The 54,540-nt window shown below is 66.7% G+C and carries 55 protein-coding genes, 2 tRNA genes and 1 pseudogene (1 of these 58 only partly in view); 28 read left to right on the forward strand and 30 right to left on the reverse strand.

All coding sequences use genetic code 11. The features are described 5' to 3' along the window. Nucleotides 1–190: 190 nt before the first annotated feature. Nucleotides 191–1,276, reverse strand: a complete 1,086-nt coding sequence (locus tag ACE3PU_RS09385) for a LysR family transcriptional regulator (RefSeq protein WP_374389035.1) — start codon at nucleotides 1,274–1,276, stop codon at nucleotides 191–193. A gap of 22 nt (nucleotides 1,277–1,298) precedes the next feature. On the opposite strand from ACE3PU_RS09385, the gene ACE3PU_RS09390 reads away from it, so the two are divergent. From ACE3PU_RS09390 to ACE3PU_RS09430, 9 genes are all read left to right on the forward strand, one after another. Continuing rightward, on the forward strand, nucleotides 1,299–1,559 hold the full coding sequence (locus tag ACE3PU_RS09390) for a nuclear transport factor 2 family protein (protein WP_374389037.1): 261 nt from the start codon (nucleotides 1,299–1,301) through the stop codon (nucleotides 1,557–1,559). Next, complete coding sequence (locus ACE3PU_RS09395) at nucleotides 1,556–2,344, forward strand: SDR family oxidoreductase (RefSeq protein WP_374389039.1); 789 nt, start codon at nucleotides 1,556–1,558, stop codon at nucleotides 2,342–2,344. The genes ACE3PU_RS09390 and ACE3PU_RS09395 overlap by 4 nt, the downstream gene beginning before the upstream one ends. Nucleotides 2,345–2,760: 416 nt before the next feature. Further along, nucleotides 2,761–3,762, forward strand: coding sequence for a UDP-N-acetylglucosamine 4,6-dehydratase (inverting) (gene pseB / locus ACE3PU_RS09400; protein WP_374389041.1), 1,002 nt, complete (start codon nucleotides 2,761–2,763; stop codon nucleotides 3,760–3,762). Nucleotides 3,763–4,288: 526 nt separating this feature from the next. Next, complete coding sequence (locus ACE3PU_RS09405) at nucleotides 4,289–6,004, forward strand: tetratricopeptide repeat protein (protein WP_374389043.1); 1,716 nt, start codon at nucleotides 4,289–4,291, stop codon at nucleotides 6,002–6,004. Between the two features lie 4 nt (nucleotides 6,005–6,008). Then, nucleotides 6,009–7,076: a class I SAM-dependent methyltransferase gene (locus tag ACE3PU_RS09410; protein ID WP_374389045.1), complete on the forward strand. Its 1,068-nt coding sequence runs from the start codon at nucleotides 6,009–6,011 to the stop codon at nucleotides 7,074–7,076. After that, nucleotides 7,076–7,858, forward strand: coding sequence for a phytanoyl-CoA dioxygenase family protein (locus tag ACE3PU_RS09415; protein WP_374389047.1), 783 nt, complete (start codon nucleotides 7,076–7,078; stop codon nucleotides 7,856–7,858). The genes ACE3PU_RS09410 and ACE3PU_RS09415 overlap by 1 nt, the downstream gene beginning before the upstream one ends. A 56-nt stretch (nucleotides 7,859–7,914) precedes the next feature. Beyond that, on the forward strand, nucleotides 7,915–8,628 hold the full coding sequence (locus ACE3PU_RS09420) for a class I SAM-dependent methyltransferase (protein WP_374389049.1): 714 nt from the start codon (nucleotides 7,915–7,917) through the stop codon (nucleotides 8,626–8,628). Further along, nucleotides 8,589–9,188, forward strand: a complete 600-nt coding sequence (locus ACE3PU_RS09425) for a GNAT family N-acetyltransferase (RefSeq protein WP_374389051.1) — start codon at nucleotides 8,589–8,591, stop codon at nucleotides 9,186–9,188. Before ACE3PU_RS09420 ends, ACE3PU_RS09425 begins: the two co-directional genes overlap by 40 nt. A 4-nt stretch (nucleotides 9,189–9,192) precedes the next feature. Then, nucleotides 9,193–10,083 (forward strand): GNAT family N-acetyltransferase, encoded by an 891-nt coding sequence (locus ACE3PU_RS09430; protein WP_374389053.1) that lies wholly within the window; start codon nucleotides 9,193–9,195, stop codon nucleotides 10,081–10,083. On the opposite strand, the gene ACE3PU_RS09435 is transcribed toward ACE3PU_RS09430, so the two are convergent. The 3 genes from ACE3PU_RS09435 to ACE3PU_RS09445 all read right to left on the reverse strand — a co-directional run bounded on the left by ACE3PU_RS09435 (nucleotide 10,080) and on the right by ACE3PU_RS09445 (nucleotide 13,363). Then, nucleotides 10,080–11,126: a hypothetical protein gene (locus ACE3PU_RS09435; RefSeq protein ID WP_374389055.1), complete on the reverse strand. Its 1,047-nt coding sequence runs from the start codon at nucleotides 11,124–11,126 to the stop codon at nucleotides 10,080–10,082. The two genes, ACE3PU_RS09430 and ACE3PU_RS09435, sit on opposite strands and share 4 nt — an antisense overlap. Before the next feature lie 86 nt (nucleotides 11,127–11,212). Next, a complete protein-coding gene (locus tag ACE3PU_RS09440) occupies nucleotides 11,213–12,352 on the reverse strand; it encodes a DegT/DnrJ/EryC1/StrS family aminotransferase (RefSeq protein ID WP_374389057.1) in 1,140 nt (379 codons plus the stop codon). Nucleotides 12,353–12,424: 72 nt separating this feature from the next. After that, entirely contained in the window at nucleotides 12,425–13,363 is a 939-nt protein-coding gene (locus tag ACE3PU_RS09445; RefSeq protein WP_374389059.1) for a phytanoyl-CoA dioxygenase family protein, read from the reverse strand. Between the two features lie 385 nt (nucleotides 13,364–13,748). On the opposite strand from ACE3PU_RS09445, the gene ACE3PU_RS09450 reads away from it, so the two are divergent. Genes ACE3PU_RS09450 through pseI form a run of 3 tightly spaced genes read left to right on the forward strand, consistent with a single transcriptional unit; the run spans nucleotide 13,749 to nucleotide 16,371 of the window. Beyond that, nucleotides 13,749–14,792 (forward strand): glycosyltransferase, encoded by a 1,044-nt coding sequence (locus tag ACE3PU_RS09450; RefSeq protein WP_374389061.1) that lies wholly within the window; start codon nucleotides 13,749–13,751, stop codon nucleotides 14,790–14,792. Beyond that, nucleotides 14,792–15,349 carry a UDP-4-amino-4,6-dideoxy-N-acetyl-beta-L-altrosamine N-acetyltransferase gene (pseH, locus tag ACE3PU_RS09455; protein ID WP_374389063.1) on the forward strand — a complete coding sequence of 186 codons (558 nt, stop codon included), beginning with the start codon at nucleotides 14,792–14,794 and terminating at the stop codon, nucleotides 15,347–15,349. The genes ACE3PU_RS09450 and pseH overlap by 1 nt, the downstream gene beginning before the upstream one ends. Further along, a complete protein-coding gene (pseI, locus tag ACE3PU_RS09460; RefSeq protein WP_374389065.1) occupies nucleotides 15,346–16,371 on the forward strand; it encodes a pseudaminic acid synthase in 1,026 nt (341 codons plus the stop codon). Before pseH ends, pseI begins: the two co-directional genes overlap by 4 nt. Nucleotides 16,372–16,684: 313 nt before the next feature. On the opposite strand, the gene pseF is transcribed toward pseI, so the two are convergent. From pseF to ACE3PU_RS09480, 4 genes are all read right to left on the reverse strand, one after another. Further along, on the reverse strand, nucleotides 16,685–17,380 hold the full coding sequence (pseF, locus tag ACE3PU_RS09465) for a pseudaminic acid cytidylyltransferase (protein WP_374389067.1): 696 nt from the start codon (nucleotides 17,378–17,380) through the stop codon (nucleotides 16,685–16,687). Next, nucleotides 17,377–18,540, reverse strand: coding sequence for a UDP-4-amino-4,6-dideoxy-N-acetyl-beta-L-altrosamine transaminase (gene pseC / locus ACE3PU_RS09470; protein WP_374389069.1), 1,164 nt, complete (start codon nucleotides 18,538–18,540; stop codon nucleotides 17,377–17,379). Before pseC ends, pseF begins: the two co-directional genes overlap by 4 nt. A 46-nt stretch (nucleotides 18,541–18,586) precedes the next feature. Next, nucleotides 18,587–20,563 (reverse strand): tetratricopeptide repeat protein, encoded by a 1,977-nt coding sequence (locus ACE3PU_RS09475; RefSeq protein WP_374389141.1) that lies wholly within the window; start codon nucleotides 20,561–20,563, stop codon nucleotides 18,587–18,589. A 92-nt stretch (nucleotides 20,564–20,655) separates the two neighbouring features. Beyond that, on the reverse strand, nucleotides 20,656–23,055 hold the full coding sequence (locus tag ACE3PU_RS09480; RefSeq protein ID WP_374389071.1) for a PAS domain-containing protein: 2,400 nt from the start codon (nucleotides 23,053–23,055) through the stop codon (nucleotides 20,656–20,658). Between the two features lie 428 nt (nucleotides 23,056–23,483). Between ACE3PU_RS09480 and ACE3PU_RS09485 the strand changes: the two genes are divergently transcribed. Then, nucleotides 23,484–23,975, forward strand: coding sequence for a response regulator (locus tag ACE3PU_RS09485; RefSeq protein WP_374389073.1), 492 nt, complete (start codon nucleotides 23,484–23,486; stop codon nucleotides 23,973–23,975). A 79-nt stretch (nucleotides 23,976–24,054) separates the two neighbouring features. On the opposite strand, the gene ACE3PU_RS09490 is transcribed toward ACE3PU_RS09485, so the two are convergent. Continuing rightward, nucleotides 24,055–24,237 carry a hypothetical protein gene (locus tag ACE3PU_RS09490; RefSeq protein WP_374389075.1) on the reverse strand — a complete coding sequence of 61 codons (183 nt, stop codon included), beginning with the start codon at nucleotides 24,235–24,237 and terminating at the stop codon, nucleotides 24,055–24,057. Nucleotides 24,238–24,283: 46 nt separating this feature from the next. Further along, a complete protein-coding gene (locus tag ACE3PU_RS09495; RefSeq protein ID WP_374389077.1) occupies nucleotides 24,284–25,030 on the reverse strand; it encodes a response regulator in 747 nt (248 codons plus the stop codon). Between ACE3PU_RS09495 and ACE3PU_RS09500 the strand changes: the two genes are divergently transcribed. Further along, complete coding sequence (locus ACE3PU_RS09500) at nucleotides 25,020–25,628, forward strand: hypothetical protein (RefSeq protein WP_374389079.1); 609 nt, start codon at nucleotides 25,020–25,022, stop codon at nucleotides 25,626–25,628. The genes ACE3PU_RS09495 and ACE3PU_RS09500 overlap by 11 nt on opposite strands. A gap of 21 nt (nucleotides 25,629–25,649) precedes the next feature. On the opposite strand, the pseudogene ACE3PU_RS09505 reads toward ACE3PU_RS09500, so the two are convergent. Beyond that, a pseudogene (locus ACE3PU_RS09505) lies at nucleotides 25,650–26,447 on the reverse strand (CHASE3 domain-containing protein); the annotation flags it as partial. 48 nt (nucleotides 26,448–26,495) lie between these two features. Between ACE3PU_RS09505 and ACE3PU_RS09510 the strand changes: the two are divergent. Both ACE3PU_RS09510 and ACE3PU_RS09515 read left to right on the forward strand, forming a co-directional pair. Continuing rightward, nucleotides 26,496–27,113, forward strand: coding sequence for a response regulator transcription factor (locus tag ACE3PU_RS09510; protein ID WP_374389081.1), 618 nt, complete (start codon nucleotides 26,496–26,498; stop codon nucleotides 27,111–27,113). A gap of 292 nt (nucleotides 27,114–27,405) precedes the next feature. Then, nucleotides 27,406–29,277 carry an ATP-binding protein gene (locus tag ACE3PU_RS09515; RefSeq protein ID WP_374389083.1) on the forward strand — a complete coding sequence of 624 codons (1,872 nt, stop codon included), beginning with the start codon at nucleotides 27,406–27,408 and terminating at the stop codon, nucleotides 29,275–29,277. Nucleotides 29,278–29,605: 328 nt separating this feature from the next. Here ACE3PU_RS09515 and ACE3PU_RS09520 read toward each other — a convergent pair. The 7 genes from ACE3PU_RS09520 to ACE3PU_RS09550 all read right to left on the reverse strand — a co-directional run bounded on the left by ACE3PU_RS09520 (nucleotide 29,606) and on the right by ACE3PU_RS09550 (nucleotide 33,896). Next, nucleotides 29,606–29,695: transfer RNA gene (locus ACE3PU_RS09520), tRNA-Ser, on the reverse strand. 92 nt (nucleotides 29,696–29,787) lie between these two features. Beyond that, nucleotides 29,788–30,729, reverse strand: a complete 942-nt coding sequence (locus tag ACE3PU_RS09525) for an NAD regulator (protein ID WP_374389085.1) — start codon at nucleotides 30,727–30,729, stop codon at nucleotides 29,788–29,790. 4 nt (nucleotides 30,730–30,733) lie between these two features. Beyond that, nucleotides 30,734–31,375, reverse strand: a complete 642-nt coding sequence (locus ACE3PU_RS09530; protein WP_374389087.1) for a YfbR-like 5'-deoxynucleotidase — start codon at nucleotides 31,373–31,375, stop codon at nucleotides 30,734–30,736. A 98-nt stretch (nucleotides 31,376–31,473) separates the two neighbouring features. Then, complete coding sequence (locus ACE3PU_RS09535) at nucleotides 31,474–32,250, reverse strand: methyltransferase type 11 (RefSeq protein WP_374389089.1); 777 nt, start codon at nucleotides 32,248–32,250, stop codon at nucleotides 31,474–31,476. A gap of 75 nt (nucleotides 32,251–32,325) precedes the next feature. Further along, entirely contained in the window at nucleotides 32,326–33,186 is an 861-nt protein-coding gene (locus tag ACE3PU_RS09540) for an AAA family ATPase (RefSeq protein ID WP_374389091.1), read from the reverse strand. A 63-nt stretch (nucleotides 33,187–33,249) separates the two neighbouring features. Further along, the gene (locus ACE3PU_RS09545) at nucleotides 33,250–33,444 is read right to left on the reverse strand and encodes a hypothetical protein (protein ID WP_374389093.1); all 195 of its coding nucleotides are present in this window, start codon (nucleotides 33,442–33,444) and stop codon (nucleotides 33,250–33,252) included. Nucleotides 33,445–33,455: 11 nt separating this feature from the next. Further along, entirely contained in the window at nucleotides 33,456–33,896 is a 441-nt protein-coding gene (locus ACE3PU_RS09550) for a hypothetical protein (protein ID WP_374389095.1), read from the reverse strand. 160 nt (nucleotides 33,897–34,056) lie between these two features. Here ACE3PU_RS09550 and flbT point away from each other — a divergent pair, with 160 nt between their 5' ends. Further along, nucleotides 34,057–34,479, forward strand: coding sequence for a flagellar biosynthesis repressor FlbT (gene flbT / locus ACE3PU_RS09555; protein WP_374389097.1), 423 nt, complete (start codon nucleotides 34,057–34,059; stop codon nucleotides 34,477–34,479). Then, complete coding sequence (flaF, locus tag ACE3PU_RS09560) at nucleotides 34,439–34,801, forward strand: flagellar biosynthesis regulator FlaF (RefSeq protein WP_374389099.1); 363 nt, start codon at nucleotides 34,439–34,441, stop codon at nucleotides 34,799–34,801. Before flbT ends, flaF begins: the two co-directional genes overlap by 41 nt. Before the next feature lie 245 nt (nucleotides 34,802–35,046). Here flaF and ACE3PU_RS09565 read toward each other — a convergent pair whose 3' ends face one another. The 7 genes from ACE3PU_RS09565 to ACE3PU_RS09595 all read right to left on the reverse strand — a co-directional run bounded on the left by ACE3PU_RS09565 (nucleotide 35,047) and on the right by ACE3PU_RS09595 (nucleotide 40,286). Then, the gene (locus tag ACE3PU_RS09565; RefSeq protein ID WP_374389101.1) at nucleotides 35,047–35,679 is read right to left on the reverse strand and encodes an exopolysaccharide biosynthesis protein; all 633 of its coding nucleotides are present in this window, start codon (nucleotides 35,677–35,679) and stop codon (nucleotides 35,047–35,049) included. Nucleotides 35,680–35,796: 117 nt separating this feature from the next. Next, the gene (locus tag ACE3PU_RS09570; RefSeq protein WP_374389103.1) at nucleotides 35,797–35,976 is read right to left on the reverse strand and encodes a DUF3008 family protein; all 180 of its coding nucleotides are present in this window, start codon (nucleotides 35,974–35,976) and stop codon (nucleotides 35,797–35,799) included. A 29-nt stretch (nucleotides 35,977–36,005) separates the two neighbouring features. Then, on the reverse strand, nucleotides 36,006–37,169 hold the full coding sequence (locus ACE3PU_RS09575; RefSeq protein WP_374389105.1) for an isovaleryl-CoA dehydrogenase: 1,164 nt from the start codon (nucleotides 37,167–37,169) through the stop codon (nucleotides 36,006–36,008). Between the two features lie 47 nt (nucleotides 37,170–37,216). Next, a complete protein-coding gene (locus tag ACE3PU_RS09580; protein ID WP_374389107.1) occupies nucleotides 37,217–38,293 on the reverse strand; it encodes a lysozyme in 1,077 nt (358 codons plus the stop codon). Between the two features lie 80 nt (nucleotides 38,294–38,373). Then, nucleotides 38,374–39,789 carry a magnesium transporter gene (gene mgtE, locus ACE3PU_RS09585; RefSeq protein WP_374389109.1) on the reverse strand — a complete coding sequence of 472 codons (1,416 nt, stop codon included), beginning with the start codon at nucleotides 39,787–39,789 and terminating at the stop codon, nucleotides 38,374–38,376. A 66-nt stretch (nucleotides 39,790–39,855) separates the two neighbouring features. Beyond that, nucleotides 39,856–39,940 (reverse strand) — tRNA-Leu (locus ACE3PU_RS09590). A 94-nt stretch (nucleotides 39,941–40,034) separates the two neighbouring features. Next, the gene (locus ACE3PU_RS09595) at nucleotides 40,035–40,286 is read right to left on the reverse strand and encodes a FliM/FliN family flagellar motor switch protein (RefSeq protein WP_250202403.1); all 252 of its coding nucleotides are present in this window, start codon (nucleotides 40,284–40,286) and stop codon (nucleotides 40,035–40,037) included. Between the two features lie 68 nt (nucleotides 40,287–40,354). On the opposite strand from ACE3PU_RS09595, the gene lipB reads away from it, so the two are divergent. The 5 genes from lipB to ACE3PU_RS09620 all read left to right on the forward strand — a co-directional run bounded on the left by lipB (nucleotide 40,355) and on the right by ACE3PU_RS09620 (nucleotide 45,373). Continuing rightward, a complete protein-coding gene (gene lipB, locus ACE3PU_RS09600) occupies nucleotides 40,355–41,071 on the forward strand; it encodes a lipoyl(octanoyl) transferase LipB (protein ID WP_374389112.1) in 717 nt (238 codons plus the stop codon). A gap of 125 nt (nucleotides 41,072–41,196) precedes the next feature. Further along, nucleotides 41,197–42,684 carry a hypothetical protein gene (locus tag ACE3PU_RS09605; RefSeq protein ID WP_374389114.1) on the forward strand — a complete coding sequence of 496 codons (1,488 nt, stop codon included), beginning with the start codon at nucleotides 41,197–41,199 and terminating at the stop codon, nucleotides 42,682–42,684. A gap of 73 nt (nucleotides 42,685–42,757) precedes the next feature. Then, entirely contained in the window at nucleotides 42,758–43,252 is a 495-nt protein-coding gene (gene msrB / locus ACE3PU_RS09610) for a peptide-methionine (R)-S-oxide reductase MsrB (protein ID WP_374389116.1), read from the forward strand. A 51-nt stretch (nucleotides 43,253–43,303) separates the two neighbouring features. After that, the gene (locus ACE3PU_RS09615) at nucleotides 43,304–43,864 is read left to right on the forward strand and encodes a hypothetical protein (protein WP_374389118.1); all 561 of its coding nucleotides are present in this window, start codon (nucleotides 43,304–43,306) and stop codon (nucleotides 43,862–43,864) included. 261 nt (nucleotides 43,865–44,125) lie between these two features. Further along, nucleotides 44,126–45,373: a tyrosine-type recombinase/integrase gene (locus tag ACE3PU_RS09620; RefSeq protein WP_374389120.1), complete on the forward strand. Its 1,248-nt coding sequence runs from the start codon at nucleotides 44,126–44,128 to the stop codon at nucleotides 45,371–45,373. Nucleotides 45,374–45,944: 571 nt separating this feature from the next. Here ACE3PU_RS09620 and ACE3PU_RS09625 read toward each other — a convergent pair. From ACE3PU_RS09625 to ACE3PU_RS09635, 3 genes are all read right to left on the reverse strand, one after another. Further along, nucleotides 45,945–46,964, reverse strand: a complete 1,020-nt coding sequence (locus ACE3PU_RS09625) for a glycosyltransferase (RefSeq protein WP_374389122.1) — start codon at nucleotides 46,962–46,964, stop codon at nucleotides 45,945–45,947. 43 nt (nucleotides 46,965–47,007) lie between these two features. Then, the gene (locus ACE3PU_RS09630) at nucleotides 47,008–47,910 is read right to left on the reverse strand and encodes a glycosyltransferase family 2 protein (RefSeq protein ID WP_374389124.1); all 903 of its coding nucleotides are present in this window, start codon (nucleotides 47,908–47,910) and stop codon (nucleotides 47,008–47,010) included. Between the two features lie 278 nt (nucleotides 47,911–48,188). After that, complete coding sequence (locus ACE3PU_RS09635) at nucleotides 48,189–48,779, reverse strand: sugar transferase (RefSeq protein WP_374389126.1); 591 nt, start codon at nucleotides 48,777–48,779, stop codon at nucleotides 48,189–48,191. A 257-nt stretch (nucleotides 48,780–49,036) separates the two neighbouring features. Between ACE3PU_RS09635 and ACE3PU_RS09640 the strand changes: the two genes are divergently transcribed. From ACE3PU_RS09640 to ACE3PU_RS09650, 3 genes are all read left to right on the forward strand, one after another. Beyond that, nucleotides 49,037–50,023: a polysaccharide pyruvyl transferase family protein gene (locus ACE3PU_RS09640; protein WP_374389128.1), complete on the forward strand. Its 987-nt coding sequence runs from the start codon at nucleotides 49,037–49,039 to the stop codon at nucleotides 50,021–50,023. 418 nt (nucleotides 50,024–50,441) lie between these two features. Then, entirely contained in the window at nucleotides 50,442–51,425 is a 984-nt protein-coding gene (galE, locus tag ACE3PU_RS09645; RefSeq protein ID WP_374389130.1) for a UDP-glucose 4-epimerase GalE, read from the forward strand. A gap of 116 nt (nucleotides 51,426–51,541) precedes the next feature. After that, entirely contained in the window at nucleotides 51,542–52,228 is a 687-nt protein-coding gene (locus ACE3PU_RS09650; RefSeq protein ID WP_374389132.1) for a sugar transferase, read from the forward strand. A 4-nt stretch (nucleotides 52,229–52,232) separates the two neighbouring features. On the opposite strand, the gene ACE3PU_RS09655 is transcribed toward ACE3PU_RS09650, so the two are convergent. Both ACE3PU_RS09655 and ACE3PU_RS09660 read right to left on the reverse strand, forming a co-directional pair. After that, nucleotides 52,233–52,670 (reverse strand): vanz family protein, encoded by a 438-nt coding sequence (locus tag ACE3PU_RS09655; protein WP_374389134.1) that lies wholly within the window; start codon nucleotides 52,668–52,670, stop codon nucleotides 52,233–52,235. A gap of 80 nt (nucleotides 52,671–52,750) precedes the next feature. Then, the gene (locus tag ACE3PU_RS09660) at nucleotides 52,751–53,509 is read right to left on the reverse strand and encodes a hypothetical protein (protein ID WP_374389136.1); all 759 of its coding nucleotides are present in this window, start codon (nucleotides 53,507–53,509) and stop codon (nucleotides 52,751–52,753) included. A 358-nt stretch (nucleotides 53,510–53,867) separates the two neighbouring features. Between ACE3PU_RS09660 and ACE3PU_RS09665 the strand changes: the two genes are divergently transcribed. Further along, the gene (locus ACE3PU_RS09665) at nucleotides 53,868–54,047 is read left to right on the forward strand and encodes a hypothetical protein (protein ID WP_374389137.1); all 180 of its coding nucleotides are present in this window, start codon (nucleotides 53,868–53,870) and stop codon (nucleotides 54,045–54,047) included. Between the two features lie 55 nt (nucleotides 54,048–54,102). Then, nucleotides 54,103–54,540, forward strand: partial view of a glycosyltransferase family 2 protein gene (locus ACE3PU_RS09670; RefSeq protein WP_374389139.1) — the beginning only. 744 nt of this gene lie beyond the right edge of the window; 438 of the gene's 1,182 nt are visible here — the first part of the coding sequence; it begins with the start codon at nucleotides 54,103–54,105; its stop codon lies beyond the right edge, outside the window.

The raw sequence follows: 54,540 nt of genomic DNA on the forward strand, positions 1-54,540 counted from the left end.
CCGCACCCAAATACAAAAAGCCGCCGTCGAAATGACGGCGGCTTTTTGCTGCCTGAAATCAGAACCCCCGCCGGCAGCCGCCGCGGGGGTTCTGCTTGTCCGGGGTCCGTCGATGCGAAGGACTGCCGAAAGGGCTCGCGCCAGGTCCATTTCAGATGGGGCGACAGGACCGTTGCTGGCACATCGCGGCCTAGGAGCCGCCCCGGTAAATGCCGGCTTCCCCACGCCGTCGCGCGAAGTCGATGAACGCCTTGAAGGCTGCGGTCGGGTTTCGTCGGCTGGGATAGTAGAGGCTCAACGGCGCCAGGGTGGGCGTCCAATCCTCGAGGACGCATACAAGTCTGCCTGCCTCGATGTCTTCCCGCACGTCGGATTCCATCGCCAGGGTCAGGCCGAACGAAGCGAGGGCGGCGGTGCGGGCGAGGCCGGCCTCATCAAGCGTGAGGGGGCCCTCCACGTCGATATGGAGCGACCGACCGTCTTTCTCGAACGGCCAGCGATGGATCGCGCCATTGGGCAGGCGGACACGAAGGCACGCGTGATTCATCAGGTCTTGCGGGACCAGCGGCGTCCCGCGGGCGTCCAGATAGGCCGGTGAGGCGACCACGACGTTTCGTCGAGGGAAGCCGAGAGGGAGGGCGATCATGTCGACGGGCACCCGATCGGCGCTGCGGACGCCGAAGTCGAAGCCACCCGCCACGATGTCCACCATTCGGCCCTCCGTGACGACGTCGACGTGGACCTGGGGGTGCTCGCGAACGAACGGCAGGACGAGGGAGGACAAGATCTCCCGCGCCGCCGTCGGGAAGGCGTTGATGCGCAGGGTGCCCGATGGCGTCGACTGGCGAGCGCGCACGACGTCCATGGCCTCATGGATGTCTCGGAGGGCGGGGGCGACCTGGGCGACGAACTGCTGACCCGCTTCGGTCAGGGAGACGCTCCGAGTCGTTCGATTGAACAGCCTTACGCCCAGCGTGCGCTCCAGCTTCCCGATCGCGTTGCTGAGCGCGGTCGTGGATACGCCCAGCTCAACCGCGGCCGTGCGGAACTTGCCGCATCGGGCGACGACCAGAACGGCGTCTAACTCCGTCAGGCTGCTCTTCATTGTCCTGCTTTTCGTGACGACGCGTGCCGCGTTGTCCCGATTATCGCGCGGACTGTCCATCTCTATCTTGGCCTCATCGACGGTGCGGCGATCACGCTGCGGCCGCAACAAGCAGGACAGACTGATGTCGCCAGAGTTTCCTTCCCCGATCGCCGACTTTGTCGCGGCCAACGGCCGGCTCGATCTCGACGGCATGATGAAACCCTTCGCCGCCGACGCCGTGTTCCTGGACAACGGCAAGCGCTTCGAGGGGACCGCCGAAATCCGCGCCCTGCTCCAGGAGATGGTCGTCGACCTCAAGGCGATCTTCACCCCTGACGCCGTTCGCCATGAGGACGGCGTGGTCGTGCTCGAAGGACCGGCCCATGGCGATTTTCAGGTCAGTCCGATCCGCTTCACCTACCGCGTCGGACTCGACGGCGACGCCATCAAGACCATGGAGGTTTCCGCATGAGCATCCAGGCGGGTTCCAAGGCGTTCGCGGGCAAGCGCGTTCTCGTCAGCGGCGGCACGAAGGGTCTGGGCCGCGCCACGGTCGATCGCTTCCTGGCCGGCGGCGCGCGGGTCATCACATCGGCACGCTCGAACCCTGAGCCTATCGAGGGCGTCGAGTTCGTCCAGGCCGACTTGACGACCGCCGCTGGCGGGGAGGCCCTTGCCAAGGCGGCGCTCGATCGGCTGGGGGGCGTCGATATTCTCGCCCATGTGATCGGCGGTTCCGCCGCACCGGGCGGCGGCTTCGTCGCCCTGACGGACGATAACTGGCTGTCGGAGCTGAACCTGAACCTTCTGGCGGCGGTTCGCCTTGATCGCTTGCTGATCCCGCAGATGATCGCACGCGGCACGGGCGTGGTGGTGCATGTCACGTCCATACAGTCGGTGCTGCCCCTGCCGGACGCGACGACGGCCTATGCCGCCGCCAAGGCCGCGCTGCGGACCTACAGCAAATCCCTGTCAAAGGAGCTCGGCCCCAAGGGCGTCAGGGTCAACACCGTCTCTCCGGGCTGGATCATGACCAAGGGCGCGGACGCGTTTCTGGAACGTATCCGCAAGGCCAACGGTGGAACCCTCGAAGACGCGCGGCGCCTAGTTATCGCAGGCCTGGGCGGCATTGCGATCGGACGCGGCGCCGAACCCCATGAGGTCGCCGAAGCCATCGCGTTTCTCGCCTCGGATCGGGCCAGCTCGATCCATGGTGCGGAGCTCGTCGTGGACGGCGGAACGGTGCCGACCGTCTGAAGTCAGAGGCCTGTCCGCCCTTGCCTCGGCCAGTCAGCAGGACGACCAGTTCGTCAGCGGTGACGGACGGGCCAGGGGGGGCAGCCCGGTGACGCAGGCCTGTCCAAACGGGTGCTGCGGCCGGAACCGCGACCATCCTCGCGAAGCCTGCGAACGAGCTCGGATCGCGTCGACCGGGTCATGCCGACCCGTCGCAGCGGGCGCCCAGCGTTCACCATGCCCGCGGACGCCCGCCGGAGCCGAATTCCGCCAGCACCGGAGGGCCGGACCCTGCTCGCCGTTGACAGCCCCGTTGAATCAGCGCGCATGTCGTCGACCGCGATGAAGACGACGCTGGCCGTCCGGGCGCTCTTCAGACGCACAAATCACGAATGCCGATCTGCGGGCAGCATCAGTTTGAGGGCGCCTGAACCGCCATGTTCGACGACAAGTCAGTACTGATCACGGGGGGCTCCGGCTCGTTCGGACGGATGTATGTCCGCACCATCCTGGAGCGTTACAATCCCAAGCGGGTGATCGTCTATTCGCGCGACGAGCTGAAACAGTTCGAGATGCAGCACGAGTTTTCCGACCCGCGGATGCGCTTCTTCCTGGGCGACGTGCGGGACCGGGAGCGGCTGATCCAGGCCACGCGCGGCGTCGACTTCGTCATCCATGCCGCGGCGATGAAGCAGGTGCCGGCGTCGGAATACAATCCGACGGAATGCATCCGCACCAACATCAGCGGCGCGGAAAACGTCATCGCGGCGGCCCTGTCCAATGACGTGGAAAGCGTCATCGCCCTGTCGACCGACAAGGCCGCCAGTCCGATCAACCTCTATGGCGCGACCAAGCTCGTTTCCGACAAATTGTTCGTGGCCGCCAACAACATGGCGGGCAGCCACCGCACCCGCTTCTCGGTTGTGCGCTACGGCAATGTCGTGGGGTCGCGCGGTTCGGTTCTGCCGCTGTTCGAAAAGCTGATCGCACAGGGCGTGGAGTCCCTGCCGATCACGGATCCGCGCATGACCCGGTTCTGGATCTCGCTGCGTCAGGGGGTCGAGTTTGTCCTGACCAACTTCCAGCGGATGCAGGGCGGCGAAATCTTCATTCCGAAGATCCCTTCGGTGAGGATCACGGATCTGGCCGAGGCGCTGGCGCCGGGCATGCCCACGCATATCGTGGGCGTGCGGCCTGGCGAGAAGCTGCATGAGGTCATGTGTCCGGCCGACGATTCCCACCTGACCTACGCTTTCGACGATCACTATGTGATCGCGCCCACAATCCGGTTTCACAACTCAGAGGCGGATTTCGGCCGCAACGCCTTGGGGGAAGTCGGAGCGCGTGTCACCCCGGGCTTCCAGTACGATTCCGCGACCAATTCCCACTTCCTGACGGTTGAGGAAACGCGGGCGTTCAACGCCCAGGCCGCCTACTGAGCGGACCGGGCCAACTGCATCTTCCGCTCGGCCAGCCGCCAGTCCATCGGCGAGTCGATGCCTGGGCGTCCAAGGCGGCAGGGGTCGTCAAGCCATGTTCCCGGACACCAGGCCTCTGATGGCCGAAATCACGCGCTCCACCTGCTCGTCCATCATGGCGGGGAACATCGGCGGCGGGAAAGGGGGCGGGCTCGCCATAGGTCACTGCTGGCGTCCAAGTTGAGCGCCTGCTGAAGACGCGTCGAGGCGGTGGCATATCCTGCCGAGCCAGCGCCTTGGCTTCGGGACGCTGACGGCTGTTCGAGCTTTAAGATAGGCCCGACACGCCGTGGGACTGGCATGGCCCGTCTTCGCATCTGGGCGCAGGATCGGGTCATGGTCTTTTCGTCCCGCGTCGACGCGACCGCCGTGGACCCTCTGGAAGCTGGGCCTCGCCAATCGGCTCCCGTTCAGTCTGCAGCGGCTCATTAACGCCTCGTTCAACGAAGCGCACCAACTTGAACACAAAGACAGGCGGTCGCCCACCATGCTGGTTTCCCATGCCCTCGAGGACGTCATTTCCCCGCCGACTCTGGAGGACGGCCGCGGCGCCCTTGCTCGTGGAGATGCGGACCAAGCGGTCGAACTATTCTACGCCATAACGCAGAACAAGCCGGCTGACTGGGAAAGCCGATACTGGCTTTACAGTGCGCTTGTTGCAGCCGGACATAAGGATCTTGCGCGTCAAATCCTGATCGATGCCTGCAATCTGCATGCTGTGTCGGTCCTGCGGGCAACCGGCACGGACATGGAGCGATTCCGTTCCGATCCCGCCTACTGCGGGTCCGTGGGGCGCCGGCTGTATGTTGCCGGCCAGATGGGGCCGGCGACGCTGGCTCTCGGCAAGGCGCTGGATTTCGACAATCTCGCCCCGGATGTCCTGCTCAGTTACGGTCTCTCGATGCAGCATCAAGGTCGGATGGCCGAGGCGATCGATGTCTTCACCCTTGCCGTCGAGCGCTTTCCCGGGCCTGCAGTCCACGGCTTTCTGATCTATGGGCTGTTTCACGGGCCTGACCGTCTGAAGCAGGTATCCGACGAGGCGCGCAGATGGGCCGCGCTCTACGCCCCGCCCCAAACATCTGGGACCAAGACGATCGCAAATTCGTCGGCCGTGAATCGACGTCTGCGGATCGGTTATGTTGGCCCCAGCTTCTCGCGCAATCAGGTGGCCCAGTTTCTTCTGCCCGCTCTTGAGTCTCACGACCCGGCGTCCGTGGAAGTCTTCCTCTACTGCGCGGATCCATCCGTTGAGATCGGCCTGCCGGAAGCCTGTACCGTCAGGGCGATCGGGGCGATGCCGGACACCGAGGTCGTCGAGCAAATCCGCGCGGATGGCATCGATGTCCTCGTCGACGTCTGGGGTCACACGGCTGGCAGCCGCCTATCAGTCTTCGGGCATCGCCCGGCGCCCGTGCAGGTGGCCTGGATAAATTTCGTGCAGACCACTGGACTGAGCGCCATGGACTATGTGCTGCACGCCGACAGCATGGACGTCCCGGGAACAGCGGATTATTTCGTCGAGAAGATTTGGCGAATGGGCGACATCATGGCGCCCTATCGACCGGCGCCGGATCGCCCTGATCCTGTGCCGACGCCGGCGCTGCGCAACGGTTACGTCACCTTCGGATCCTTCAACAACCCGGCGAAGATCAGCGAGCAGACCGTGATCGCCTGGGCGGAAATCCTTCGGGCCCGTCCGGCGAACCGCCTGCTATTCAAGTACCGATATTACGTTGATCCCGTCTTGCAACGGACCACGCAGGCTCGATTTTCCGCCTATGGTGTCAGCCCTGAACAACTCCAGTTCCAAGGCCACAGCACGGGGGCGGACTACCTGAACGCCTTCTCCGAGATCGATCTGGCGCTCGATCCTTCGCCCTGCCCTGGCGGGACCACCACATGCGACGCCTTGGCGAACGGCGTGCCGGTCCTGACCCTCAAGGGCGGCGACTTCTTCTCGCGGATTGGCCTGCCCGCGCTCGCGCCGTGCGGGCTCACCGAGTTGATCGCGGACGATTGGGGCGACTACGTCAGGCGCGCCTTGGACCTGACCGGCGACGCTTCACGCCTTGACGGCCTCCGCCAGCGGGTTCGCCCCGCGTTCGACGCCTCACCCTATCGTGACGAGGTGGGCTTCACGCGCAATCTCGAAAGTATCTTCCGTGAGATGCACGCGCGTGCGGTCGCGGAAGCACAGTGAAGTCATGACCGAAACGGTCCTCGTCTTTCCGGCCGGGACGCCGGACGCTCTAAAATACCGGAGCGAGGCGGTCGAGCGGGGACATCGTGTCGTCGGCGCGTCGTCTCTTGCGTGGAATCCCGAAGCAGGCCGCTACGACAGCTGGGAGTACCTGCCTTATGTCCATGATCCTGACTTCGCCGAAGCATTGCGACGCCTGATCGTGCGTCTGGGCGTTACGGCCATCTATTCTCCTCATGAAGTCGTCAGCGCCCATCTTGCCGAAGTTCTTCCGGAGATCTCGACGAAGGTCGGCTTGATCAGTGTCTCGCCGCTTCTGGCCAAGGAGCGGGCTTACCGCGCCCTCTGGGACCGCGCAGCCGAGATCAGCGCTGCGCCCGACTGGTTCGGCGGCGGGGCCCCGCGTCTCGCCGGTCCCCGGCTGGCGGGTCTACTGCGTTTCGTGGACGATGTGCCCGGCATGTCCGACAACGACAAGATAGCAGCGATGATCGAGGTCGCGCGTCACGTTCCAGCCGGAGATATCGTCGAGATCGGTTCGTGGTGGGGCCGGTCCGCGGCCCTGTTGGCCCTGTTGTCACGCCATCACGACCTTGGTCCGGTGCTGTGCATCGATCCATGGCGTGCCGAGGCCTTGGCGCAGGGCGTGGCGATGTTGGACAAGGCCAGCGCAGCCATGAACCTGGACGACGCTCTCACTATCTTCGAAACCAATCTCGCGCCCCTCGCGGACGGGCGAATCAACTATCTTCGCGCCACCTCGACTGTGGCCGCCGAAAGCTATTGTCCCGGCTTGACTGTAGAGACCGAGGTCTTGGGCCGCACCGTCTATACGGGCCGGACCGCCCTTCTGCATATCGATGGCAACCATTCTCTGGAGCGGGTGACAGAGGACGTTGAGAACTGGACGCCGCACATGGCGCCTGGGGGCTGGGTCGTTTTTGACGACTATGTCTGGGCCTTCGGCGATGGGCCTCGAATCGTGGGCGACGCCTGGTGCGCGCGTCATGCGGACCGGATCGCCCGCAGCTTCGTGATGGGCACCGCCCTGTTCGTCCAACTGGAGCCCTGATGACCTTGGATCAGAGCCAGATCGACGAACAGATGCGAACCTTGGGATGGGTGCGCTTCGAGGGCGTGCTGGACGCAGACCATGTCGCCGCTTTGGGACGAGACGCAGAGGCAGTCTATGCCGAGCGTCGCATGGTCCAGGTGCGGAACGGCGTCGCCGCCAATATGGAGGGCGCGGCGCATCATGCGCTCGGCCTGGGCAATAGTCTGGATCGTCTTGTCGGAGATATGCCTCTGATGGACCAGATCGAGCACTATTTCGGCGGCAAGACCATTCTGCTGAATTTCGGGATGACGCTGCATCCGCCGGGGGGCACGAATTATACGCACAAGCCCCACAGGGACATCCGGACCTGGTCCAACGGTTTCAGACTGTCGCTGAACATGCTGGTGATGCTGGACGACTTCACCATCGAAAACGGCGCGACACGACTGCTGGAAGGATCGCATCGCGTAAAGGACATGCCTTCGGCGGACCATTTTTCCCAACACGCCATCTCCCTTACCGGCCGGGCAGGCGACATCATTCTGTTCGACAGCCTGGCGGTTCATAGCGCGGCGCCCAATCGCAGCGCCGCGCTGCGCCGCGGCCTGACGCTTTGTTTTGGCCGCCCATTCATGAAACCGCATATGGACTGGCCGCGCTTCCTACCCGTCGAAACCCATTCCGGCCTGACGCCGACGGCGCGCCAACTTCTGGGGTTTCACGCCCGGGTGCCGACCAGCGTCGAGGACTATTATCAACCCCCCGAAAACTGGGCGTTCAAGGCGGATCAGATATGAGCGCGACAGATCCGATGACCCACCCGAACGCCGTCGTCTCGGCCGAGCATCGCCGGTTGGCTGCGGCCGTGGCCTCCTACGGCGAGGGCGCAGCCCCGTTCGACGCCCTGATGCGGGGGTACATGATGCGCGCCTTTTCACCCTGGTTCACAGACGGCGCTTGCCTTCAGGTCGGCTGCGCGCATGGCGACCAGACCAGCCTGCTGCTTGAGCGGTTTGACGACCTGACGGTGCTGGAGCCCGATCCCACCTTCGTCGCCCACACTCGCAAACGGCTGGGTGATCGCGTGGTGTTCATCGAGGCCCTGCTCGAGGACTACGAAACCGATCGACGGTTCGACACCATCGTATTTTCGCACGTGCTGGAGCACGTCGCGGACCCGGTGGCCGCCCTGCGTCGACTGGGTGCGCTCCTGGCGCCCGGCGGGCGTCTCTATGTGGTTGTGCCCAACGCCGAGGCTCCATCGCGACGCATCGCGGTGAAGATGGGCTTGTTCAGCCATTTGGAAGGCCTGTCCGCCGCGGATGAGGCGGCGGGTCATCGCCGTGTCTACAGGCTGGACACCTTGCAACGCGACGTCGCGGCCGCGGGACTGAACGCCGAGCAAAGCGGAGGGATTTTCTACAAGCCCCTGGCCAATTTTCAGTTCAACGCGCTGATTGGAGGTCCGCTGATCAGCGATGATTTCCTCGAAGCGTGTTATGCTCTTGGCCAGGAACGGCCGACCGAATGCGCCAGCATCTTTGTCGTCGCAAAGGCTGCCGGATGAGCATCTCAGGTCGCCGAGTACGTCTGCGGGCGCTGGAGCCGGGCGATATTCCCCTGCTGCATCGTTGGGCCAATGACCCTGCCATTTGGAGGCAGTTGGGTGGCTGGCAATTTCCCTCCAGCGAGGCGAGCACCCTGGCCTGGCTGGAGGGCCTGGCGACCGACCGGTTGAATCAGCGTTTCGCCATCGAGCGCTTGGAAGACGGTCTGCTGCTCGGCACAGCCAACCTCGTCGCCATAGACTGGAAGAATGGGACCGCCTTCCACGGCATGATGCTGGGCGCCGCCGAGACGCAGGGCAAGGGCTATGGTGTCGATACGGTGATGACGGTCATGCGCTACGCGTTCGACGAGCTGCGGCTGGAAAGGCTGGACGGCGACATAATCGAATACAACGCCGCATCGCACCGGCTCTATGTCGGCAAATGCGGATGGCGCGAGGAGGGGCGGCAAAGAGGTTGGCATTTCCGCGAGGGGCGTCGTTGGGATAGGATCCTCGTCGGTGTCACGCGCCAGGACTATGCCGATCTCGTCGCCGAGAATCGTTACTGGGCCGGCTGAGCTCGTGCATCCCTATGCGAGCCTGGCCTACGCTCACGCGCTGACCCACGCGGGACGGCCGGTGGCCGTACCGGAGTGGGGCGTCCCGGTTCTCGCGCGCTCCATCTCTCGGGATCTCAATCCCGCCTTTGGCCAGGGCGAGGATGCCATGGGCCTCTACCCCTTGACGGCGCTAGCGACGACTGCGGACTTGAGCGGCGGACTGGAGCGGTTGCGCGGCCTCGGTCTGATCTCGGTCGTTCTCGTGCCTGATCCGCTTGCAGCCACACAGCGGGAGCGTCTCTCGGAGGCGTTCGGCTTCGTCCGGCCGTTCAAGGCCCATCTGACCATCGACCCCGCCCGCGGCCGCTACAGCCCCAGCCGCCATCATGCCGAACGTATCCGCCGGGGCCATCGCCGGTGCCGGGTCGACGTCGGCTCCTTGCCGCTCTGGCTCGAAGACTGGAAACGCCTCTATCGCGGTCTGGTGACCCGCCGGAGCGTCTCCGGGGTGGCCGCCTTTCCCGACGCCAGTTTCGAGGTCATGGGGAAGGATCCGGCGCTGGTGGCCTTCGCAGCCTCGGTCGGAGGCCGTATCGTCGGCATGACGCTGTGGTTCGCCTACGACGGCGTCATCTACAACCACCTGACCGCGGTGGATGCGGATGGATACGCCAACGGCGCCAGTTTCGCCCTTTACGACACAGCCATCCAACACTTCGAGGGGCGGGGCGTGGTCAACCTGGGCGGAGGCGCCGGGATCGGCTCCGGAGAGGGGGGGCTCTTCGCCTTCAAAAGCGGTTTCGCCAACGGAGAGGTCATGACTTCGCTGTGCGGTGCGGTTCTCGATCCCGCGCGATATGCCGCCCTGAGCGCCGGCGTGGATACCGGATTTTTTCCCGCTTACCGCGCTTAAGCGGTGCGGAGAGCTGACGTGCCTGCGAATTCCAGGACGGCGTCGACAATGCGCATCATCTCCGGCCGCCCGTAACGGCCATCCAGAGGCAATGAGACACAACGACCGCTGAGCCGATGGGCGGCGTCGAATCGACTGGGGGAGGGAAGGTTCTCCCAATGGCGAGCAGCCCAGATTCGCCGGTCCGCGAGATGGGCGACGAGATCGGCTGCATTCGGGACGACGACAGGAAAAGCCAGGGGCGCGAATTGCGGAGCCGGATCGGGCCACAATGCAAACGGAACCAGATGCGCAGCGAGGCTTTCCCAGTTGCGGCGGCGGGCGTCTGCTTCGGGGTGAATTTCTACTCGATCGAGGGCGGCGAGGGTTCGATCGCTGCAACAGCGGGGCTCGGCGTCGAACGCCGTCTCGCGGGCTCGGTAGTCTGGGAACCATGTGTCAGGATCCCGCCCCTCCACGTCCGCACGCCGGCGGTCATTGGCCGTCCACAGGTCCGGCAACCCGGGCCGGGTCGGGGAAGCAGGCAGGTCTGACCCTACGAGAAGACCGCCATCAGCCACGCCCAGCAACTTGCGCGGACTGTAAAGCCGGATTGCCCCCGGGATGCCCGCTCCCGGGTCCAACGCCTGGGCGCGGTCCTCGATGATCAGGAGGGAGGGAAAGTCAGAAGCCAGCATCTGAAACTTGGCCTCGGGCGGGCGACCAAACCAGCAGATCGTCAGGATCGCATCGTCGGGCGCCAGGCCGGCGCGGACGGACTCGACATCGCAGTTGAGCTGATCGTCCACCCCGTACCAGATCGGCTCCACCCCCGCCCTTGTGACGCCCTCGACCAAGGCGCGGCAGACATAGGCCGGCAGCCAAAGCCGTTGCACTCGGCGGGCCACGAGCAGAGCGGCGAGGGCCGCGCGGGCGGTCGCAAAAGCGCGGTTGTCGCCCTGTCCAGCCGTCCAAGCCGACCACACTGTCGCCGCGCATGACGATGGGCTGGCCCGGTCAGCCGCAGGGATAACGCTGCCGATGCCTTTGGGCGGCGTTTCCATGGTGTCGACTCTTTCCTTCCTGTTACGTGAGGGGACGGAGCCGGCGCGGCCGCTATCGGGGACAGGGTTCCGCGACACCCCCGGTGTCAACGGCCTGCAAGCGCCAAGCTCAAGGCGGCGGCGACACGGGAAATATCATCCCCGTCCATGTCGATCGCGAATGGTAGGCCGAGCACGGAACGGCTCAGGGTCTCGGTCACGGACAGATCCCCACGCGGGCACTCGGCGAAAGCCGGATTCACGTGACAGCCCCCGCCCCACCAGCGCCGGGTGTGAATGTCTTGATGCTGGAGGCTGTGTTCGACCGCGTCAACCGATCCGGCCGGAAGGCCCACGGAGCACACGCTGGTGACCCAGCCGTCGCCCCAGCCCGGCTGGAACTGAACGTCAGGAAGAAAGGTCATGGCGGCCTTCATCATCCGCGCAGCGCGTAGGAACTGAAGCCGGTCGGTGTCCCAGCTGTCCAGGGCGGCCAGACCCACCGCGCTCGCATACTCGCTGAGTTTCGCATTCGTCGCCGCGATGTCCGAAACGCGTGAGCCGCGAAAGCCGAACGCCGTTGACTGCCTGACACGCGCCGCCAGGTCGGCGTCCGTCGTCGCCAGAAACCCGCCTTCGCCGATACCGAGGACCTTGGTCGCATGCAGGCTTACGACAGTAGGGATTTCCGCTACGCGTGCCTGATCGAAGGCGGCGGCGGCGTCGAGCACGACGGGCAAGCCGGCGTCTTCCCGCAGCGCTTTCCAAGCTTCAAGATCCGGCATGGCGCCGAAGGCGGCGACAACGACGGCGGCCGATATCGGAGCGGGCGCCCATGCGAGGGCGTCGCGCACGGCCGCAGGTCGAAGCATCCAGTCGTTCGGGTCTACATCAAGGAATAGGGGAGTCAGGCCGGCGGCGATCACGGCATGGGCTGTGGCGACGAAGGTGTAGGACGGAATGGCGACCAGGCTGCCCTTCGGGAGGTCCAGCGCATTTAGGGTCAGGGTCAGGGCCTGGGTTCCGTTCGCGCAGGTGACCACCTTGGAACCCGGCTCGAAGCGTCTCGAAAGTCGGGATTCGAACTCCGTGAGAAGAGGGCCAAAGTTCGAATAGCTCCGCGCCGCGTCTATGCGACGCAGATATGGGAGAACAGCGTCGGCGTCGGGTAGGCGCGGACGAGCCGCTGGAATAGATCGCCGAGCGAACGCGATGGGCTGATGTTCGGCGGCGATGGGGTCAGACATGTTCAGGGCTGCGCGATTTTCTCGATGAGAAGATGTTGGGCACGATTCATGCTTCGTCGGCACGCAAGAGGGTCAGCCGTCGGCCGTGCGCACCAGATTGCCTTTGATGTGCGCTGATCCGTCCGCCGCCAAATCCGTCCGCGTCGTCTGCAGGAGAAGCGGGCCTCGAACGGCTGCGTTCACGGCGGCAAGTCCTCCTGCGGAAGGTGACCGCCGGCTGATTAGATAACGCAACGAGATACGCTCATGGTCCGCAGTATCCGGCTGAGTTCCATGGAGGGTGAAAGGGTGCCAGAGGGCGGCGAAGCCCGCCTGGCCTGTCAGAACGGTCTGCCGCACAGCCACAGACTGCCCATCCCGGCTGTCGTAGAGCCAGGTTTGGGCGTCCTTTCGCGAGAGCAGGTGCGGGAAGGTTGTCGCGCCGAGCACATGGCTGCCCTCAAGCAGGAAAAGCGGCGCGTCAGATCGGGTGACCGGATGAAGGTAGACATACAAGGTGACGAAATCGGCTTCCCGGTCTTTGAAGTCGATAATATCCTGGTGGAAGTCGATCCCGTAAAAATACGTCACATCCCTGTATTCGGGTTTCACATAGGGACCCAGATTGTTGACGGGGGCGCCTTCGATGCGCGCCTTCAACCAGCTTGGAATCGATCGGGATGGAACACCGCAGACGATCTTGCGGTCCATGATGACATAGTCAGGTCCAAGCACCTCTGTGAGGGCGCTCACCACACCGCCATCCTGTTCCACAAAAGCCAGATCTTCATCGAACCGCTCTAGAAGATTTCTCCCAGGACGAGGGTTCACGCCGCGATACTGCGGATCAAGGTCGAAGACCTCTTCTTCCAGGAACAGGCTCTCGTCGAAGCTCCGCACAGCCCTGATCTTGTTCAGCAGCGCTGTCGCGCCTGCAGGGTCCAGCGGCCAGCCGAACCGATATGCGCCATCAGAGATCAGCGCCTGTGTCACAGACGGCCCTAAGCTGGTGTTCTCGGCCGCCGTGCTCATTGCCTTCCCCCGTTTGTAGGCGTCTTCATGTTGTCCTTCGGCGTCGAACCGCTCGTCAGCGGCAGGTGAAAAGAGGTTCTCAACCGTGCAAGCCCTCGAAACTTGAGGGACATTCGGATCAAAATACCCTGATTCCGGTCCGGATCGAGCGGTTAGGGTTTGGGCGGCAAAGCAACGGAGCGTCGACTCTATGGTGAGAGTCTTCGTGCGGCGACTTTGACCATCGCCACAGCTTGTTGAGACTTAGTCAGTTCAACAGTCGTGCATCGCAGGGGCAAATCGCGTAGCTAGCCGAGAGGGCGACGCCACCGACCCCTTTCGCGGGAGCATTAGACGCAGTGACCCGCGTCGTAATCGAGGTTCAGGACATGGACGCCAAAGTGGATTGGCGGATGACCGAACGCCAACAAGGTCTGCCTCATTCCGGCGCGCCGCGATGACTACGCCGGGATTGCTTATAGTGTTCACCGAAGGTGATCGGGTGAGGGGGCTCGGCCACGTCAGTCGGTGCAGCGCCTATGCGGAAGGCTGGTTGCTGCGAGGCGGACAGGTTTGCTGGGTTCTGGACGGTGATGCGGTCGCTGTCGCGGCGATCGGCCCCGGGCAGGACGTGATCCGGCGTCGCTGGCAGGAGGACGGGGAGATCCCGAGCGGTCTTCGGGCGGAGATCGCTTTAGTCGACAGCTATGTCGCCTCGGCCGAGGCTATGGCGACGATCGCATCCAATTCCGACGTCACAGTCTTCATCGATGACCTGGGCTCGTCCTATCCGTCGGGCGTGGTCGTTCATCCGGCGCCGGATCGGCCGGCCGCCGAGCGGTGCGGAAGCGAAAGGGTGCTGAACGGTCCGTCGTGGCAGCCTTTGCGGCCGCCGTTCTGGGATCTGCCGGAGCGCCTGGCCGTGCGGCCTGACATCGAACGGATTCTGGTGATCTTCGGCGGCGGCGATCTGCACGGCATCGGCGTGCCCATCGCCCTTCTGGCTCGGCAGGCCTGCCCTGCGGCGAGCATTGATCTGGTGCTGGGCGCCGGCCAGCCGGCGCCGCCCGTGATGCCCGGCGTTTCCGTCCATCAGGCGATCGACGCCGCCGCCATGGCGTCCCTGATGCAGGCCGCGGACATCGCAATCAGCAGTGCGGGGCAGACGGTGTTCGAACTCGCCCGGTGTGGAACGCCGGCCATCCTCGTCGGAACCGCCGCCAACCAGAAGGCCAATCTCGATCACTGGCCGGCCTTGAGCGGCTACATTGTCGCGGGCGTTTGGGGCGCCACGGACCTCGAGGCGCGAGTGAAGGCGGCGATGGCTCAACTGCGGGATCCCGTCGTGCGACAAAGCATCGGCGCCAGAGCCGCAGGCGTGGTCGACGGGCAGGGCGTTCGACGTCTGTTTGATCATCTCGAACGGTTCAGGGTTCAGGAGCACGTCTGATGCGTTACGCCGACTGCCGATTGCGGCCGATGGCCGAGGAGGATCGCGCCCTCGTCCTGTCGTGGCGCAATCAGGATCGCATACGCGCCAACATGTACAGCGACCACATCATCACGGTTGACGAGCACGACCGTTGGTTCGATCGAAGCCTGGCGGACCAATCTGCCGTCTATCGCATATTCGAGTACGGCGACCGGCCGGTCGGCTTCGTATCCTTCACCGAAATTGACAGGGTCCATGGCCGCGCCAAGTGGGCCTTCTATCTGGGAGAGACGGACACTCCGCGCGGATCGGGCGCCGCCATGGAGTTGCTCGCGCTGGACGAGGCGTTCGGGCCCGTTGGAATCCGTAAGCTGAGCTGCGAAGTGTTCGCCTTCAACGGCGGCGTCGTCCGGCTGCACGAGCGGTTTGGTTTCACCCGTGAAGGCTTGCTTGCGAAAGCGCGTCTGAAGGGTGGCGAGTTTCAGGATATTGTCTGTATGGCGCGGTTGGCTGACGACTGGCCTTCTGATCGGGCGGCCTTGATGGCGAGCATATTCAAGGAAGACGCGGCATGAGCTTCACCTATCCGGACCATGTGTTCATGGTGGCGGAGCTTTCGGCCAATCATGGCGGTTCGCTTGAGGTTTGCCTTGAGACCGTGCGCGCCGCGGCCGCCGCCGGGGCCGATGCAATCAAGGTCCAGACCTACACGGCCGACGGGATCACGCTTGACTGCAAAACGACGCCTTTCCAGATCAACGACGGAACCCTGTGGGACGGCGCGACACTGCACGACCTCTACCTTGAGGCTCAAACGCCGTGGGAATGGCATGCACCGATCCAGGCGGAGGCCCATCGCCTCGGCCTGACATTCTTCTCGTCGCCGTTCAACCTCAAGGCTGTCGATTTCCTGGATGAGATGGACGTGCCGATCTTCAAGATCGCCTCGTTCGAGATCGCGGACATCCCGCTGATCGAACATGCGGCGTCCAAGGGGCGCGCCATGATCATCTCCACCGGCATCGCCAACATGGGCGAGATCGAGGAGGCGATCGCGGCCTGTCATCGGCAAGGCAACCATGACATCACCCTGCTGAAATGCACCTCGGCCTATCCGGCGCTGCCGTCGGACGCCAACCTGGCGACGATACCGGTCTGGGCGAAGACCTTCGGCCTCAGAATGGGACTGTCGGATCATACGACCGAGAATGCGGTCGCCATCGCCGCAGTGGCGCTGGGCGCCCGGGTGGTCGAGAAGCACTTCATTCTCGACCGCGCCATCGGCGGGCCTGACGCCAGCTTTTCGCTGACGCCGGATGAGTTCGCCAGTCTAGTCAAAGGCGTCAGGATCGCTGAGCAAGCCATCGGCGGCGTCCAGTCTGGCCCCACCGGCCAGGCCCTGATCAACCGCCGCTTCGGCCGGTCACTATTCATCGCGATGGACATGAAGAAGGGGGAGGCCTTGACCCCCGAGAACCTTCGTTCCGTTCGCCCCGGCGACGGCCTCCACCCCCGGCACTATCGCGAGCTCCTCGGGCGCCGGCTGCGGCAGGACGCTGTGAAGGGCACGCCGCTGGCCTGGTCATTGCTGGACTGACAGGCCATGGGCGATCGCGGGGGCTCTCGGCGCCTTAGAGAGTGTTGCTGATGCTGCTCAGGAGATGCCAAAGTTTGCGTTAGAGCCGTCCGGGGCGCTTCTCAGAGGCACAAATCACGGATGCGATCTGAGGGCAGCATCAGCTTGAGGGCGCCTGAACCGCCGTGTTCGACGACAAGTCAGTACTGATCACGGGGGGCTCTGCTCGTTCGGACGGATGTGTGTCCGCACCGTCCCGGAGCGTTACGATTCCGCGACCAATTCCCCGTTTCCTGACGGTCGAGTAAATGCGGGCGTTCAACGCCCAGGCCGCCTACTGAGCGGACCGGGCCAACTGCATCTTCAGCTCGGCCAGCCGCCAGTCCGTCGGCGTGTCGATGTCCTGGGCGTCCATGGCGTCGATGACGAAACTGCCCGCGCGGCCGGCGAAGATCGGCTGTCTGGTTACGCAGACCTCGCGCGTCATCCAGTAGAACTGCGCCGCGTCGTGGAAGGCGGGCTCCAGGTCCTGGGATCGGCTGGCGTAGTGTTCCGGCTGGCGCATCTCGGTCCGGCCCATCGCGTCGCGGCGCAGGGCGCGCTGAATGGGATAGTCGAAGGCGACGACGGGAAAGACGGTGTCGAAGCTTTCTGCGTCCATCAATTCGGCGGCGCGCTTCAGGGTCGAGGGGCGCAACAGCGGCGCGGTGGCGAGGATGCAGCACAGGCGATCGAACCGCTGGCCGCCCGCCTCATAGCGTTCGACCACCTCGGCCATCACGTCGAGTATGATCGCATGGTCGTCGGCGGTCCTGGCGCTGCGAAGGAAGGGGACGCTGGCGCCCCAGGCGCGAGCGACGTCGGCGATCTCCTCGCTGTCGGTCGACACCATGACCGTATCGAACAGGCCGCTTTCCAGCGCGGCCTCGACCGACCAGGCCAGCATGGGCTTGCCGGCGAAGTCGCGGATATTCTTGCCCGGCAGCCGCTTGGAGCCGCCACGCGCGGGAATGACGGCCAGGGTCTTCAAGCCATGTCCCCGGACACCAGGCCTCTGACGGCCGAAATCACGCGCTCCACCTCCTCGTCGGTCATGGCGGGGAACAGCGGCAGGCTGAGCGCCCTGTCATAGTAGCGATCGGCGGCGGGGAAGGCGGCGGGCTCGCCATAGGTCTGGCGATACCAGGGCTGACGCGGAACGGGGATGTAGTGCACCTGCGAGCCGACGCCCATGCCGGCGAGCGCGGCCATCACTTCGGCGCGGGACCGGCCGATACGCTCGAAATCGATCTGGACGACGAACAGGTGGTAGCCGATGCGGTCGGAGCCTCGGGCCAGCGGCGTGCGCAGCCAGTCCAGCCCCGCGAAGGCGGCCTGATACCGATCGACGATGGCGAGCCGACGATCGATGAAGCGATCCAGTTTTTTCAGTTGGCTTGAGCCCAGCGCCGCCTGAATCTCGGTCATCCGGTGGTTGAAGCCCAGCATCTGTTGCTCGTACCACCAGGTCCCCGGCGGGTCTGAGAGGCGGGCGGGGTCGCGGGTTACGCCATGGGAGCGGAGCTGGAGCAGGCGCTCGTGCAGGTCCGGGTCGTTGGTCGTCACCGCGCCGCCTTCGCCCGTGGTCATCGTCTTGACGGGATGAAACGAGAAGACGGTCGCGTCCGAGTGGCGGCAGTCGCCCACCTTGCCGGTTCCATATTCGGAGCCGATCGCATGGGCGGCGTCCTCCACGATGCGGACGCCGGTCTCGTCGGCGATTTGGCGAAAGGCGGCCATGTCGGCCGGGCGACCGGCAAAATGGACTGGCGCAATGACGCGGGTTCGATCCGTCATCGCGGCGCGCGTGGCCACGGGCGACAGGTTCAGGGTCTCCGCGTCGATATCGGCGAACACGGGCGTCAATCCGACGTAGGCCATGGCGTTGGCCGTCGCCACGAAGGTGATCGGCGTGGTGATCCCTTCGCCGGGACCGAGATCCAGCGCCGCCATGGTCAGATGCAGGCCCGCCGTGGCGCTACTGACCGCCACCGCAAACCGGGCGCCGACGTAGGCTGCGAGGTCGGCCTCGAACCGGGGTGTCGCGGGGCCCTGGGTCAGGAAGTCGGATCGGAGCGTGGAGAGGACGGCGCGCTCGTCATCCGCATCGATCCACTGGCGGCCGTAGGGGATGAAGCCTTTGGGCTCCATGTTCATCGGCTCCGCGCAAGCGGCGTCCGGATGACCTCAAGCCGCATCAGACGGCGATCCGCGCGTCATGCCGATCAGGCAGGAGCTCCTGGCCCAAGGCGTCGGCCATCTGCTGCATGACCGGTTCCCACTGACCGAACTGTCTGGCGTGGAAGACGCGGGCGGAAGGGTAGCAGGGCGCCTGATCCGACCCGAAGCCTGTCCACGAGCCCGGGCCGGCGCTGAGAAAGACCCGCGCGCCCACCGCGCCCGCCACATTGGTCGTCGCCGTCGACGGCCCCATGACGGCGTCCAATGCCGAGCAGAGCGCGGCCAGATCGTCGAGGTCCTTCTTCAGGTCGATGCCGGGCGGCGTCCAGATGTCCCACCCGCGCGCCCTGGCGGCGGCCAGGTCTTCCTCGGCGTCCGCATACTGAAGATTGATGAAGCGGACGCCGGGCGTTTCGAGAACGGGGCGCCACAGCTCCAGCGGAGAATAGTGGCGCCGGCGCGCGCCGGCCATGTTCATGCTCTTCCACAGCAGGCCCACATAGGGGCCGGACCCGCTCTCCTGGAGAACCTGGCGCCAGTGCGCCACGCGCCGCGAATCCGGAACGAGAAACCCTCCATCACGGGGGAAGGCGGCGAGGGTGGTCCTGAAACGCCGAAACAGGCTGGCCACGGGGGTCCAGAAATCGATCGACGGATGCGGGTCGCCCAGATCGACGGTCCGAAACAGGGTGTCGAACTGGCGGACGCCCTTGTACGCAAGCACGGCCGCGCGGGGGAAGCTGCGCTGGAAAAGCGTCACCAGCCTCGGCTCGACGGCGAGGAACAGCCGGCCTTCCGGGCCGATTGCGTCCAGGGCGTCATTGACGACGTTGGCGAAGAGCACCTCGTCGCCCAGACCTTGTTCGCCGTAGATCAGCAGGTTCTTGCCGCGCAGGTCATCCTCGGGCGCCCAACGCTGGCCGAACGCCTTGAACCGGACGACGCCGTCCGAGCTCGCGTCGAATCGCGCTTCGTATCCCTCGAACCCCGCCGTCAGGTCGCCGAGAAGCAGTTGGTTGAACGCCTGCGCCAGGCGGATCGTGGAGATCTCGCGGGGATCGGTCAGGCCTTGCGACGCGATTTCCATCTCCTCGAGGCCCTTTTGCGGCTCGCCGAGAACGGTCAGGCAGTAGGCTCGGTTGTGGCGGGCCTTGTGGAACCCGGGGTCCAGTCGCAGCGCCTCGTCATAGAACACCATGGCGCCGGCCACGTCGCCGCTGTCGCTCAAGACCGAGCCCAGGGTGTTCCAGAGCACCGGGCGCTCGGGATTGGCGTTGATGATGTCGCGCAGGAGCGCGATCGCCTCGTCATATCGGTTCTGGTCGCGAAGGACGCAGGCCAGGCTGTTGGCGACCTCTTCATTGCCGGGGTCGCCGGCCAAGAAGCGCCTGAACAGCTTTTCGGCGAGCTCGAGCTTGCCCAGACGCTGCGCCAGTTGGCCGACGTCGCGCACGACGGCGACGTCGTCAGGCGCCAGCCGGGCGGCGGATTCATACGCCGAGAACGCCTTGGCGAACTCGCCCTGCTTCTCGAAAGCGATGGCCAGCATTCGCCAGGCGAAAGGATTGCGCGCATCCAGCTCGAGCGCCCGCTGAATATGCGTAGAGGCGGTGGGGTAGTCCTGCCGAGCAAGGGCCTCCAGACCGGTCTTCATCCGGCTGAGCGCCTTGCGATGCCCGGCTTGTGGCTTCGCTGAGGGCTTTGCTCCGGCGCCGCCGGGTTCGCCGGTCGGTGCGAGCGCAGCGAGAGGGCCGGACGTCGTACCGCGCGCAAGCTCTTTAAGAGCAGGTCGCGACTGCACGGGGAAATCTTTAACCGGAATCGCCAAACACCTTCTCCTCGAGGCACCTTGGCGAAACAGGATTAACGCAGCCTTTCCTGCTGGCGTGGCGGGGTCGCAAGGGAGCACGACGTTCTCGACGCTGCCAAGGCGGCGGGCGCCGATGCGATGAAGATCCAACCCTACCGCGCCGACACCATCACCATCGACCATTCCGGCCACGACGCCCTGTTCGCCATGCCCGATCTCGACGCCCTGCCGGGCGTGCTCGCGATGCGTTTTCCTGAATCCGCTCCTGGCGCCGCCTAGGTTCTTCTAGGCGTCGGCTCCCATCGGCCCCATGCCGTCGGCGGCTTTTGTCCGAGGGCGTCTGCGAGCGCCGCGGCGAGGTGCGCCCGGCGATAGGGCTTTTGGAGGAACGGCCACCCGGCCTGGCGCAGGCTGCCCCGCGAAATGATGTCGTCCTCTGTGTAGCCGGAGGTGAACAGCACGCGCAGGTCCGGCCTCAGCAGCCGGCTCCGGTCAGCCAGTTGACGGCCATTCATCCCGCCCGGCATTTCCACATCGGTAAACAACAGGTCGATGCTGCCGTCGCGACAGATCAGGTCCGCAGCCGTGACGCCATCGGCCGCAGAGCTGACGGTGTAGCCTAGCCCCCGCAGATAGTTGACGACGCTGGTCCGGACGGTGTCGTCGTCCTCCACCACGAGAATATGTGCGACGGCCTGGGACGCCGAGGGCTGCGGATCTGGCGTCGCCGCTGGCTGCATCTCGTCGGATGCCCGAGCGGCCGTGCGGGGCAGGTGAATGCTGACCGAAGTCCCTTCGCCCGGCCGGGAGGCGATGGCGACCTGCCCGCCGGACTGTTGGGCGAAACCATAGACCATGCTGAGACCGAGACCCGAGCCGTCACGGTCGCCCTTGGTCGTGAAGAAGGGCTCTACGGCGCGCTCCAGCACGTCGGCCGTCATGCCGAGGCCGGTGTCCGCCACCGCAAGCTGGACATACTCGCCGGGCGAGAGCCCGAGCGCCTCGGCCTCCTTGGCGCCGAGCGTCGTCGCGCGGGCAGAGAGGGTGATCGTGCCGCCCTGGGGCATGGCGTCCCGGGCGTTCACACACAGGTTGAAGATCGCGGCTTCCAACTGGGCGAAATCGATCCGGCACCTCAGGGGCGCGTCCTCCTCGACGTCCAGCGTCAACCGCACCGCGCTGCCCAGGCCCGCCTCGATGAGACGGCTCATTCCACTCAGGAGGGCCGCAATGTCGACCACCTCGGGCGAGAGCGACTGCCGCCTCGAGAAGGCCAGCAGACGCTTGATCAGTTCCGTCCCCCGTTCAGCGGCGCCTAGAACCAGCCCGGCCTGCCTCTTCTGCTCCTCACTTTGCGCAGCGTTGGCGAGGATGGCCTCGGCGGCGATCGTCGAGACGGTCAGCAAGTTGTTGAAGTCGTGGGCGATCCCGGCCGTGATGCGACCGACCGCCTCCATCTTTTGGGCGTGGCGGAGTTCGCGTTCCTTCTTCAGCTCTTCGGTGACGTCGCGGCCCACGGCATAGACCGTCTTGTGCTCGGGAGAGCGGACGGCGGACCAGCGCATGGTGACGGGCAGACCGTCCCGGCGGGTCAGCCGGAAGTCCTGCTTCCGGACCGTTCCAAGCGACGCTTGCTCGAACACCGCAGAGGCCTGGAGACGATCGTCGGCGTGGACGAGATCGAGAAGGCTGCTGCCTAGCAGATCTTCGGGAGCATAGTCGAGAATGTCGCGGCAGCTGGAACTGATCAGATTGATCTGTCCGGTCTCGCCGAGAGCGCAGATCAGATCCGGAGAATGCTCCAGGATCGCATTAAGCGTCTGATTGGCCGCGCGAAGGGCCTCCTTGCGCTGGACGATCTCGGTGACGTCGTGGCCCTCCACCAGGATGCCGATCCGTTGGCCTGTCTCGTCGCTCAGTCGATGATAGATAAAATCCAACTGGCGCAGTTCTGGCGGACCGCCCTTGTCGCGGTTGAACATCAGCGATCGATTGCGGGCGACGAACGGCTCGCCGGTCTCATAGACGCGGTCAAGCACATCCAGCAGGCCCTGTTCGACCACCTCCGGCAGCGCCTCCCGCACCGTCAGGCCGACGACGCTCTCGCGCCCGATCAGCGCCAGATAGCTTTTGTTGGTGAGGACGTAGCGATGGTCCGGTCCCTCGGCCATGGCGAGGAAGCTGGCGGAGTTGTCGAAGACCGAAAGCAGACGCGCCCACTCGGCCGCCATGATCTCCCGCGAGCTACGCTGGCCCGTCGCCTCCGTCGTGATCACAAGGACGCCGCCGATGCCCTGCGGGCTCGATGGATCGTCGATGGGGCTCAGGCTGGTGTTCCACCAGGTTTCCTGGCGGACGCCGTCGCGCACGATCCAGCGGCGGCTTTCGGTGCGGGTCAGGCCGGCGCCGTCCCGCATGACGTCGTCGATCTGAGGGCCGAACTCGGACCAGGCTTCGGGCCAGACCTCGGCTCCAGGTCGCCCGAGCGCATGTGGGTCCCATTCCGGGCCAAGCAGGGCGCTCAAAGCGTCATTGTAAAGGAACGCTCGATCCGGGCCCCAGTACAGGCAGGCGGGATAGCCGGTGGTCAGCATGACCCGCGCGATAATGCGCAGGCTCTGGGGCCAAGTCTCTGGATCGCCCAAAGGTGACCCGGTCCAGTCCAGCGAACGCATGAGTTCGCCGACCCTTCCGCCGCCGCTCAGGAAATCGGGCCTCGTCCGAAGCTGGGTATCCGGCCCATTCGCCTCACGCTTGGGCGCTTGAGGGACGCCCCACTCCACAAAACTCACACGCACCATCCCCCTTCGGAAGCTTGAGCATAAGCCGGTCGGCCCCGTTCGGTTCCACAAAAGCCGTCAAGCTTGAACTCGCCCTGCCGAGGGGCTGCGTCGAACTGCGACCCTAACGCCTCGACCAGGCTCATGTCTCCTTCATCCATCCGAGTCGAAAGCGGGGAGCAGGCGGCGGTCCGCCGACAGCCATAAGCTGGCTGCGTGCGAGACGCGGAAGGGACGAGCGCGGGGCGGAAGCAGAATCTTAAGGCACACCGACTGTGATGCCGTCTCGATCTCGGCAGAGCTGGCCACAGCGTGGTGTTGATATGGAAGAGAACCCATCGCCTAAAAGTCTTTCCGGGGTATCCGTCCTGCTGATCGAGGACGACTTGGCGCTGTTGTCCGGCCTGATCGCGCAACTCACTGCGGAAGGCGCCGAGGTGTCTGCCGCCGCCGATGGTCGGGTTGGCCTGGCACGGTTCATGTCGGGCCGCCCAAATGTCGTCGTCACCGATATCGTGATGCCCGAGCGTGAAGGGCTGGAGACGATCATGGCCATGAAGTCCGCGAGGCCGGATGTGCCGATCCTCGCCATTTCGGGCGGGGGAAGCATCGGGGGCACGCCGTTCCTGGATCTGGCCCGACGGCTTGGCGCGGACGATGTCCTGCCTAAGCCCTTCCGCACTTCGCAACTAGTCGAAACGTATCTCGGCCCTGGTCTCTCACGCGAGCGGCGTCATGCCGGCGACGACCGTCTGACGATATGGCCCGGCACTGGAGAGCCGCCGAAGCGGCCGCGCACGTCCTTGTTCACGTGATCAGCGTGGCCGCCATAGGCGAGGAAGCCCCGGCTTTCCTGCCATTCGGATTGACCAGCAGGCGGCCGCCTGATCGCGGCTAGCCGCGTGAGATCAGCCTGCCGGCTTCGACCAGTTCGTCCATCGCCCGGTCCAGAACGTCAATGAGGGATGGCTGAGCGGCGGCCGCGTCCTGAGCCTCTTCGAGCAGACAGATGGCGCGGGCGAGGGCGTTCTGAATCTGGTGGGTCGGGTTCGGGGCGGCTTGCAGTTCAGCGGTCATGTCGGTCGAAACAACGGCGCCGGTCCCCAGAGGTTCACCCACCTCGTCACGTCCGGCCAAGGAGCTTGCGGACGGCGGCCGCCAGCTCCGTTCGCCGGTAGGGCTTCTGCAGCAGGTGAACGCCCGGGTCGAGGCGTCCCTGATGCACGATGGCGTTTTCGGTATAGCCGGAGGTGAACAAGACCTTCAACTCGGGCCGTAGTGCGACCGCGGCGTCGGCCAGCTGACGCCCGTTCATTCCGCCCGGCATGACGACGTCCGTGAAGAGAAGGTCGAACTCCCGGCTGCGCAGCAGGTCCATGGCGTCGGCGCCGTTGGCGGCCACTTCGACGTCATAGCCGAAATTGCGCAGCTGACGCTCGACGTGCTGGCGGACCAGTTCATCATCCTCGACAACCAGTATGCTTTCGGAGCCGCCTTGGAGTTCGGACGGCTCGCTGGTCACTTCTGACCACGGGGCGCTCAGGCCGGCGCAAGGGATGTAGAGGTTCACTGTCGTGCCCTGGCCGGGCTCGGAGTAGATTTTCGCGTGGCCGCCGGACTGTTTCATGAAGCCGTAGACCATGCTGAGGCCCAGGCCGCTGCCCTCGCCCTGTCCGCGCGTGCTGAAGAAGGGTTCGAAGGCGCGGTCCAGAACCGCCTGCGGCATGCCTTCGCCGTCGTCCGTGACCGAAAGCCGGACGTAGGAACCCGGTTCGATGTCCTCGTTCCAGTTGGCGTATTCGCGGTCCAGCTCGATCTGCTCCGCCTCGACGGTGAGATGCCCCCCCGGTCGGCATGGCGTGGCGCGCATTCAGGCACAGGTTCAACAGCGCATTTTCCAGCATCGACGGGTCGATGACGACGTCGCAAAGGCCATCCGCAAGGTGGGTGGTCAGGGCGATGTCCTCGCCCAGCGTACGCTTGAGCAAGGGGGTCGCCCCGACGATCGCCTTCATGACGTCGAGGCGTTGCGGGCTGAGGGGCTGGCGCCGGGCGAAGGCGAGAAGGTGACGGGTCAGGTCGGCGCCCTGCTCGGCGGCCTGGGAAACGACGCTGGTCAGTCCCAGCAGCTCCTCCTCTTCCTCCCGGCGGCCGAGGATCTCGGCCATGGTTTCGGTGCAGCCCGTGATGACGGTCAGCAGGTTGTTGAAGTCATGGGCCACGCCCCCGGTCAGCTTGCCAAGGGCCTCCAGCCTCTGCGATCGTTGCAGCTGGGCGTTCAGCCGCTCAACCTCGGAGACATCCCGAGCCATAAGGGTGACGTCCAGCCCGTCGATCCCCTCGGCCGAAAAGCCTCGCACCGCCGCCTGAACGGTTTGTCCCTGCGCGCCGATCAGGCCGTTGACGGCGACAGGGGCCACCCCTGCGGCGGCCTCGAGCGCGGGCAGGTGGTCGCGCGGGAACGGTGAGCCAGGCGCGAAGACGCCGGCGAGCATGCGTCCGACCAGCTCTTGCGGCGTGGAGCCCAACAGCTGGGCCCCGGCTGCGTTGATAAAGGTGATGCGGCCCGATCGGGCCGTGAGGATGAGGTCCGGGGAATCATCCACGATGCCCGCTTGGCGCCGCGCCGAGCGCTGTCGTTCGACGTCGGCCTGAATCGCCCTCTGCAAGGTCCGCCAAGAAAGGTAGAGGAGGCCGAAGCATATCGCCCCGACCAGGACAACGGCGAGGACCAGTCCGATCACCATGGCCCGCAGGCTCGCCCGGGACCGGGCCATGTCCTGGTCAAGCACCAGCCGCAACTCACGCACGTGCTCTCTGACCTGATCGTGCAGGACGCGGCCCTCGCCCGTCCGGATCATGGCGACGGCATCGTCAGGGCGGCCAGCGCGCACCGCCGCGATGACCCTGTCGGCCACTTCCACGCGGCGCTCGATCAGGCCGTGGATGACGGCGAGATGGGCCATGCTGGCCTTGCGACCCGCAAGTTGTTCCGCCGCCAGGCGGTGTGACAGGTCGATCCGGGTAAGCGCGGGCGTGGCGGGCTCCAGATATTCCGGCTCGCCGGTCAGGGCGTACCCCCGCGCGGCGGTCTCCAGATCGGTGAGGCCGGCGACCATGTTGTCGAGGCCGTCGATCGCCTGGCTGCTGTGCAGCAGCCGGTCGGACGCGACCATCAGATAGAGGGCGCCGGCCACGCCCATTGTCACCAACAAGGCGGTCAGCCCCGCCGCGACCCAAAGGCCGCGTCGCGCGAACGACGCACTAGTCATGAAGATCCCCTGCATCGAGGCGAGGAAAGAGCCTGTTAACCCTGTTATGTCAAACGGTTCATCATGCTCGCGGCTGCGCTGAACCTGTCCGTTGTGGATGACGACGTCCTGATCCAGAGGACGGTCGAGGCCACCCTTAGGGAGCAATCGATCAACATCGCCGCCTTTACGCGGTCCTCGGATTTTCTGGACGCGCTGGACCATCTTCCGCCCGGCGTCGTGCTGCTGGACCTGATGATGCCCGAACCCGGTGGGCTGGCCGTGCAGGCGGAGATCGTTCGTCGGGGCGCGCCACAGGCGGTCGTCTTTCTGTCGGGAGGCGGCGCGGCGGCTGAAATCGTGGCCGCGGTCCGTGCAGGCGCCGTCGACTACCTGACAAAACCCTTCCGCCGCGCCGACCTGCTGGACGCGCTCGAACGCGCCGGGGTGAAGCTGGTGGAACTGCTTGAAAGCCAGGCCCGCGCCAGACGTCTCAGCGCGGCCTTGGCTCTGTCGGAACGGGAGCGCCAGGTCCTGCAGGGCTTGGCCGACGGCGGCCAGAGCAAGACCATCGCCCACGACTTGGGCATCAGCGCGCGCACCGTCGAGATGCATCGTGCCAATATCGTGGACAAGCTGAAGATGCCGTTGCCCGGCGCCCTTCTCCTGGCCCATGAGGCAGGGATCATCCGCGCCGCCTGAGCCGGACCCATACCGTAGAAATCCCATCTATCGAGCCGGCCAGCCGCCGGTAAGCTGAACCGGCAACCATCAGAAAGATGGCGAGGTTGGGCGTGTACCTATCGACGACGGGGTTTCTGAAAGGCCGGACGGAAGGCGGGCGTGAAGTGCTGCGTCCGGCGATGACGGCCTATCAGCGCGCCTGCGATCCGCCTGGCTCCGTCGGCGCGGAGCCGCTGGCCCGCAGACGCGACAAACCTTCACTGCCGACGGCCGACACGCGCCGCATTTTTCCTTCCGGAGACACTGAGCGATGATCAGCCGTCTGGTCAGGGTTCTTCACCGCCTGCGAAAGATGCTTCAGCTCGACACCCGCTCGCGTGTCGCCCTCTGGGTGGCCCTGGGAGGCATTCCTGTGGTGGTCTTCGCCAGCGCCTGGCTGGTGATGAGCGAGTCAGCGACCCAGACCCGTCTGGCGCGGGAGCTGGACGGGGCGCTGCGCGCTCAGCTGCTGATCGAACGCGCCCGCTCAACGATGATCGTCATGGAGACCGCGCAGCGCGGTTACCTGCTGACGGGCGACGACGTCTATCTCGCCCCCTATCATCAGGGCTTCGAAGTCCTCGGCGAACTCCGGGACGAGCTGACGGCGGAACTCTCCGATAACGGGCCGCAAGCCAATCGTCTGGTCTCGCTGGCGGTTCTGGCCGGCAGGAAGCTGGACGAGCTGGGAGAGACCATAGCCCTGGCCCGCGAGGGCGATCCCAAAGCCGCTCGCAGCGTCGTGCTCCAGGGCAGGGGGCGCGAGTTGATGGTGCAGATGCAGGACCATTTCGACCAGCTCGCCGCGCATGAGCGCGCCCATGCCGTCGCACTGCGCGCGAGCCTTGACGATGTGGATCGGCGCATAGACGTCCACGCCGTTTCCGCCAGCCTGATCCTTCTCTTGCTGTCCGGCATCGCCTGCCTGCTCGGCGGACGGGCCCTGCAAATGGCCCATGCCAGCCGGCTCGAGGCCGAGATGGCCAACCGCACCAAGACGACCTTCCTGGCCATGATGAGCCACGAATTGCGCACCCCCATGAACGGCGTGCTCGGCATGGCGCACCTGCTGGAGCAGAGCGGCCTCAACGAGGCGCAGACCGAGCGCGTCCGCACCATCCGGACCTGCGGCGAGGGCCTGATGGTCGTGCTCAACGATATCCTCGACATCTCGAAGATCGAAGCCGACAAGTTCGAGCTGGACGCCTGCGAGTTCGATCTGATGGACGTGGTCCGCCACGCCATGGATGTGTGGCGTCCCGCCGCCGAAATGAAGGATCTCTTCCTGGACCTGAAGGTCTCCGGCGTCTGTCACACCCAGCTTGTGGGCGACGCGAATCGTCTGCGCCAGATCCTGAACAACCTGCTGTCCAATGCGGTCAAGTTCACAGCCATGGGCGGCGTCTACGTCCGGGTCCACATCGACCCCCTGGTGGATGGACGACACGAGGTCCGAATCGCCGTGGCGGATACCGGGGCCGGGGTTTCGCCCGACGCCCAGAAGCGGCTCTTCAAGCCGTTTGTCCAGGCCGACAGTTCGATCACCCGAGAGTACGGCGGCACGGGCCTGGGTCTGGCCATCAGCCGCCGCCTCGCCCGGATGATGGGGGGCGACATCGTTCTGGTCAGCGAGAAGGGCGCCGGCGCCATGTTCACCTTCAACGGCGTGTTCGGCCATGCGCCTTCTGCGGCCCCGGCCATCGCTGACGCCGAAGACGCGCCGGTGACGACGAGCGTGGAGGGGCTTCGCATCCTGGTGGCCGAGGACAATGTTCACAACCAGGTCGTGGCGCGATGCCTCCTCGAAGCCGTTGGCTGCATCGTCGAGGTCGTCGGTGACGGCGAGGCCGCGGTCCAAGCGTGCGCCGACGACGCCTTTGACCTGATCCTGATGGACATCCAGATGCCGGTCCTGGACGGGACGGGGGCCCTGAACCAGATCCGCCGCCTGCCGGGCGCACGAGGGATGATCCCCATCATCGCCTTGACCGCCAATGCGAGGGTCGGCGACCGCGAGGCCTATCTCGCCTCCGGCTTCGATGACCATGTGCCGAAGCCGATCGAGCCGGTGGCTCTGGTCGAGGCGATCGGCCGGGCCGTGGCGGGGGCTCGCGACCCGCAGATGAAGCATATCGCCGCCTGAGCGCCGACCGCCTTAGGCTCGGCCCGGCGCGTCGGGGTGTCTGTGCAGCCGGACGGGGTCTGGTCGATGCGCCAGCTCGCCAATAGCGCAGCCTGGGCCTTGGGTGGCGAGATCGTCGTCGTGAGGCGCTCGGCCCGAGGCCTGCCATTCTGGCGCTTTATGACGCGCCCGCCGCGGCTTGCTCACCGCGACAAGTGCTAAGCGAATCCAGGGGATTAAGTCCGTCCCGAGATCGCACCGCTGCAGAGGCGTTTGTCAGCTGGCGCTGCAGTCAGCCCCGCTCGGGCTCGCCCCTTCATACACTTGTAAGCAGGCGTTTTCGGCGGAATGGCGGAGAGGGGGGGATTCGAACCCCCGGTACCCGTGAAGGCACGCCGCATTTCGAGTGCGGTACATTCAACCACTCTGCCACCTCTCCGCGAGGCCGTTTCCATGAAGGCATGGTTGAGCGAGCGGCCTCTCTAATGGGCGCCGCGGCGCATCGCAAGACGTCCGTGAAAGAAATCCGACCTAGCGCTGGGCCGGCAGCGACAGGCCGGGCGCGGCGCCCGCCTGCGGGTCGACGCCCCGGAAGCGGAACAGCTCTGCGGGACGCCCGCCTGTGGCCGAAGACGTAAGGCCGGTTGCCTCGACCAAGCCTGTCCGCTCAACGCCGCGTCGGAAGTTCTGCTTGTGCAGCGACAGGCCCGCCACCGCCTCCGCGGCGGTCTGAAGCTGGGAGAGGGTGAAGGTTCCGGGCGTGAGGTCGAACAGCACCGGACGGTACTTCAGCTTGCTGCGCAGGCGCCCCAGCGCGGTGGCCAGGATGCGCCGGTGGTCGGAGGCCATGACCTTGCCTGGAACGTCGGCAGGGGCCGCCTGGTCGCCGTCGCGGAAGGCCTCGGCGACCAGACGCGCTTCGTAGAGAAGCTCGTAACGCTCCAGCACCCTTTCCTCGTTCCAGCGATGATCCGGGGTCAGGGCGAACAGGGCGCGGGCGCGGGCCAGTCGGAGCGGGTCGGCGCCGGCCCAGTCCAGCAGCCGCGCCACGACATCGGCCGACAGCGCCGCAGCACTGGCGCGGCGGTCCTCCCACGGAAAAAAGTCGAACACGGCGTCCCAGCGGGAGTCGTGCGTCTGTTCGCCGGCCGCATCCGGCGTGAGGGCCAGATAGCCGACCGAGACTTCGCGCAGCTGGTCGGGGCCCGGCGTCGCCCGGGGCGAGGCGCGCCCGGCATCGCCGAAAGTGTACAGCTGCTCGACGAAGCCCAGGCGAAAGCCGGTCTGCTGGGTGACATAGTCGCGCAGGGCCCGCTCGAACGTGCGATCGCGGGCGGGATCGAAGGGGCCGAAGGGCAGGGCGCGGACGCCGTGTTCGGCGGGCGTGGTCAGAACGACGACCTGGCGGTCCTTCAGCGTCATGACGACGACCGACAGGCCGATGCGCACGCCCTGTTCCGTCCCTTGCGCCATCGCCCTATTCCGTGTGCCAGGCGTCATCCGCTGGGATCAGCCCCACCGCCTTGGCCAGGACCTGATATCGCTCCAGATAGCGGGCCTGCGCAATGGAGGCCGGCTGCGGCTCGATGACCAGGGCGTAGCCCGGCGGCGGCGAACCGAAGAAGCCCAGGGACTCCTTTTCGGTGAAGCCCGCCAGCTGCGTCGCCTCGAAGAAGGCGCAGGCCTTGTCGGCCTTCTTGATCAGGGTTTTGATCGTCGGCGGCGTCTTGGGCGGCAGGCCGTAGCGGACATGGATCGCCGCCTCCAGTCGCGCCTCGAACTCCTTGTAGCCCGAGCCCAGCGCCGCCTTGAACGGCGAGATCATGTCGCCGATCACGTATTCCGATGCGTCGTGCAGCAGGGCGGCCAGTCGCCATCTTGGGTCGAGGCCCGGCTTGATGTGGGCGGCGATCTCTTCAACCACGACGCTGTGCTGGGCCACCGAGAAGGCGTGTTCGCCCACCGTCTGGCCGTTCCAGCGGGCGACGCGCGCCAGGCCATGGGCGATGTCCTCGATCTCGATGTCGAACGGCGAGGGATCGAGCAGGTCCAGTCGGCGACCCGACAACATGCGCTGCCAGGCGCGAGGTTCGTTCTTTTTCCGGGGGCGCTCGGCCAAGTCGTCCGTCCTGCTGGCTTTGGGCAGGTCAGGTGGCCCATCGGGGGCCGGGGATCAAGGCGAACGGGGATGATCGGCCACAGAAGGCGTGGAAAAGCCTATTCGCCGACGTTCAGCGCGACCAGAGTCTTGGCTGCGTCGAACACCCGGTCGTGGCGATCCTTGGACCGCACCGTCGCGATGACAAGGGGGCCGCCCGCCGGCCCGCGCGCCTCGAAGCCGACCTGACGCCAGCCGCCCGGCTCGACCGCGTCGTCAGCGAGAAGGAAGGTCATGCGCGTGCCGTCGCCGGGCGCATTGGTGCGAACCTGGGTGGTTTCGCCCGAGGCGTCGACGCTCACCGAAGTCTTTTCCGTGCGCACGCCCTGGCCATCCTGGGACTGGATGTTGATCCCCGCGATCCTGACGGTGGCCTTGTCGCCCTCGGTCTGGATGTGGAGACCCGGCAGGCTGACGGTCGCATCTTCGCCCTTGGCCTGGATGTTCACGCCGGGCGCCTCGACCGAGGCCGTCTCCGCGCCGGTCACGCCTTGGCGGGCGTCGATACGAACCGCCGCCTGAGGCATGTCGGCCGAGACCCGACGCTCGAAGTCCGCCAGCACCTGATCGGCCGATGTCTGGTCCAGCTTCACCAGATGCAGCACCACCTCGGACCCTCGCGGACCGCCGTAGGTGCAGGTGGCGCCGCCCGGATCGGCGGACCCCTTGCGGGTAAGCTCGCCGGAGGTCTGGGGGCATTGAAGCGTATCCACCACCTTCAGCACGCCCATGGCCGCATCGTCGGAAGACGTCGTCGTGGTGATGCGGACAGCGTTCTCGCCGTCGCAGCCGGCGACACCGGCGGCCAACAGCAACGGGATCAGGATGTGACGCATGGTCGAAAACCTCTTTTCGATCCGCATTGTGCGCCCGCATGCGGCGCGATCCAGTGAAATCGAGGTAATCCGATCTCAGCCGCCGGGCCGGCCGCCTTCACGCCGGCTCAGGAACGCCAGGCGTTCGAACAGGTGCACGTCCTGCTCGTTCTTCAGCAGGGCGCCGTGCAGGGGCGGGATCAGCTTGTTGGGCGTCTTTTCGCGAAGAGTCTCGGCGTCGATGTCCTCGACCAGCAGCAGCTTCAGCCAGTCCAGGAGCTCCGAGGTCGAGGGCTTCTTCTTCAGTCCCGGCGTGTCGCGGATCTCGTAGAAAGTCTTCAGCGCCTCCGCGACCAGGCGCGGCTTGATGCCGGGGAAGTGGACATCGACGATAGCTGACAGGGTCTCCGCGTCGGGGAAGCGGATGAAGTGGAAGAAGCAGCGGCGAAGGAAGGCGTCTGGCAACTCCTTCTCATTGTTCGATGTGATGATGACGATGGGCCGCACCTCGGCCCGGATCGTCTCGTCGGTCTCCTGAACGTAGAACTCCATCCGATCGAGCTCCTGCAGGAGGTCGTTGGGGAATTCGATGTCGGCCTTGTCGATTTCGTCGATCAAAAGCACGGGCCGTTTCGGGGAGGTGAAGGCCTCCCACAGCTTGCCCTTCTTCAGGTAGTTGCGGACGTCGTGGACGCGCTCTTCGCCGAGCTGGCTGTCGCGTAGCCGGCTGACGGCGTCGTATTCATAGAGGCCGTTGTGGGCCTTGGTCGTGGACTTGACGTGCCAGGTGATCAGCGGCGCGTCGAACGCCTTTGCGATCTCGTAGGCCAGCACCGTCTTGCCGGTGCCAGGCTCGCCCTTGATGAGCAGCGGCCGCTCCAGGGCGACGGCGGCGTTGACGGCGACCTTCAGGTCCGCCGTGGCGATGTAGCGATCGGTGCCTTCGAACCGGCTCATGGAAAACCCGCTCCGTGAATGTCACGGAGCGGGTTAGCGGATCGGGCTGCGCCTGAACAGCGATCAGGTAATGTGCTTGGGCGATACGGGATCGCTTGCGGGGAAGGTTTCCTCGACGCCTTCGTCGATCAGGGCTTCCTGCCGGTTCTCCGCCTTGCGCTTCTGCTCGTTCAGCTGGTCCGGCTTTCCGCCCTCGTCCGGCGTGCGCTTGGCATAGGGGGTGTTGGTGTCGGCGTCGCGCCGTGCGTCCGAGTCCATGGTCATTCTCCTTACTGTCGCGCCGTGTCGGCGTCCGAATCGGGGGCGTAGCCCAGATCCTCAATGTCATCGTCCGAGAGACGCTTGGCCTCCCAGTGGGCGGCGCTGGCCTGGGCGCCGCGTTCGTTTTCCATAAGGCCGGAGTAGACCAACTCGACTTCGTCGCTGGCCTGCGCGCCATTGCTGTCGGCGTCCGACTGCGACCGCGTCTCGCCATCGACGCCGAGCAGGCTGTCCGCCTCACGCTCGATCCCGTCCAGCGCCAACTGGTCGTCGATGTCGATGTCGTCCTCGTCGAACGCCTCTTCGTCAGCGTCGCCGTCGGCCTGAGTCATGTCCAGGACCGGGTCCGCTTCGTCGAGCAGGAACTCACCGTCGCCCTCGTCGTCGAGATGCGTCTCGTCGAACACTTCGGACTGTTCCTGATCGTCGTCATAATCGATGTCGGGCATGGTTCGCCTCCTCTTCCTTTCGACAACGTGAGGCGGGGGTCAGGCGTTCCCCCGAAAGAGGGCGGACAAGGGATGGTTAACCCTGTCTCTTTAACGTGGGTTCGTTCTGGTCGGCTTATGACGCAAGCGACCGCGGCCGGATCGTGGGAGCGCATCGCCTATGCCTTTGAAGCTGTCTCTGAAGCCGGGCGAGAAGTTCGTGCTGAACGGCGCCGTGGTGCAGAACGGCGATCGGCGCGGCGTGCTGATCCTGCAGAACAAGGCCAGCGTCCTTCGGGAAAAGGACATCATGCAGGCCGAGGACGTCACGACGCCGGCCCGCCGCATCTATTTCCCGATCATGATGATGTACCTGGACGAGGCGTCGGCGCCCAAGTTCTACGACGAGATGGCCATGCGCATCACCGAGTTCATGGGGGCCACCCGTAACCCGGACGTCCTGGCGGAGTGCGTCGCTGCGTCACGCCACGTCCTGGCGCGGGAATATTACAAGGCCCTGATGTCCGCCCGTAAGATTGTCGAATACGAAGAGAGAGTGCTGAATGTCGGTTCAGGCGTACACGGCGGCGGCGACCCGGACTGAAAGCCCGCGCGACATGGAGTATCGCCTGTTCGGCCAGGTGACGCGCGCGCTCGTCCATGCCTCGAGCGTGGATGCAGCGGATGTCGCGACGCGCATCGATGCGCTGGACTGGAACCGTCGCCTGTGGAGCGCCCTGGCGACCGACTGCGGAAGTCCCGGCAATGCGCTGGGCCATTCGATGCGCGCCCAGATCATTTCGCTGAGCCTGTTCGTCAACCGTCACTCCTCGGCGGTCATGCGGGGCGAAGAGACATTCCAGGATCTGATAGACCTCAACCGCATGATGATGCAGGGCCTGTCGGGGCAGCAGCAGGCGGCCTGAGACAGCGCGTTCACGAAATCGGCATGCCTCTTTGCACAAGGCCTTGTCGCGTCTTACCTTTCATCTCCCTGTTCAACAGTCGAAAGGAGGTGATCCAGTGTCTCATTGTCATCAATCGCGTGCGGTGGCCGCGACCCTGGTCCTCGGAGAGGCCCGGGCCTGATCCTTTCAGGCTGAGTTGCGGTCCGGCCGTTCGCGGTCAGACAATGAAGAGCCGTCGCGGAAACGCGGCGGCTCTTTTGTGATCAGAACAGACCCGAAGCCCACAGCCAGACGTGCTGGGCGACCTCCACCACGGTGGTCCATACGAACAGGAGGTAGAGGACGCAGAGCGCCGTCCCGGCGGCCCCCAGCAGGATCGCCACCCCGTCTCGCTGCATCATGCCCAAGGCGAAAAGCACTAGCGTCACGCCAGGCAACATGTCGCCGAAAGGAACCGGCAGGGCCATCATGAGCGCCAGCAGCACGCAGACCAGGCCGGTTACGACGTCGGCGATCTCGCCGGTCAGATAGGACAGCCGCGGGCGCGTCAAAGCTTCCACCCGTCGGATCAGCTTCATGATCCGCGACACGCCCGAGCGGTAGGCGGTCCGGCTGACCGAAGCCCGCAGAGCCCAGCGCGGCAGCCAGATCGAATTGCGCTGGAACGCCAGTTCCAGCGACATGAGGATGATCGGCACTGCGAAGATCGCCTTGCCTCCCGGCGGCCAAGGCAGCAGCGCAAGCAGGGACAGCACCAGGATCATCGCGCCGAAGCCGCGCTCGCCGAACGCCGAGACCAGTTCCTGCAGGGTCAGTTTCGGATCGTCGCCCTCGGCAAGGCTCTCCACCACGTCGGAGAACCGCCTGGCGTCGCTCTGATTTTCAGTCTCGGGCATCAGGGAACGGCGCGCTCAGGTGACGGTTCGAGCCATTTAGGCGACGACGTGCGCCGCCGCCACTTAACGAATGGAAAGGCCGTCGATTTCGCTGCGGTCGTCGCCCCGGGGTCGCGGTCAGCCCGCGTGCTCGGGCTTGCCCTTGCGCTTGGTATGGGCGAACTCCTCGAGCTGCTTCTCGCTCATCGACATCATCGATTTGGACGCGCCCTTCAGTTCGGACTTGGGCGTGTCGCCGCGCTTGGCCGAGAGGGCGGCGCCGGCGGCTTTTTGTTGAGCGGCGGACTTGGCTGGCATGGGGCTTCTCCTTCTGAAGGAGGAAGCCGTCAGCCCCCGAGCAGTTCCCGCCCGATCAGGAAGCGCCGGATTTCGTTCGTACCGGCGCCGATGTCGTAGAGCTTGGCGTCGCGGACCAGCCGTTCGACCGGCCATTCCTTGGTGTAGCCCGCGCCGCCCAGGGCCTGGACGGCCTCAAGGGTGACCTTCACGGCGTTCTCGCTGGCCAGCAGGATGGCGCCGGCCGCGTCATAGCGGGTGGTCTTGCCCTGGTCGCAGGCGCGGGCGACCGAATAGACGTAGGCGCGGGCGCTGTTCAGGGCGACGTACATGTCGGCGACCTTGGCCTGCATCAACTGGAAGCTGCCGATCGCCTTGCCGAACTGCTTCCGGTCGCGGACGTAGGGCAGGACCACGTCCAGCGCCGCCTGCATGATGCCCAGCGGGCCGGCGGCCAGCACGGCGCGCTCATAGTCCAGGCCGCTCATCAGCACGGCCGCGCCGCGCCCTTCGCCGCCCATGACGTTTTCTTCCGGAACCTCGCAGTCCTCGAACACCAGTTCGGCGGTGTCGGAGCCGCGCATGCCCATCTTGTCCAGCTTCTTGGAGACGCTGAAGCCCTTCATGCCGCGCTCGACCAGGAAGGCGGTGACGCCGCCGTTGCCGTCGCCGGTGCGGGCATAGACCACCAGGGTCTCGGCGGAGGGGGCGTTGGTGATCCAGAACTTGGCGCCGTTCAGGACGTAGCGGTCGCCCTTTTTCTCGGCGCGGGTGCGCATCGACATGACGTCGGAGCCCGAGCCGGCTTCGGACATGGCCAGAGAGCCGACGTGCTCGCCCGAGATCAGGCCGGGCAGATATTTGCGCTTCTGTTCCTCGGTGCCCCAGCGGCGGATCTGGTTGACGCACAGGTTGGAGTGGGCGCCGTAGGACAGGCCGATCGAGGCGGAGGCGCGCGACACCTCCTCCATCGCTACGACGTGTTCGAGATAGCCCAGGCCCAGGCCGCCGAACTCTTCCTCGACCGTGATTCCGTGCAGGCCCAGCTCGCCCATTTCGGGCCACAGGTCGCGGGCGAACTCGTTCTTCTCGTCGATCTCGGCGGCGCGCGGCGCCAGCCGGTCGGCGGCCCAGCGGGCGGTGGTGTCGCGGATGGCGTCGGACGTTTCGCCGAGGCCGAATTCCATGGATTGCGGCGCGAAGGGAATGCTCATGCCGTGAGGCCTAGCATCGCGCACGGCTGTTCGCCAAGCGCCGCAGATCAGCGGCGGGGCCGACCCCAACGCTGGTACAGGTTCCAGCCCGCTACCGCGATGCAGGCTATGGCGATGATGCTCAGGGCGACCCCGATCAGCCCCGTGTCGCCCACGCCCGGATGCGCCGCGCGACGAAAGGCGGCCGCGGCGGCCCCAAGGGCCACCATGCCCAGCGCCCCCAGGATGAAGAAGGGCCACGGGCTGCCCGCGTCCGCGCGGGCCCGCGAAACGGGCGCCGGCGGGGTGTCGGATGCGCCGTCCGACGAAGCCTCAGGCGCGGGCGAGGGCGTGGCTTCGCCTTCCCAGACCACGCGGGTTTCGGCCGGGGCGTTCGCCGCCGGCTCGGCGGTGTCGTTGGCCGTGGCCAGGACCAGGCGATCGGACGCCTGGGTGTCGGTCAGGCTCAGAACCGCCCCGGCGTCGATGGACGCCTGAACCGCCTTCCTCGGATCACGGGCGGCGAGGGGACCGTCCGTGCCGAAACCTTGGGGAGCCACGGCTCCGAAATCCGTATCGCCCTGGATAGGAAAGGGCGCGACGTCGGTCGGCTCGGGCGGACCATCTTGCTCCGTGGCCGCGGCGGGGAACGGCGTCAGCGGCTGCGTCAGCAGGTCGGCCAAGGCGACCGGCGCATTAGGTGAAGCGCTGAACAGGGCGCGTTCGGCCGTGCGCCGGCGGGGCGGCAGATGCGCTTCGGCGTCGTCATGCCAGCCGACCATGGCGGCTGCGGCCTCCTGGGGCTTGCCGGCGTTGATCAGCACCAGGACGTCCGACACCCGAAACCGCTCGACCCCGACGGAGAAGGCGAAACTGGCGAGCGCGTCGAACTGATGGCCGTTCAGGGGCGCCGTCACCGCCTCACGGATCGCGCGCACGACCGGGATCAGGTCGTACTGGAGCAGCAGTTCGGCGTCCGGTTCCGAGACAGAGCCGCCTTCACGGGCGGAGACGGTGTGCCCGTAGCCGATGACCCAGGCGCCGTCGGCCCGGCGTTCGGCGCGCGGGCGAAAGCCTTCGAAGCTCTTGATCAGCATGACCCCGGCGCGGGACACCTTGGACGGATTCAGCACGGCTTCGGACACGATTGACCCAATTCGATACGGAGGCGGGGCCCTCGTCCTTCTTTCAGCAAGGCGCGGGCCGGTATGCCCCCAGCCCGTGGCTAAAGCAGGACCATCGTCGCCAGTCCGAGGAAAATCAGGAAGCCGAAGAAGTCCGTCGTCGCCGTCACGAAAACGGCCGACGACACGGCCGGGTCCAGCTTCAGCCGGGACAAGGTGAGGGGCGTCAGCATCCCCACCATGGCGGCCACCAGCAGGTTCAGCACCATGGCGGCCGCGATGACCAGGCCGATGCGCCAGTCCTCGTCCCGGAACCAGAAGGCGGCGGCGACGCCGATCAGCGGCGCCAGGACCAGGCCGTTGGCCATGCCGACCGCCAGTTCGCGCAGGAAGGTGCGCATCGCGTTGGCGGAGTTCAGCTCGCGCGTCGCCAGGGCGCGCACGGTCACGGTCAGGGCCTGGGTGCCGGCGTTGCCGCCGATGGCCGAGACGATGGGCATCAGCACCGCCAGGGCCACGATCTGCTGGATCGTGCCTTCGAACAGCCCGATCACGCTGGCGCCGAGCGCGGCCGTGGCCAGATTGACCGCCAGCCACGGCACGCGGCCGCGCACGATCTCTCCGACGGACGAACCGCGATCCTCGTCGGAGACGCCGGCCAGGCGCAGGATGTCCTCGCGGTTCTCTTCCTGGATGATGTTGACGATGTCGTCGACGGTGATCTGGCCGACCAGCCGACCGGCCGCGTCCACGACGGGGGCCGAAATCAGGTGGTACTTCTCGAAGATGTAGGCGACCTCTTCCTGGTCCTGATCGACGGTGATCTCGTTCACCGGGTCCATCAGCTCCGTCAGCGCCGCCGTGCGCGGCGCGCGCAGCAGGCCGCTGACCGCGACGCCCCCGACCGGACGGTTCAGGGGGTCGACGACATAGATGTCGAAGAAGAGCTCGGGCAGATCGTCGCCCTGGCGGCGGATGTGGTCGATGGTGTCGCCCACATTCCAGAACTGGGGCGCGGCCATCACCTCGCGCTGCATCAGGCGGCCGGCGGAATCCTCTTCGTAGCCCAGGCTGCTCTCGATGGCGGCCCGGTCGACCTCGGGCATGGCCGCCAGGACGCGCTCGCGCTGGTCGTCCTCGAGGTCCTCGACGACGGCGGCCGCGTCGTCGGAATCCAGCTCCTGCAGCGCTTCGGCCAGGGTGCCGTGCGGCACTCGTTCCAGCACTTCCTCGCGAATGCCGTCGTCTAGTTCGGGCAGGGTCGCGGCCAGCAGCTCGGGCGGCAGCCACAGCACCACGACCGCCCGATGCTCGGCCGTCAGGAAGCCCATCAGGTCGGCGACGTCGGCCGGGTGAAGGTCTTCCAGAAGCGACCGCAGCCGCATGCCGTCGCCGTCGTCGGCGGCGTCCACGACCTTTTCGACGAAAGCCGGCGTGAGGACGTAATCCTCATCCAGGGCGACGTGCTCTTCGGTGTCCGGCTCGGGGCTCAGGAGGGCGGTATCCGTGGTGCTCACGTTGTCGCCTTCCTTTGGTAGATGTGCCCAGCCGTATTAGCCGATGAATCGCCCTGTCAAACCAGATGGTGCGGTCGAGAAGACTCGAACTTCCACGGGTTGCCCCACAGCGACCTCAACGCTGCGCGTCTACCAATTCCGCCACGACCGCTCGCATCGGAGCGGCGGCGAATAGACGAACGGGACGGAAAAGAAAAGCGGCTTTGTCAGCTTGTCGCGCCGGGCGGCGTCAAGAAGCCTCTGGATCAGGCCGCGCCGGCCATGAAGTCGTAGACGTCGGCCGGGCGCGTCACCGTGATGGCGATGCGGTCGTCGCGAATCTCGATCTCGCCGCGCGCCACCGGATGGTTGTTGGCCAGGATCCAAACTTCGTCGCGTTCCGAGGCGTCCAGAGGAATCACCGCGCCGCGTCCCATGCGCAGCAGCTGGGACATCGGCAGCACCGATCGGCCCAGAACCACGGAGATTTCGACGTCGACGGCTTCGATCTGGCTCAAAGGATCTACTCGGTTCACTCGAGGCGCGCGCCCTTGCGCAATCGCCTTGGCGCACACATTGAAGCGTCATGCTTGCCGAGCCGTTAAGTCCCACCCCCAGGACGCTGTTTCGCGCCGATGACCGCCCCGTCGAATGGGCGCTTTCGAAAGGCCACGTCGACTACGCCGGCGCCGAGGCTTTCATGGAGGCGCGCGTCGCCGCGATCGCGGCCGGAGAGGCCGACGAGATGGTGTGGCTGCTGGAGCACCCGCCGCTTTACACCGCCGGCGTGTCGGCCCGGGATGAAGACCTGCTGGACGCTGGACGCTTTCCGGTCCACCGCACCGGACGGGGCGGGCAGTTCACCTATCACGGGCCGGGCCAGCGCGTGGCCTATGTGATGCTGGATCTGGACAAGCGCGGCCGGGACGTGCGCGCCTTCGTGCGCGGGCTGGAAGGCTGGCTGATCGGAGCGCTTGACGCGTTCGGGGTCGCGGCGGGCGTTCGAGAGGGGCGCGTCGGCGTCTGGGTCGAGCGCAAGGGCGCCGGCTGGGCGCGGGAGGACAAGATCGCCGCCATCGGCGTGAAGGTGCGCAAATGGGTGACCTTCCACGGGATCAGCCTGAACGTGGAGCCGGATCTGGACCACTTCGCCGGCATCGTGCCGTGCGGAATCCAGCAGCATGGCGTCACAAGCCTGGTCGACCTGGGGGTGCCGGCCGCCATGGACGAGGCGGACGGCGCCCTTCGGGACAGCTTTCGCCGCCTCTTCGGCCAGACGGTGGACGTCGCGGCGCCGCTCTAGAACCGCGCCGGATCGCCGCATCCGGCTGGACGCCCGCCGAAAAGGCCGGCGGCGGGGTTGGCAAGCGAGGGCGCGTTAAGCTTTAACGGCTCAGCCCCATTCTGAGCAGGCCCAGGAGTTCCCCGATGACCCGCATGTTCGCCGCCGCCTCGGCCGCCGTGCTGTCCCTGACACTCGCCGCCGGCGCCGCAGTCGCGCAGGATTTCCGCGCCCTGGCGCAGCAGGATTTGCAGGCGGCGCACGACGCTCTGGCCGCCAACCATCCCGCCGCCGTCGTGCCCGGCGCGGCCAGCGAGGCTTTCCGCACCTGGATCGACGCCGGCCTTCAGGAGGCCCTGGGCCAGGCCGGGCGCGTGAACAGCGGCGACAGCCATGCCTATCTGATGCGCTTCTACGCCAACGGCTTCCGCGATTCGAACATCGCCATCCGGCCCACTTACGAAGGTCTGGGGCCGTTCTTCGCCATCGGCTGGCCCGGCCTGGCCACCGCCTGGCGCAACGGCGAATACGTCGTCTCCTATGTTCAGCCCGGCGTGCGCGGCCTGCCGCCGGTCGGCTCGGTCTTCGTCGGTTGCGGCGAGGAGACCGCCGCGCAGATGGCCGCCGACAAGCTGGACCGCTGGGAAGGCGACCTGACCACCGAGGCAGGCAAGGTGCGCACCGCCCCCTATCTGCTGTGGAACCGCAACAACCCCTTCGCCGGCGGCGTGCCGACCGGCGAGTGCCAGTTCAAGCAGGGCCGCCGCACGCGTGATTATCGTCTGCCGCCCCAGACCGTGGACAGGGCCGCGCTGGAAGCCGCCTACCGCGCCAGCGTCTATACGCCCGGCGCCAACCCGCTGTCGGTCGAGACCGTAGACGGCCGGCCTTGGGTCCACGTGCACAGCCTGGCCGACGACGCCGGTTGGGACGCCTTCTATGCAGCGATCGAAGGTCAGCTGGCCGCTATCCGCGGGCCGCAGGGCGCAGTCATCGATCTGCGCGGTGCGAACGGCGCCTCGTTGAACGCCACGTCGCGCGGCTACGGCCTGGCCAATCGCATCTGGACGCCCGAGTTCACCGTCAGCCGCCAGCCGGAGGCCGGTTCGATCACGTACCGCGCCACCCCGGCCAACCGCCAGTGGTTCGTCGACACCCTGGCCCGGATGCAGGCCGACCCGCGCTTCGTGCAGGAGTCGGCCCCGGTCATCGAGCAGACTCAGGCGATCGTCGCCGCGTTCGACTCCGCCCTGGCCGCCAACCAGCCGACCTTCACCATGGCGGGCCGCCCTTCGGTGCCGGACACCGGCGCTGCGAACCCCGTGCAGGGGCAGGTGGTCGTGCTGGTCGACGGTGGCTGCACCAGCGGCTGCCTGGACACGCTGGACCTGTTGACCCGCCTGCCCAACGTGCGCCTGGCCGGGTCGGTGACGGCCGAGGATTCGATCTTCATCGAACCGACCGTCGTGCGCTTGCCGTCGAACTATGCGGAGCTGAGCTACGGCCACAAGGCCTGGACCACGCGCGAGCGCGGAAACGACGCCCCCTTCACGCCTGCGCAGGGCCTGGCCTACACCGGTGATCCGACCGACGAGGCCGCTGTCCGCACATGGGTCGGCACGCTGTTCCAGTAAGACTGGCGATCTGAAGCGAAGAGAGGGCCGGGCAGGGGTGGAACCTCTGTCCGGCTCTTCTTATTTGCGATCCATGACCGACATCGCCTCCAATCCCGCCTCGCTGCGCTCGCAATCCGGATTCGACCTCACCCCGCCTTCGGATGAAGAGCGCGCTCGTCTGGAGGCCGATCTGTCGCCGGAAGAGAAGCGCGTCCTGCTGGCCCACGGCACCGAGGCCCCGTTCTGCGGAACCCTGCTGGGCGAAAAGCGGGCAGGGGTGTTCTGTTGCCGGGAATGCGGTCTGCCGTTGTTCCGCAGCGGCACGAAGTTTGAGAGCGGCACGGGCTGGCCCAGCTTCACCCAGCCGGTCGATCCGGATCACGTCCTGGCGGTCCGCGACACAAGCTACGGCATGGTGCGAATCGAGACCCGCTGCGCCCGCTGCGACAGCCATCAGGGACACGTCTTCCCCGATGGGCCGCCGCCGACTGGCGACCGCTACTGCATCAACTCCGTGGCGCTCAGTTTCGTCGCCGAGGGGGAGGCGCTGCCTGATCCTTTGGGCCGTGGGGATGGAAACGCCTGACCTTGGCCGCAATCGCGGTGATAGGATGATCTCAGCGTAAGGATACGGACCATGTTGCTCGCCAGCCTGCTGACCGTGGCCGTTCTGGCCGACCCCGACGGTGTGGTCGCCACCGCGCCCGCGGGGGCGCTGGATCTGGCTTCCGCCGCAGCGGCGCCTGTTCCGGTCGCGGCGCCGTCGCCGACCGCGCAGGACGCCGCGCCGCACGGCATGACCACGGAAGAACAGATCCAGAGGTGGATCGCTGCGCGCGAACGAGGCCAGTCGTTCGAGGAGGCGGTCGCTGCAGCTCCGGCCGACGACCGGCAGATGCATGGCATGGTGGAAGCCGGAATCGGCACCGGCGGCTATCGCAGCTATGGCGCCGCCGTGTCGCTGCCCGTCGGCGAGAACGGCCGACTGGACCTGGCCTACCGCGAAGGCCGCAATGAACCCTGGTCCTGGGGCGGATACCCTGGCGCCTATGGTCCCGGCTACGGTCTGGGCCGTTATCCGCGCTTCAACGGCGGCGACACCCGCAGTCTGTCGATGGGCTTTTCCTGGTCCAAGGATGACGGCGATCGAGACGACTGGCCGACATCCCGCCGCCCCGGCGGCCTGATCGGCGACTGAAGTCCAATGCAAAAGGCCCGGCGTGAGCCGGGCCTTTTTCATCTCAGATGGTGCCGCCGGGCAGGATTGAACTGCCGACCTCAGCCTTACCAAAGCTAGCTAACATTGTTTTCCGGTGGTTTCCGGACTACCCTTGCGGTTACCAAAGTGCCGTGAATACGGGGTTCTGAGGTGTTCTGTCGTGTGCCGGCGTTTCCCGGCATTTTCTCAAAGTTGGTAGCGGTGTGGTAGCGGATAAGTCCGCGGTCAGGTTTGGCGGCCATGAAGAAAACGAGGCTTACGAAGCGCGCGGTTGATGCGGCTCTCTGTCCAGAGGCGGGCGAAGTTCGCTTATGGGATGCGGACCTGTCCGGGTTCTGCCTACGGCTCTACGCCTCCGGCCGGAAAGTGTATGCCCTCAAGTACCGCATCAAGGGGCGCCAGCGGTGGCTGACGTTCGGGGAGCATGGCAACCCCTGGACGCCCGACGCCGCGCGAGGGGAAGCCGCCAAGGCGCTGCTGCGGGTCGAGAAAGGCGACGATCCAGCCGAAGAAAAACGGATCAAAGACGATCTGACCGTTGCGTCTTTGATCGACCTCTATTTGACGGACGGCCGAAAATCGAAACCGGGCAAGCGTGAGCTGTCCTGGAAGCAGGACACTTCCAATCTGAACCGGCACGTCCGGCCCTTGCTTGGGAAGCGGCTGGCTTCCGGCCTGACCAAGGGCGACATGGCCCGCATGGTCTCGGCCATCACGGCCGGCGAGACTGCAACCGTCGAGAAGACGAAGGCTAGAGGCAAGGCGATCGTGAAGGGTGGGGAGGGGACCGCCGCGCGGACCTTCTCGACCGCACGGGCCATGTTCTCGTGGGCCATAGAGGAAGGCCTGATGACCGGGCCAAATCCCTGCGGCGGCGTTAAGCTCGCAAGCCGGCCGTCGGTGGAGCGATTTCTCACGGATGCGCAGGCGCTGGCTCTGCTGGAGGCGATCGGATCGCTGGAGGCCGAGGGTCAGCTGTCCGGGAACTATGGGGCCATCTTCCGTTTGCTGCTGCTGACCGGGGCGCGCAGGCGGGAAATCTCAGGGCTACGATGGTCGGAGATCGATTTCGACCGCTCTCGCCTCGATCTCCCTCCCGATCGCACAAAGACGGGCAAAAACTCCGGGAATCGAAGGATTGCTCTCAACACCCCGGCGCTGGAAATCCTGCGGGGCCTGCATCGACGTCAGGAGGGGGATGTCTACGTGTTTCCGGCTAAGCGCGGTGAGAGCGGCCACACGACAGCAGAAGGCAAGCTTTGGCGGGAGAAGGTGCTGCCTCGCGCTGGTCTTGTCGGGGTGCGCCTCCACGATCTCCGCCATTCGTTCGCCAGCTTCGCCCTGGCCGACGGTGCATCCCTTGCGATGATCGGAAAGGCGTTAGGTCACGCAAGCAGTCGCACCACCGAGCGTTATGCGCACCTTACGGACGACCCGATCAAGGCGATGGCGGAGCGAATGGGGCGTCGGTTCGAAGTTGCGCCCTGACTCAGGAGGCAGGTCGCTCGCTTTCGTACGTCCTAGGTGCCTCCCCTTTGAGAAGCGCTAAGCCGATCCAACAAGCGCGCGCTCGCGGGGGCCATCGAGACGATTTTCGCTGAGACGGAGGCATCGCGCTTAAGCCTCGATGAGACCCACGCGCGCGGTTTGGGCCTTCAGAACGCGCAATTCTCCGGAGGTACGGGCGCCAAGTCGATGCAAGTCGGCAGTGATCTCCGCGTTTGTCCCAAGTATCTGTCAATGCGCAGGAAAACCGGCCCCAGAACCCGCCCTTTTATCTTGCCCTAAGGCCCGATCCCGCGCGATTTGGTCAATCGCTTCCATGCTCAGCACAGCCGATCAAATGGCGTGCAGGTCGCTTCCTGGAGAGCGGGGATCCCGCCAGCAGCCTCCTGGGCGTAAAGGAACGAGCCCCTCCGGGCGGAAGCCAACCGTGACTCTGGCTGAGGCCGTCCTGTTTCACCTGGTTTCAGAACCCTGATGCGTCGGCGGCGAACGACCCCGAGTGCGTCCGCCTTCTAACGGCTCCTTACCCCACTTGGGACCCTGGTCCGAGGTGTCATTCCTGGACGGTCGACCCTGCGCCGGCCCGCCGCAGCAGGCGGATGTAGGCGGCGCCGCAGCGGGCGAGTGACAGTTGCTCCTGGACATAGGCCCGGGGTCGGAAGCGGTCACGGTTGGCCCAGAAGGCCTCGAGGACCGCTTCGAAATCGTCGATCCGGAACCGCATTCCGCACCGGTCATCGAAATAGGGCACGCTGCTGACCGTCAGCCCCGGCGGGGCGAGCCGCGCCAGATAAGGGTCGACGAGCTCGCCTTCGTCCCAAGCGAGCACCGGGACTCCGCTGGCCATCGCCTCCTGATAGGCGATGCCCTGGGTCTCGTGTTCGCACAGGAACAGCAGGGCTCGGCTTTCGGCGAGACCGCGGCGAAACGCCGAGATGTGATGGCGGCCGTAGCGCAGGACGCGGAAGCTGAGGCCGGCGGCCTCAAGTCCAGCGAGCGTCCTTTCGAGCACCGTGGGTTCGCGCTCCTCCCGGCGCCACCGGATCTTGTCATAGACGAGCACGTCCACGCGCTTGTCTCGGCCGGACAGGTCGGGCCAGGCGTCGGTGTCGATGCCGGCGAAGAGGACCGCGCCCTTGTCGCCGACCCAGGGCCGGTTAAAGGCGACCGCCCAGTCGCACGGCTGAGTCAGGATCCGGACCTCATCGCGCCGCGCCAGGGCGACGGCCGCGTCGGCCGATCCGTAATCGCCCGGGCCGAACACCATCGGATTGGGAAGCCGGACCTTGTCGAGCACGCTCGGATAGCCCGCTACTCCGATAGCGTGCTCGGGGTTCGCCCGCGCGAGAGCGAAGTCGTTGACCCGTACGGTCCAGCCGTTCGCGCGCAGGGACCGGCGCAGGCCGAGGAAGGCCGTGTAAAAGCCGGTGTGGGTCTGGCGGTGCCGGGCGCTCCGATAAAGATATCGCGCCAGCCGCCGCCCGTTGGAATAGAGGGCCCCGCCCAGTCCCGGTTCGGCCTTAAGCTCGTAACCGTCGTAGAAGAGCAGGGCGGTGCGATCGGGTACGGTCATCGCCGTCCCCCTTCGAAATCGCGGTGGTCGGGGCGCGGCCGGCTCATCCGTAGAGAATCCCTTCGCGCAGACCCAGCAGACGGGACACGACGCCAGCGTGGAGGGCCGCGCGCACCAGCTGTCGGCGCCACGCCGCCGGGTCGGCCGCACCGAACGCGGCCAGGGCGAGGCAGGCCGCGGCCTTGACCGCAGCCGGCGGCACCGCGGCGGCGCGCCGTGCGGGCGAGCCGACAAAGCGCAGCCCATGGCTCTGGCCAGACCGGAACGCCCGCCGCGCCAGCCAGGCCAGGGTGAGGCGCGTCGGATCGACCTCCTCGGTGACCGGGGCGTCCGAGGCCGCGGCCAGCCGCGCTCCGCGGGCGTGCATCCGCCAGAACAGGTCGGTGTCCTCGCCACCGGACCGCCCCAGCGCGGGGTCGAATTGGAGGTCGCCCATCGCCGCGCGTCGCACCAGGGCGTTGCTGGTGTAGCCCGTGGCCACGCCCGAGGCGGTCTCGACGGCGCGGGTCGAATGCAGATCGGCCCTGACCGCCCACGCAGGCGCGCAAGGGGGGTAGACGGCCCTCACCGGCCCGAACACGGCGTCGGCGCCCGCGCGGTCCAGGGCGCGGCGAAGACCGGCCAGCCAGTCGGAGGGCGCCCGCTCGTCGTCGTCGATCCAGGCGATGAAGGGCGCGGTGGCCGCCGCCAGGCAGGCGTTGCGGGCGATCGAGATGTTGCGCGCAGGCGCATGGACATAGGTGACGGCCTGCCCCCGCGTCCGGGCCGCGGCGATCACGGCTTTCGCCCCGGGGTGGTCGTCGTTGTCCGCGACGATGATCCGGAAGGGAGGTGCGCCGACCTGGGCGTCGAGAGAGGCAAGGGTGTCCGCCAGACTTGTGCGCCGGAAGGTGCAGATGCAGACGTCGATCTCGGCCGGCGGGGCGGCGGGACGGGGTGCGCTCATTTCCAGTAGCGGTTGCGGCGGCGGCGGTTCCGGCGCGCCTGCCAGTTGGAGATTGTGGGCCAGAGGAGCATGACAATGAGCCCGAGACACACCGGCGCCGCGAGGATGTAGACGGCCGTCATCGCGCCGCCCCCGAGGCGGCCAATGCGGACGGCGATCGAGAGGATGCGCGCGTGCCGGTCTCAGCCATTCCCTATCCTTAACCGCTTCCACAGAGTGTTGCGGCAACCCGGCTGCCGAAGGCAAGCGATTGTGCGTTGCAGCGACCGCTTTTTCGGTCAGCGTGCGCCTTTGGCCGCCAGGACCGCAGGCACGGTGACGGCCGCGATCGCCAGGTCGAGGCGCCAGGTCCGACGCCGGCTGTAGAGCACGTCGCAAGCGACCCGCCGTCGATAGGTCGTGTCGCTGCGGCCGCTGACCTGCCAGAGGCCGGAAATCCCCGGCCGGACCCGGCAGTAGTCGGCGATATACCGGCCGTAATACGCGGTTTCGGCCGGCACGATGGGGCGGGGCCCCACCAGGCTCATCTCGCCGCGCAGGACATTGAGCAACTGGGGCAGTTCGTCCAGGCTGCTGCGGCGCAGGAAGGCCCCGATCGGCGTGATGCGAGGATCGGCGGTCAGCTTGCGCGTTCGATCCCATTCGCGCCGGGCCGCCGGATCCGCGTCGAGCAGCCGCTGCAGCCGCGCGTCCGCGTCGACGACCATCGAGCGAAACTTGAGACACGGGAACAGAACCCCGCCGCGCCCCACGCGTTGCTGCCGGAAGAACACCGGTCCCGGATCGCCGATCGCCATCAGCAGGACGATGATCGCGAACAGGGGCAGCAGGAAAGCCAGAAGCGCGAGGACGGCGGCCAGTTCGATCATCCGGAAGGGATCGATCGTGGACGGGACCGTCGCCGGCCTGGACGGCGCGAGCGCGAGGGGACGGGGGAGGCCGAGATCCATAACGCTGTTCCATTTTAGCACAGGCCGGCCCGAATCGGCCTTATGGGCCTATGCAGTGCAGCATTCCTGCCACCCTCGGCGGGACCTCGACGCCCCGGCGGCCCAAAGGGGTTGAAGCCGGGACGGGCATCAGTTGTGTTAGCCTTATCGACGCCATCCTCCCCAGGAGCGACCGAATGACCACCTGCGCCGAAGTGATCGCGCGACAGCGCGACCAATTGTTGCGTCAGCTCGGCCGGGAGCTGGCGCCGGGCCAGCGGTACGCGCTGGTGGATCACCCCGATCACGACAACATTGGCGACTCCGCGATCTGGGCCGGGGCTGTTCGCCTTCTGAGAACGCTGAGCGGACGGCCGCCGAGCTACGCCTCGGGGCTCCACAATCACGACGCCGCCGATCTCAAAAGGGCCGTTCCCGAGGGGCCGATCTTCATCACGGGCGGCGGAAGCTTCGGGGACCTCTATCCGGAATTCCACGCCTTCAAGCTGTCGATCCTGCGGGATTTCCCCGGGCGGCGTATCGTGCAGCTGCCCCAGTCCCTGCATTTCCGGGACCCCGATGCGATCGCCCGGACGGCGGCGGCCATCCGGGCGCACGGCGACTTCCGGCTGATGGTGCGCGATCACCAGAGCCTGGCCTTCGCCCAGTCCAACTTCGACTGTGAGGTGTCCCTGGCGCCGGACGCCGCCTTTGGCCTGGGGCCGCTCCAGCGCGCCGCCGCGCCGTCCATCCCGGTGTTGCAGTTCCGCCGACGCGACCAGGAATCCGCTGCCGACCCGGTCCAGGGGGCGGTGGACTGGCCAGCGGAGGATTCCGAGGCGATGCAGGCGCTCCGCTGGCCGTCACGGCTCGACAGCTTGGCCGCGGGCGTCTGGGGTCGGAACGCGCGCCAGGTCCTTGGCCTCAACCGGCTGGCCGACCATCGACTGGCCCGCGGGGTCGCGCTCCTGTCCCAGGCCGAGGCGGTCGTCTGCGACCGCCTGCATGTGCACATTCTGTGCATGCTGCTGGGCCTGCCCCACGTGTTCCTGGACAACAGCACCGGGAAGATCGGGGCCTATCATGCCGCCTGGACGTCGGATTGCGCCCTGGGTCGCCCGGCGGCCGACGGCGCCGAGGCCCTGCGCCTGCTGGAGCGGACCGGCCGTCCGCACGACGCCTAGAGGAGGGCCGCTATGCCCGCGATGATGAGCCCCCAGAGCAGAAGAGACGCCCCGATGACGAAGGCCAGAGTGCGACGCGGGGACCATTTCGCTTCATTCCGGCCCAGCCAGCGCCCTTCTAGCGCCTTCTGCAGTCGGCGGGCATCGCTCGACGGCGGGGGCAGGGGCGAAGCGGGCGCCATGTCCGCCGAAGGCGCGCCGTCCGCCCGGTCGGAGGACCGGTCATGATCCGTCCCGTCGTCCGGTCTGGCGGGCTTGCGCTCGGGCGTCATGCGTCTCTCCGGTCCGGCCAGAGGCGGGGGGCCTTGATCCTTTCATCCTGCCTCATCGTGATCAGGAAACTCTTAAGCGCGGGGATTTATCCCCAACTTACGGCGCGACCCGACCCGGTCGCTCGCCCGCAATCGGCAGGTCGGTGATGTCCAGGTCCGTTCTCGTCGCCGGCGGCGCCGGCTACATCGGCTCCCATGTGTGCAAGGCCCTGGCGCAACGGGGCTACCGGCCCGTCACCCTCGACGACCTGTCCACGGGCCATGCGGCGGCCGTGCGCTGGGGCCCGTTGGTCCAAGCGAACATCGCCGATGAAGAGGCGGTGCGGCGCGCGGTGGCCGAGTTCGCGCCGTGCGGCGTGATGCATTTCGCGGCTAAGAGCCTGGTAGGCGAGTCCCTCGTCGATCCTCTCAAATACTACGCCGAGAACGTCGGTCACGGCGCGACGTTCTTTCGCACCCTGCTGGGACTGGGGGTGGACCGAATCCTCCTGTCCTCGACCGCCGCGGTCTACGGCGATCCGGCGGGGGCGGCCGCCCTCACCGAGGACAGCCCGACCGGACCGATCAATCCTTACGGGGCGAGCAAGCTGGCCCTGGAGGAAGCCCTGCAATGGGGCGCCGCCGCGGCCGGCGGGCGGTGGACCATCCTGCGCTACTTCAACGCGGCCGGGGCCGACGGCGACGGCGAGATCGGCGAGGACCACGAGCCGGAGACCCACCTCATCCCGCTGGTGGCGGGCGCCGCGCTCGGATACCGTCCCCCCGTCACCGTCTTCGGAGACGACTATCCGACACCCGATGGCACCGCCGTGCGCGACTACGTCCATGTCGAGGATCTCGCCGAAGCGCACCTGCTGACCTTCGAGGCGATGCTGGGCGGCCAGACCAAGCAGCTGTTCAACGTGGGCGGCGGCGCCGGCCGGTCGGTGCGGGAGGTCATCGCCGCCGCCGCCGCCTGCCTGGGCGTTGCGCCTCCCCATCAAATCGGTCCGCGTCGAGCCGGCGACCCGTCGGTGCTGGTCGCCGATGTGCGACGACTGTCCAGCCTTGGCTGGCGACCACGCCGCAGCCTGGAGCAGATGGTGTCCACGGCGGCCGCCTGGCAGGCGAAAGTGCGCGCCGTCGGCTGAAACGACTTGCATCCGGACGCGCGTCATGTTGCACTGCAAACAAGGTTAATCCCCCCCCCCACAGTCCGACCTTATAGTCCATGTGCGCCGAGGCGCCCGCGCGACCGGAGACCGCCGTGCGCCGACCGCCAACGCCGCGTCCCGACCTCGAATGGATCGTGCCCGGCGGCGTATCGCCGCGGGATCCGGCCCGGCAGGACGGCGCCATGCGCGCGCTCGACATCGTTCTCAGCCTGGCCGCCTTGGTGTTTCTCGCCCCTCTGATGGTGCTGATCGCCATGGCGGTCGCCCTTTCGGACGGCGGGCCGGCCCTCTTCGTCCATCGCCGGATAGGACGGGGCGGCCGGACCTTCGGCTGCCTGAAGTTTCGGTCCATGCGGCCGGACGCCGAGGCGCGGCTTCGGGCGCTGCTGGCGGAGGATCCCGTGGCGCGCGTCGAATGGGCGCGTGATCAAAAGCTGACGCGAGATCCGCGGATCACCCCGTTGGGCCGGTTCCTGAGGCGGTCGAGCCTGGATGAGCTGCCGCAGTTCCTCAACGTTCTGCAGGGCGAGATGAGCCTGGTGGGCCCGCGGCCGATCGTGGAGACGGAGGCGGGGCGCTATGGGCGGCGGCTCGAACACTATTGCCGACTGCGGCCTGGGATCACCGGCCTGTGGCAGGTCAGCGGCCGCAGCGCCGCCACCTATCGTCGCCGTGTGGCCTGCGACAGCCTGTATGCGCGTCGCCGGAGCCTGACGCTGAACGCCCGGATTCTCGTCTCGACGGTTCCGGCGGTCCTGAAGGCCCGCGGCGCCGTTTGAGGCGTCAGGCCCTCGGCGCCCCGGAGACGGCGGTCGTCCGGCGCGGGCCGCGACGGTCGCGGAAGCCCACGTCGGCGCCGGTCCCCCGGCGCAGGCGCGTCCGCGTCCGTTCGATGTAGGCCGGGGCGAAGGCGGCCAGCACGCCGGCGGCGTCGGCCGCGAGATCGGACAGGCTGAGGGATCGACCGACGAGCGCCTGGAGCGCCTCGATCAGGACGCCTACGCCAAAGGCGCAGAGCGCCAGGTCGCTCCGTCGCGACCGGGGCGCGGCCGCGAACAGGGCCAGGGACAGGCCATAGAAGGCGATGGCGTGGGCGGCGGCGTCGCTGAGGCCCAGTCGCCGCTCCAGGCCCTGGAAGGGGCCAAGGGTGAGGGCCGCGAGGACCAGGAGGAAGAGCCCGAGGCCAAGGCGGACGAGCAGGAGGCGGCGATCGACGGGCATGGCGGTCCCTGGAAAAATGATCCGCCGACCCTGCGCCCGACTTCGCCAAGGCGAGGTCAACAGTCGTGGTTGCCGAACCCTTAGGATCCGCCGCCCGGGGTGGCGCGGTAGCCGTGGATGGTCAGGGTCAGGGCCTCGCCGGGCGACGGCGCTCGCCAGGCCCCCGCCCATTCCACCGCCCGGGTCGGCCAGAGTTCCATCAGGGGTTTGAGCGGGGCGCGGGGAAAGGCCTCGGCGTCGTCGGCGGAAAGGGCCGCACGCTCCCTTCCGTCCACGAGGAAACTCAGCCGGCGGCCCGCCTGGTAGCGCAGACCCAGGCGCAGCCGCGCCCCGGATAGGTCCCCCGGGATCAACAGCCGGGACCAGACCGAGCGGCCTCTTGCATAGACGGTGACGGTGAGCCCGCGCGTGCCGACCACTTCGAAATCCGCCTCGTCGCGGGTGGTGCGGCTGTAGAGCCAGAGGGGGGCGACGATCAGGCCCGGCCGCATTCGGGGCAGGGTGGCGTCCACCTCGAAAAGGGCGTCGCGCGAGAAGGCGCGGTCGCCCGCCTGCACCTGGGCGGTGCGACCGTCCCGAAGGCGGAGCTCCAGGGCGCCGCCGACCACGGTCGCCTCCTGCGGGCTCCAGCGGTATCCGGAGAGTTTGGGTTCGGTCCAGTCGGACGGCGTCCAGGGCGCGCGCCAGTCGCCGGGGACCAGCCGCACGCCGGAGAAGTCTGGCAAGGGGGCTTGGGGCGCGACAGGCGCCGCGAGCCCCACGCGCGGTTGCGACCCGGTCATGGCCAGGCTCAGCGGCAGGGACGCGGCGACGAGGCTTCGACGGGTCAGGGCGGGCATGGACGCGTTCCGGTGAGCCTCACCCTTAGCAGAGGGGCGGGACCGTCCCAAGACGCTCAAGCGATCGGACGATCAGCTCGGGAAGGTCATGCCGGGGCGAACACCGCGAGTCCAAGAATGACGATCGCGAAGACGCTGGCGAAGGCCGCCAGGAACAGCGGCACGGCCGCGCCCCGACGAGACGGCGGGGGGTCCGGGGGCGCTAGACGGACAGAAAGCCGGGCCATGGGTTTCTCGGTGCGACAGGAGGTCGCTAGGGTGTCGTAACGAGGTTCGGTTAAGGGCGGGTTTCTCGATGGGTGGCAGATTTCTTGCGTCTGCCGGGTCCCAAGTGTCAGACTGAAACGGGAATTGCCTCATGGATCGTTTCTTGCCGCGCTTCGCCATCCAACTCGATCGCGCGGATGCGGGCTGGGCCTGGCGGGTGCTGGACCAGGAGGGCCGGGCCGCGGCGGAAGGGCAGGCCGCGGACGAAGCGGCGGCGCGCGAGGCCGCCGGCCTGTTCCGGCGTCTTCTGAAGCCGAGAGCGCGGTTCTGAGCCCCCCGGCCCGCGCTCGGGCGTCGTTCGAACGCCGCCGAAGCGCGACCCGCCGATGATCGCGCGAGTCTCCGTCCTTATTCCCACATACAACCGGGCGGCCCTGCTGACGCAGGCCCTCGAGGCCTGTCGGTGGCAAACCCGCCGGGCGGACGAGATCATCGTCGTCGACGACGGTTCGACCGACGCGACCGCCGGTGTCCTGGCGGCATGGACAGGGCCTGGTCGGATAGTGCTGCGCCAAGTCAACGGCGGCAAGGCGGCTGCGCTCAATCGCGGTCTGGCCGCTGCGCGCGGTGATGCGGTACTGGTGCTAGACGATGATGACCTGCTCCCGCCCGACGCCCTGGCGAATCATGTTGCGGCCCTGGACGCCGCGCCGGCCGCGGGTTTCAGCTACGGGCGTTACGCCCGCTTCACGGGCGAGGGAACGCCGACCGCCACGCCCACGGACGTCGAGCCGATCGATCGACGAGACCCGCGACGGCTCCAT

Origin of the sequence: Brevundimonas sp. (genome assembly GCF_041911375.1) — a bacterium.
Classification (GTDB): domain Bacteria; phylum Pseudomonadota; class Alphaproteobacteria; order Caulobacterales; family Caulobacteraceae; genus Brevundimonas.

What these genes read in the sequence shown, in the direction of transcription:
- pseC (WP_374389069.1), bottom strand. Translation starts at nt 18,540, where the DNA reads ATGGAGCCCAAAGGCTTCATCCCCTACGGCCGCCAGTGGATCGATGCG.
- ACE3PU_RS09480 (WP_374389071.1), bottom strand. Translation starts at nt 23,055, where the DNA reads ATGCGTTCGCTGGACTGGACCGGGTCACCTTTGGGCGATCCAGAGACT.
- ACE3PU_RS09475 (WP_374389141.1), bottom strand. Translation starts at nt 20,563, where the DNA reads ATGGTCGATGGTGATGGTGTCGGCGCGGTAGGGTTGGATCTTCATCGC.
- ACE3PU_RS09615 (WP_374389118.1), top strand. Translation starts at nt 43,304, where the DNA reads ATGTTGCTCGCCAGCCTGCTGACCGTGGCCGTTCTGGCCGACCCCGAC.
- ACE3PU_RS09640 (WP_374389128.1), top strand. Translation starts at nt 49,037, where the DNA reads ATGACCACCTGCGCCGAAGTGATCGCGCGACAGCGCGACCAATTGTTG.
- ACE3PU_RS09445 (WP_374389059.1), bottom strand. Translation starts at nt 13,363, where the DNA reads ATGAGCACGGCGGCCGAGAACACCAGCTTAGGGCCGTCTGTGACACAG.
- ACE3PU_RS09565 (WP_374389101.1), bottom strand. Translation starts at nt 35,679, where the DNA reads ATGCCCGAGACTGAAAATCAGAGCGACGCCAGGCGGTTCTCCGACGTG.
- ACE3PU_RS09550 (WP_374389095.1), bottom strand. Translation starts at nt 33,896, where the DNA reads ATGCCCGACATCGATTATGACGACGATCAGGAACAGTCCGAAGTGTTC.
- ACE3PU_RS09410 (WP_374389045.1), top strand. Translation starts at nt 6,009, where the DNA reads ATGACCGAAACGGTCCTCGTCTTTCCGGCCGGGACGCCGGACGCTCTA.
- ACE3PU_RS09395 (WP_374389039.1), top strand. Translation starts at nt 1,556, where the DNA reads ATGAGCATCCAGGCGGGTTCCAAGGCGTTCGCGGGCAAGCGCGTTCTC.
- ACE3PU_RS09545 (WP_374389093.1), bottom strand. Translation starts at nt 33,444, where the DNA reads ATGGACTCGGACGCACGGCGCGACGCCGACACCAACACCCCCTATGCC.
- ACE3PU_RS09495 (WP_374389077.1), bottom strand. Translation starts at nt 25,030, where the DNA reads ATGCGCGCCACGCCATGCCGACCGGGGGGGCATCTCACCGTCGAGGCG.
- pseH (WP_374389063.1), top strand. Translation starts at nt 14,792, where the DNA reads ATGCGTTACGCCGACTGCCGATTGCGGCCGATGGCCGAGGAGGATCGC.
- flbT (WP_374389097.1), top strand. Translation starts at nt 34,057, where the DNA reads ATGCCTTTGAAGCTGTCTCTGAAGCCGGGCGAGAAGTTCGTGCTGAAC.
- ACE3PU_RS09415 (WP_374389047.1), top strand. Translation starts at nt 7,076, where the DNA reads ATGACCTTGGATCAGAGCCAGATCGACGAACAGATGCGAACCTTGGGA.
- msrB (WP_374389116.1), top strand. Translation starts at nt 42,758, where the DNA reads ATGACCGACATCGCCTCCAATCCCGCCTCGCTGCGCTCGCAATCCGGA.
- lipB (WP_374389112.1), top strand. Translation starts at nt 40,355, where the DNA reads ATGCTTGCCGAGCCGTTAAGTCCCACCCCCAGGACGCTGTTTCGCGCC.
- ACE3PU_RS09630 (WP_374389124.1), bottom strand. Translation starts at nt 47,910, where the DNA reads ATGAGCGCACCCCGTCCCGCCGCCCCGCCGGCCGAGATCGACGTCTGC.
- ACE3PU_RS09510 (WP_374389081.1), top strand. Translation starts at nt 26,496, where the DNA reads ATGCTCGCGGCTGCGCTGAACCTGTCCGTTGTGGATGACGACGTCCTG.
- ACE3PU_RS09660 (WP_374389136.1), bottom strand. Translation starts at nt 53,509, where the DNA reads ATGCCCGCCCTGACCCGTCGAAGCCTCGTCGCCGCGTCCCTGCCGCTG.
- ACE3PU_RS09485 (WP_374389073.1), top strand. Translation starts at nt 23,484, where the DNA reads ATGGAAGAGAACCCATCGCCTAAAAGTCTTTCCGGGGTATCCGTCCTG.
- ACE3PU_RS09655 (WP_374389134.1), bottom strand. Translation starts at nt 52,670, where the DNA reads ATGCCCGTCGATCGCCGCCTCCTGCTCGTCCGCCTTGGCCTCGGGCTC.
- ACE3PU_RS09540 (WP_374389091.1), bottom strand. Translation starts at nt 33,186, where the DNA reads ATGAGCCGGTTCGAAGGCACCGATCGCTACATCGCCACGGCGGACCTG.
- ACE3PU_RS09575 (WP_374389105.1), bottom strand. Translation starts at nt 37,169, where the DNA reads ATGAGCATTCCCTTCGCGCCGCAATCCATGGAATTCGGCCTCGGCGAA.
- pseI (WP_374389065.1), top strand. Translation starts at nt 15,346, where the DNA reads ATGAGCTTCACCTATCCGGACCATGTGTTCATGGTGGCGGAGCTTTCG.
- ACE3PU_RS09425 (WP_374389051.1), top strand. Translation starts at nt 8,589, where the DNA reads ATGCGCCAGCATCTTTGTCGTCGCAAAGGCTGCCGGATGAGCATCTCA.
- ACE3PU_RS09570 (WP_374389103.1), bottom strand. Translation starts at nt 35,976, where the DNA reads ATGCCAGCCAAGTCCGCCGCTCAACAAAAAGCCGCCGGCGCCGCCCTC.
- ACE3PU_RS09435 (WP_374389055.1), bottom strand. Translation starts at nt 11,126, where the DNA reads ATGGAAACGCCGCCCAAAGGCATCGGCAGCGTTATCCCTGCGGCTGAC.
- ACE3PU_RS09620 (WP_374389120.1), top strand. Translation starts at nt 44,126, where the DNA reads ATGAAGAAAACGAGGCTTACGAAGCGCGCGGTTGATGCGGCTCTCTGT.
- galE (WP_374389130.1), top strand. Translation starts at nt 50,442, where the DNA reads ATGTCCAGGTCCGTTCTCGTCGCCGGCGGCGCCGGCTACATCGGCTCC.
- ACE3PU_RS09635 (WP_374389126.1), bottom strand. Translation starts at nt 48,779, where the DNA reads ATGATCGAACTGGCCGCCGTCCTCGCGCTTCTGGCTTTCCTGCTGCCC.
- ACE3PU_RS09535 (WP_374389089.1), bottom strand. Translation starts at nt 32,250, where the DNA reads ATGCGTCACATCCTGATCCCGTTGCTGTTGGCCGCCGGTGTCGCCGGC.
- ACE3PU_RS09390 (WP_374389037.1), top strand. Translation starts at nt 1,299, where the DNA reads ATGATGAAACCCTTCGCCGCCGACGCCGTGTTCCTGGACAACGGCAAG.
- ACE3PU_RS09665 (WP_374389137.1), top strand. Translation starts at nt 53,868, where the DNA reads ATGGATCGTTTCTTGCCGCGCTTCGCCATCCAACTCGATCGCGCGGAT.
- ACE3PU_RS09625 (WP_374389122.1), bottom strand. Translation starts at nt 46,964, where the DNA reads ATGACCGTACCCGATCGCACCGCCCTGCTCTTCTACGACGGTTACGAG.
- ACE3PU_RS09440 (WP_374389057.1), bottom strand. Translation starts at nt 12,352, where the DNA reads ATGTCTGACCCCATCGCCGCCGAACATCAGCCCATCGCGTTCGCTCGG.
- ACE3PU_RS09605 (WP_374389114.1), top strand. Translation starts at nt 41,197, where the DNA reads ATGACCCGCATGTTCGCCGCCGCCTCGGCCGCCGTGCTGTCCCTGACA.
- ACE3PU_RS09525 (WP_374389085.1), bottom strand. Translation starts at nt 30,729, where the DNA reads ATGGCGCAAGGGACGGAACAGGGCGTGCGCATCGGCCTGTCGGTCGTC.
- ACE3PU_RS09515 (WP_374389083.1), top strand. Translation starts at nt 27,406, where the DNA reads ATGATCAGCCGTCTGGTCAGGGTTCTTCACCGCCTGCGAAAGATGCTT.
- ACE3PU_RS09405 (WP_374389043.1), top strand. Translation starts at nt 4,289, where the DNA reads ATGCTGGTTTCCCATGCCCTCGAGGACGTCATTTCCCCGCCGACTCTG.
- pseB (WP_374389041.1), top strand. Translation starts at nt 2,761, where the DNA reads ATGTTCGACGACAAGTCAGTACTGATCACGGGGGGCTCCGGCTCGTTC.
- ACE3PU_RS09490 (WP_374389075.1), bottom strand. Translation starts at nt 24,237, where the DNA reads ATGACCGCTGAACTGCAAGCCGCCCCGAACCCGACCCACCAGATTCAG.
- flaF (WP_374389099.1), top strand. Translation starts at nt 34,439, where the DNA reads ATGTCGGTTCAGGCGTACACGGCGGCGGCGACCCGGACTGAAAGCCCG.